This is a genomic window from Paenibacillus sp. NRS-1760 (assembly GCF_050467785.1).
Lineage (GTDB): Bacteria > Bacillota > Bacilli > Paenibacillales > Paenibacillaceae > Pristimantibacillus.
Window position 1 is genome coordinate 1 of sequence record NZ_JBITPK010000032.1, and the last position, 47,827, is coordinate 47,827.

The 47,827-nt window shown below is 45.3% G+C and carries 47 protein-coding genes, 7 tRNA genes and 1 other RNA gene; 50 read left to right on the forward strand and 5 right to left on the reverse strand.

Translation table 11 applies throughout. The annotated features are described in order from the left end of the window. Positions 1-82: 82 nt before the first annotated feature. The 6 genes from ACIFSR_RS34220 (at position 83) to ACIFSR_RS34245 (ending at position 676) form a co-directional block, all read left to right on the forward strand. Positions 83-159 (forward strand) — tRNA-Met (locus ACIFSR_RS34220). A 23-nt stretch (positions 160-182) separates the two neighbouring features. Next, positions 183-258: transfer RNA gene (locus tag ACIFSR_RS34225), tRNA-Val, on the forward strand. Positions 259-293: 35 nt separating this feature from the next. Then, a tRNA-Asp gene (locus ACIFSR_RS34230) sits at positions 294-370 on the forward strand. Between the two features lie 16 nt (positions 371-386). Further along, positions 387-462, forward strand: a tRNA-Phe gene (locus ACIFSR_RS34235). Between the two features lie 38 nt (positions 463-500). Continuing rightward, a tRNA-Tyr gene (locus tag ACIFSR_RS34240) sits at positions 501-585 on the forward strand. A 15-nt stretch (positions 586-600) separates the two neighbouring features. After that, positions 601-676: transfer RNA gene (locus ACIFSR_RS34245), tRNA-Lys, on the forward strand. Positions 677-823: 147 nt separating this feature from the next. Here the strand turns inward: ACIFSR_RS34245 and ssuE are convergent. After that, a complete protein-coding gene (ssuE, locus tag ACIFSR_RS34250) occupies positions 824-1,378 on the reverse strand; it encodes an NADPH-dependent FMN reductase (protein ID WP_430063706.1) in 555 nt (184 codons plus the stop codon). A 189-nt stretch (positions 1,379-1,567) separates the two neighbouring features. On the opposite strand from ssuE, the gene ACIFSR_RS34255 reads away from it, so the two are divergent. From ACIFSR_RS34255 to ACIFSR_RS34375, 25 genes are all read left to right on the forward strand, one after another. Then, complete coding sequence (locus tag ACIFSR_RS34255) at positions 1,568-2,515, forward strand: glycosyltransferase family 4 protein (RefSeq protein ID WP_076270766.1); 948 nt, start codon at positions 1,568-1,570, stop codon at positions 2,513-2,515. 174 nt (positions 2,516-2,689) lie between these two features. After that, positions 2,690-3,832: a PucR family transcriptional regulator gene (locus tag ACIFSR_RS34260; protein WP_076270774.1), complete on the forward strand. Its 1,143-nt coding sequence runs from the start codon at positions 2,690-2,692 to the stop codon at positions 3,830-3,832. 89 nt (positions 3,833-3,921) lie between these two features. Further along, on the forward strand, positions 3,922-5,043 hold the full coding sequence (locus tag ACIFSR_RS34265) for an ABC transporter ATP-binding protein (RefSeq protein WP_076270765.1): 1,122 nt from the start codon (positions 3,922-3,924) through the stop codon (positions 5,041-5,043). 200 nt (positions 5,044-5,243) lie between these two features. Further along, on the forward strand, positions 5,244-5,837 hold the full coding sequence (locus ACIFSR_RS34270; protein WP_339206004.1) for a sigma-70 family RNA polymerase sigma factor: 594 nt from the start codon (positions 5,244-5,246) through the stop codon (positions 5,835-5,837). Beyond that, positions 5,782-7,146, forward strand: coding sequence for a DUF4179 domain-containing protein (locus ACIFSR_RS34275; RefSeq protein ID WP_339206006.1), 1,365 nt, complete (start codon positions 5,782-5,784; stop codon positions 7,144-7,146). The genes ACIFSR_RS34270 and ACIFSR_RS34275 overlap by 56 nt, the downstream gene beginning before the upstream one ends. Before the next feature lie 121 nt (positions 7,147-7,267). Beyond that, entirely contained in the window at positions 7,268-8,206 is a 939-nt protein-coding gene (hprK, locus tag ACIFSR_RS34280) for an HPr(Ser) kinase/phosphatase (protein WP_076270762.1), read from the forward strand. A gap of 21 nt (positions 8,207-8,227) precedes the next feature. Further along, positions 8,228-9,229, forward strand: coding sequence for a prolipoprotein diacylglyceryl transferase (lgt, locus tag ACIFSR_RS34285; RefSeq protein ID WP_430063710.1), 1,002 nt, complete (start codon positions 8,228-8,230; stop codon positions 9,227-9,229). A 23-nt stretch (positions 9,230-9,252) separates the two neighbouring features. Continuing rightward, a complete protein-coding gene (gene ppaX / locus ACIFSR_RS34290; protein ID WP_076270761.1) occupies positions 9,253-9,918 on the forward strand; it encodes a pyrophosphatase PpaX in 666 nt (221 codons plus the stop codon). Beyond that, a complete protein-coding gene (locus ACIFSR_RS34295; protein WP_179089910.1) occupies positions 9,911-10,444 on the forward strand; it encodes an acyltransferase in 534 nt (177 codons plus the stop codon). Before ppaX ends, ACIFSR_RS34295 begins: the two co-directional genes overlap by 8 nt. A 195-nt stretch (positions 10,445-10,639) precedes the next feature. Further along, complete coding sequence (locus ACIFSR_RS34300) at positions 10,640-11,872, forward strand: ATP phosphoribosyltransferase regulatory subunit (RefSeq protein WP_430063712.1); 1,233 nt, start codon at positions 10,640-10,642, stop codon at positions 11,870-11,872. Further along, positions 11,869-12,513, forward strand: a complete 645-nt coding sequence (hisG, locus tag ACIFSR_RS34305; RefSeq protein ID WP_076270758.1) for an ATP phosphoribosyltransferase — start codon at positions 11,869-11,871, stop codon at positions 12,511-12,513. The genes ACIFSR_RS34300 and hisG overlap by 4 nt, the downstream gene beginning before the upstream one ends. A gap of 204 nt (positions 12,514-12,717) precedes the next feature. After that, a complete protein-coding gene (gene hisD / locus ACIFSR_RS34310) occupies positions 12,718-14,004 on the forward strand; it encodes a histidinol dehydrogenase (RefSeq protein WP_430063714.1) in 1,287 nt (428 codons plus the stop codon). Positions 14,005-14,169: 165 nt separating this feature from the next. Next, positions 14,170-14,775 carry an imidazoleglycerol-phosphate dehydratase HisB gene (gene hisB, locus ACIFSR_RS34315; RefSeq protein WP_076270756.1) on the forward strand — a complete coding sequence of 202 codons (606 nt, stop codon included), beginning with the start codon at positions 14,170-14,172 and terminating at the stop codon, positions 14,773-14,775. Between the two features lies 1 nt (position 14,776). Further along, positions 14,777-15,394 (forward strand): imidazole glycerol phosphate synthase subunit HisH, encoded by a 618-nt coding sequence (gene hisH / locus ACIFSR_RS34320; RefSeq protein WP_430063716.1) that lies wholly within the window; start codon positions 14,777-14,779, stop codon positions 15,392-15,394. A gap of 191 nt (positions 15,395-15,585) precedes the next feature. After that, positions 15,586-16,344, forward strand: a complete 759-nt coding sequence (gene hisF, locus ACIFSR_RS34325; protein WP_339206014.1) for an imidazole glycerol phosphate synthase subunit HisF — start codon at positions 15,586-15,588, stop codon at positions 16,342-16,344. Further along, the gene (hisIE, locus tag ACIFSR_RS34330; protein WP_430063718.1) at positions 16,341-17,033 is read left to right on the forward strand and encodes a bifunctional phosphoribosyl-AMP cyclohydrolase/phosphoribosyl-ATP diphosphatase HisIE; all 693 of its coding nucleotides are present in this window, start codon (positions 16,341-16,343) and stop codon (positions 17,031-17,033) included. The genes hisF and hisIE overlap by 4 nt, the downstream gene beginning before the upstream one ends. Before the next feature lie 43 nt (positions 17,034-17,076). Further along, entirely contained in the window at positions 17,077-17,883 is an 807-nt protein-coding gene (hisJ, locus tag ACIFSR_RS34335) for a histidinol-phosphatase HisJ (RefSeq protein WP_430063720.1), read from the forward strand. A 115-nt stretch (positions 17,884-17,998) separates the two neighbouring features. Further along, positions 17,999-18,949 carry a ribose-phosphate diphosphokinase gene (locus tag ACIFSR_RS34340; protein WP_076270752.1) on the forward strand — a complete coding sequence of 317 codons (951 nt, stop codon included), beginning with the start codon at positions 17,999-18,001 and terminating at the stop codon, positions 18,947-18,949. A gap of 165 nt (positions 18,950-19,114) precedes the next feature. Beyond that, on the forward strand, positions 19,115-20,866 hold the full coding sequence (locus ACIFSR_RS34345; protein ID WP_339206018.1) for a tetratricopeptide repeat protein: 1,752 nt from the start codon (positions 19,115-19,117) through the stop codon (positions 20,864-20,866). A gap of 20 nt (positions 20,867-20,886) precedes the next feature. After that, a complete protein-coding gene (gene trxB, locus ACIFSR_RS34350) occupies positions 20,887-21,834 on the forward strand; it encodes a thioredoxin-disulfide reductase (protein ID WP_339206019.1) in 948 nt (315 codons plus the stop codon). A gap of 208 nt (positions 21,835-22,042) precedes the next feature. Next, the gene (locus tag ACIFSR_RS34355) at positions 22,043-22,993 is read left to right on the forward strand and encodes an ROK family glucokinase (RefSeq protein ID WP_430063723.1); all 951 of its coding nucleotides are present in this window, start codon (positions 22,043-22,045) and stop codon (positions 22,991-22,993) included. Between the two features lie 180 nt (positions 22,994-23,173). Continuing rightward, positions 23,174-24,061 carry an RNase adapter RapZ gene (gene rapZ, locus ACIFSR_RS34360; RefSeq protein ID WP_076270748.1) on the forward strand — a complete coding sequence of 296 codons (888 nt, stop codon included), beginning with the start codon at positions 23,174-23,176 and terminating at the stop codon, positions 24,059-24,061. A 33-nt stretch (positions 24,062-24,094) separates the two neighbouring features. Further along, positions 24,095-25,060, forward strand: a complete 966-nt coding sequence (locus ACIFSR_RS34365; protein ID WP_339206022.1) for a gluconeogenesis factor YvcK family protein — start codon at positions 24,095-24,097, stop codon at positions 25,058-25,060. Between the two features lie 6 nt (positions 25,061-25,066). Next, positions 25,067-25,996, forward strand: a complete 930-nt coding sequence (whiA, locus tag ACIFSR_RS34370) for a DNA-binding protein WhiA (RefSeq protein ID WP_076270746.1) — start codon at positions 25,067-25,069, stop codon at positions 25,994-25,996. A 205-nt stretch (positions 25,997-26,201) separates the two neighbouring features. Beyond that, entirely contained in the window at positions 26,202-26,471 is a 270-nt protein-coding gene (locus ACIFSR_RS34375) for an HPr family phosphocarrier protein (protein ID WP_028609180.1), read from the forward strand. A 171-nt stretch (positions 26,472-26,642) separates the two neighbouring features. Here ACIFSR_RS34375 and clpP read toward each other — a convergent pair whose 3' ends face one another. After that, on the reverse strand, positions 26,643-27,227 hold the full coding sequence (gene clpP, locus ACIFSR_RS34380; protein ID WP_169091151.1) for an ATP-dependent Clp endopeptidase proteolytic subunit ClpP: 585 nt from the start codon (positions 27,225-27,227) through the stop codon (positions 26,643-26,645). A 316-nt stretch (positions 27,228-27,543) separates the two neighbouring features. Next, positions 27,544-27,618: transfer RNA gene (locus ACIFSR_RS34385), tRNA-Arg, on the reverse strand. Between the two features lie 273 nt (positions 27,619-27,891). Here ACIFSR_RS34385 and ACIFSR_RS34390 point away from each other — a divergent pair. The 10 genes from ACIFSR_RS34390 (at position 27,892) to ACIFSR_RS34435 (ending at position 39,931) form a co-directional block, all read left to right on the forward strand. Next, entirely contained in the window at positions 27,892-28,956 is a 1,065-nt protein-coding gene (locus ACIFSR_RS34390; RefSeq protein ID WP_430063726.1) for a sugar-binding transcriptional regulator, read from the forward strand. Positions 28,957-29,044: 88 nt separating this feature from the next. Then, the gene (gap, locus tag ACIFSR_RS34395) at positions 29,045-30,049 is read left to right on the forward strand and encodes a type I glyceraldehyde-3-phosphate dehydrogenase (RefSeq protein WP_076270744.1); all 1,005 of its coding nucleotides are present in this window, start codon (positions 29,045-29,047) and stop codon (positions 30,047-30,049) included. 175 nt (positions 30,050-30,224) lie between these two features. After that, positions 30,225-31,409 (forward strand): phosphoglycerate kinase, encoded by a 1,185-nt coding sequence (locus ACIFSR_RS34400; protein WP_430063728.1) that lies wholly within the window; start codon positions 30,225-30,227, stop codon positions 31,407-31,409. Positions 31,410-31,448: 39 nt separating this feature from the next. After that, positions 31,449-32,207, forward strand: coding sequence for a triose-phosphate isomerase (gene tpiA / locus ACIFSR_RS34405; protein WP_076270742.1), 759 nt, complete (start codon positions 31,449-31,451; stop codon positions 32,205-32,207). 1 nt (position 32,208) lies between these two features. Then, positions 32,209-33,750: a 2,3-bisphosphoglycerate-independent phosphoglycerate mutase gene (gene gpmI / locus ACIFSR_RS34410; protein ID WP_339206029.1), complete on the forward strand. Its 1,542-nt coding sequence runs from the start codon at positions 32,209-32,211 to the stop codon at positions 33,748-33,750. Positions 33,751-33,775: 25 nt separating this feature from the next. Continuing rightward, positions 33,776-35,068, forward strand: a complete 1,293-nt coding sequence (gene eno / locus ACIFSR_RS34415) for a phosphopyruvate hydratase (RefSeq protein ID WP_076270740.1) — start codon at positions 33,776-33,778, stop codon at positions 35,066-35,068. A gap of 118 nt (positions 35,069-35,186) precedes the next feature. Continuing rightward, positions 35,187-35,954: a sugar phosphate isomerase/epimerase family protein gene (locus ACIFSR_RS34420; RefSeq protein WP_430063731.1), complete on the forward strand. Its 768-nt coding sequence runs from the start codon at positions 35,187-35,189 to the stop codon at positions 35,952-35,954. 98 nt (positions 35,955-36,052) lie between these two features. After that, entirely contained in the window at positions 36,053-36,289 is a 237-nt protein-coding gene (gene secG, locus ACIFSR_RS34425; protein WP_054025946.1) for a preprotein translocase subunit SecG, read from the forward strand. A gap of 170 nt (positions 36,290-36,459) precedes the next feature. After that, a complete protein-coding gene (rnr, locus tag ACIFSR_RS34430) occupies positions 36,460-39,474 on the forward strand; it encodes a ribonuclease R (protein WP_430063733.1) in 3,015 nt (1,004 codons plus the stop codon). 256 nt (positions 39,475-39,730) lie between these two features. Further along, on the forward strand, positions 39,731-39,931 hold the full coding sequence (locus ACIFSR_RS34435) for a cold-shock protein (protein WP_028609190.1): 201 nt from the start codon (positions 39,731-39,733) through the stop codon (positions 39,929-39,931). Positions 39,932-40,019: 88 nt separating this feature from the next. Here ACIFSR_RS34435 and ACIFSR_RS34440 read toward each other — a convergent pair whose 3' ends face one another. Continuing rightward, positions 40,020-40,748 (reverse strand): copper homeostasis protein CutC, encoded by a 729-nt coding sequence (locus ACIFSR_RS34440; RefSeq protein ID WP_339206036.1) that lies wholly within the window; start codon positions 40,746-40,748, stop codon positions 40,020-40,022. A 137-nt stretch (positions 40,749-40,885) separates the two neighbouring features. Between ACIFSR_RS34440 and smpB the strand changes: the two genes are divergently transcribed. From smpB to ACIFSR_RS34475, 7 genes are all read left to right on the forward strand, one after another. Beyond that, entirely contained in the window at positions 40,886-41,365 is a 480-nt protein-coding gene (gene smpB, locus ACIFSR_RS34445) for an SsrA-binding protein SmpB (protein ID WP_076270736.1), read from the forward strand. Between the two features lie 257 nt (positions 41,366-41,622). Beyond that, positions 41,623-41,988: a transfer-messenger RNA gene (gene ssrA, locus ACIFSR_RS34450) on the forward strand. A 219-nt stretch (positions 41,989-42,207) separates the two neighbouring features. Beyond that, entirely contained in the window at positions 42,208-42,801 is a 594-nt protein-coding gene (locus tag ACIFSR_RS34455; protein WP_339206039.1) for a histidine phosphatase family protein, read from the forward strand. Between the two features lie 234 nt (positions 42,802-43,035). Next, complete coding sequence (locus ACIFSR_RS34460) at positions 43,036-43,509, forward strand: WapI family immunity protein (RefSeq protein ID WP_430063736.1); 474 nt, start codon at positions 43,036-43,038, stop codon at positions 43,507-43,509. 68 nt (positions 43,510-43,577) lie between these two features. After that, entirely contained in the window at positions 43,578-43,838 is a 261-nt protein-coding gene (locus tag ACIFSR_RS34465; protein ID WP_430063738.1) for a VOC family protein, read from the forward strand. A 400-nt stretch (positions 43,839-44,238) separates the two neighbouring features. Next, a complete protein-coding gene (locus ACIFSR_RS34470; protein WP_339209454.1) occupies positions 44,239-45,153 on the forward strand; it encodes a phosphotransferase in 915 nt (304 codons plus the stop codon). Positions 45,154-45,252: 99 nt separating this feature from the next. Then, complete coding sequence (locus tag ACIFSR_RS34475) at positions 45,253-45,555, forward strand: hypothetical protein (RefSeq protein WP_339206041.1); 303 nt, start codon at positions 45,253-45,255, stop codon at positions 45,553-45,555. 220 nt (positions 45,556-45,775) lie between these two features. Here the strand turns inward: ACIFSR_RS34475 and ACIFSR_RS34480 are convergent, their stop codons facing one another. Continuing rightward, positions 45,776-45,958 (reverse strand): DUF2524 domain-containing protein, encoded by a 183-nt coding sequence (locus ACIFSR_RS34480; RefSeq protein WP_339206042.1) that lies wholly within the window; start codon positions 45,956-45,958, stop codon positions 45,776-45,778. 203 nt (positions 45,959-46,161) lie between these two features. On the opposite strand from ACIFSR_RS34480, the gene ACIFSR_RS34485 reads away from it, so the two are divergent. Together ACIFSR_RS34485 and ACIFSR_RS34490 are read left to right on the forward strand one after the other, a co-directional pair. Further along, positions 46,162-46,377 carry a small acid-soluble spore protein Tlp gene (locus tag ACIFSR_RS34485; RefSeq protein ID WP_430063740.1) on the forward strand — a complete coding sequence of 72 codons (216 nt, stop codon included), beginning with the start codon at positions 46,162-46,164 and terminating at the stop codon, positions 46,375-46,377. A 688-nt stretch (positions 46,378-47,065) separates the two neighbouring features. Then, positions 47,066-47,623 (forward strand): DUF4240 domain-containing protein, encoded by a 558-nt coding sequence (locus ACIFSR_RS34490; protein ID WP_430063742.1) that lies wholly within the window; start codon positions 47,066-47,068, stop codon positions 47,621-47,623. The last annotated feature ends 204 nt before the right edge of the window (positions 47,624-47,827 follow it).

Consider the following 47,827-nt stretch of genomic DNA (forward strand, 5'->3'; position numbering starts at 1 on the left):
TATCCAGTTTTCAGGGCGTAATGTTCTGACTTTGCAAGCGTCCCCGAACGCTGCAATCGACAACTATTCGGGGGACAAGCGTGGCGGTGTAGCTCAGCTGGCTAGAGCGTACGGTTCATACCCGTGAGGTCGGGGGTTCGATCCCCTTCGCCGCTACCATTACCTTTTTTATCGTAACATCTGGAGGATTAGCTCAGCTGGGAGAGCATCTGCCTTACAAGCAGAGGGTCGGCGGTTCGATCCCGTCATCCTCCACCATATGTACTTATTCGGTTTTATGACCGGATCCACTTGGAGCTGTGGTGTAGTGGCCCAACATGCCTGCCTGTCACGCAGGAGACCGCGGGTTCGAATCCCGTCAGCTCCGCCATTTTTCTTTAAAGTAAGGCTCGGTAGCTCAGTCGGTAGAGCAGAGGACTGAAAATCCTCGTGTCGGCGGTTCGATTCCGTCCCGAGCCACCACTTTATTTTTCGTTGCGACGAGAAATAAGTAATAGTATGGAGGATTAGTGAAGTGGCTAAACACGGCAGACTGTAAATCTGCTCTCTCTGAGTTCGGTGGTTCGAATCCATCATCCTCCACCATTTCTTTTACAGCAAGAGCCATTAGCTCAGTTGGTAGAGCACCTGACTTTTAATCAGGGTGTCGTAGGTTCGAATCCTACATGGCTCACCATTTTTTTCTAAACAAACCTATACAACCGTAGATCTTAGGATCTACGGTTTTTTTGTTTGATTATAATTGAAATAAAAAAGAGTTTGCCCATCATTAAGATGAGCAAACTCTTTTTTTGCATAGTTAAAACCAGATAATGAATGAATCTTAGTTTTTACTCCGTAGATTCAATTCATAAGCAAGCTCGTTTACCGTTTCGTTTAGACGAAGTTTAAGTTCATCATTTAATTCAAATACTGGAGCTTCATTTGGCTCTTGTGAACGCTCGATTTGGGAATCAACGGCGTACACTCCGCTTACATATAATTTCGCGCCCATGGATGCGAGTACCGGCTTGAGGGAATAGTCAATAGAGAGTAGATGAGCGATGGTGCCACCGATAAACAGAGGAGCAATGATTTTACCATCAAGTCCTTTCTGCGGCAGTAGATCTAGAAATGTTTTTAGAACGCCAGTATAAGATGCTTTGTAAACTGGGCTTGCAATAATAACAGCATCTGCATTCTCGACAAGCTGATTGGCTTCTATAATAGCAGGGCTGCCAAAACGAGCGTGAATTAGGTCTTCGGCTGGCAAAGAAACCACGGTTATGGTATCAACCGAAAGACTTTTTGTTATCAATTGTTGCTCTACGTACTGTGTTATGCCATTTAATCGGGATGAAGCATTTGGACTGCCTGAAATAATTACAATCTTGGACATGGGTGCACTCCTCTTTTTCAAATAAATAGTAGGAAATAAAATTACATTAATCCGATAAGTAAACTTTGAATAGATAGTACCATGGCAGATGTTATTTGGTCAAACAGGTTTGATTTGTTTCTTGTATTTTATCGATATAAGGGAACAATGTATACATATAGGAATGAAATAGAAAAAGGGGTAGTTGCAATGGTATACGGATTAGCGGTTTTAATTAGCTTCGCGATCGTATTTGCAAGCGTACCACCGCTTCGTGTATTTGCGCTGCGACTTGGTTTTGTCGATCGTCCTAATCAGAGAAAAATACATAACAAGCCGATCCCTCTCATGGGTGGCGCGGCTATTTTTGTTGGCTGCATCGTTACGATGTTTATTTTTATCGGGTTCACTCCGCTCACTTGGACCATAGTTACGGGTGGAACCGTGCTCGTAATTATTGGACTTCTTGATGATGCGTCAAAGGCAAAAGGGAAAGATTTTCCGATATGGCCGCGTGTCATTCTCTATATGGGTGCTGCGTCAATCCCAAGCTTATTTCACATCAAAATTGCGGGGATCACCAATCCGTTTACACATTTGTTTATTTCATTTCCCGATTGGGTGTCGTGGTTGACTACGATGCTATGGGTTTTCGCGTTAATCAATATGATCAACTTTATTGATGGCGTAGATGGGCTGGCTTCAGGGGTATGTACGCTATCAGCACTTACGCTATTGACGGTGGCACTCGTCAAAGGTCAGCCAAGCACCGCTATTCTTGCCATTATTGTAGCCGGAGCATGCTTTGGTTTTTTGGTTCATAATTTTTATCCAGCTAGAATTTTTATGGGTGACGCAGGAGCGACCTTCCTAGGCTTTACGCTTGCTGTAATTGCTGTTGATGGAGCGTTTAAGAAAGCAACATTCATTACCTTGCTAGTTCCATTACTGGCGCTTGGATTGCCTATATTTGACACGGCTTATGTCATGCTACGCAGGCTTATAAGCGGTAAAGGCTTGCATCATGCGGACAAGCTGCATACGCATCATCTTTTGATGAAATGGGGACTGAGCCAGGTTCAAACGGTTTCGTTTCTATATTTAATTGCTGCGTTATTTGCGCTCTTGTCAATCATTCTTTTACTGGTAATAGGCTGAATTAAGCAAGCTCTTGTGGTACAATGACGGGAAAAAGCGTTATTCCACATAAAGGTGCGAATAAACTTTTTTTACTTATTAATCCGCTTATATGGAGCTGCTAATCGCAATAGGTGTCCTCCCATAGGAGGAAGCACGCAGCCGCAAATGCTTGTGGAGATTGGAGATAGAGAAATGAGCACGACAGACTGGTTGAAGCCACTGAAGCACATTTTGAACTGTCCGGTACATGCTGTTTCGAAATCTATAGCGGAGTGGAACGATTTAATTAGCAATGCTGATGTGGTGTGGTTAGGCGATCATATAGGATCTTCTCCTATAGAAGGCCAACGCGTAGAAAAAGACGAAAAAACGTGGATTGTCATTTCATCTGCGGAATATGAAGTGGATTTATTAGAAATTGATTGTCCATCGCTTCAGGCAACAGAGAAGGAATTGATAAGCTGGACTTTGCAGCTTAACCGCGGACATTTAATGGAGAAAAAAAATGCGGCGCTCTCTGAATCAGAGAGGCAAGCGCTTAAGCTTGGAGATTGGATTCAGAAGCAGCTGGAATCTGATGAGCCCGCATATTCTTTACCTGATCATTTAACCGTTGGCAGTCGCTTATTTAATGAAATGATACCTTTCTTACTCGTTACAGAGCAGTCTGGCACGAAGCATGCAACCTATTCTGAATTAGAAAAACTTTTGCGTTCATTTATGTCCGACGATGTCTTGCTTATTCCGCTCAAGAGCCAAGAATGGCTCATATGGGGTTCGATGTCCTTGCTAAGAGATGAGGATTCCGATGCTTTCGATGAGCAGGAGGAAGAGACGATTGAGGATAGTCTAGCTTCGATTGGGCTTGGATTACATGAGATGCTTGCCAGTGAGTGGATTGGTGAATGTCATATCGCAGTCGCTCATCCTTCATCACCAGCAAAAGGTATGATTGAGACGACGATGCTGCTGCGGGAGACGATTAATCTCGGCCGAAAATTCCATGTAGGAACGAATATTTATTTGCCGTGGATGCTTCAGTTGGAACGTTTGTTGAATGCTATTCCGGAGGTTCATCGTGCGAGATATTTGGAGCAGTCGTTAAAAAGAGCGGATCTATTCGTTGAATCAGAAATGCTGAGTACATTGGAAACATTTTTTACGCTTGATTGCAACGTTAGTGAGACAGCGAAGAAATTATACATTCATAGAAATACATTATTATATCGTTTAGACAAGCTTAAACAAGAGACTGGTTTAGATGTTCGTCAATTTAGGGATGCCGTACTAGTCAAAATTATATTACTATTGTACAAAGTTACGAAAAGAAATTAGTTTTTTTGTAAAGTATGTGCATAGTCACAAGCTCCCCAGTGGGATAAGATATAGGCATAACGAAATTTCTTTCTAGGGGGAAAATTATCATGGCAGGCGTACGTTTAGAAGGCATTTACAAAAAATACCCGGGTACTGACAAAGCATCGGTTACTGACGTTAACTTAGATATTAAAGACAAAGAGTTTCTCGTATTGGTCGGACCATCTGGTTGCGGTAAATCGACAACTCTTCGTATGATTGCAGGCCTTGAAGAAATTTCCGAAGGCAAATTGTTCATTGGCGACCGCCTTGTGAACGATGTAGCTCCTAAAGACCGCGACATCGCGATGGTATTCCAATCCTACGCGTTGTACCCGCACATGAACGTTTACCAAAACATGGCTTTCGGCCTTAAACTTCGTAAATTCAAAAAAGCAGACATCGACAAACGTGTTCGTGAAGCTGCTAAAATTCTAGATATCGAGCATTTGCTTGACCGTAAACCAAAAGCACTTTCCGGTGGTCAACGTCAACGTGTCGCTCTAGGACGCGCAATCGTTCGTGAGCCACAAGTATTCTTGATGGATGAGCCGCTTTCCAACTTGGACGCGAAACTTCGTGGACAAATGCGCGCGGAAATCAGCAAGCTTACAAAACGTCTTGAAACAACAACTATCTATGTAACGCATGACCAAATCGAGGCAATGACAATGGGTGACCGTATCGTTGTTATGAAAGACGGTTTCATTCAACAAACAGCTTCACCAGAAGAACTGTATAACCACCCGGTTAACATCTTCGTAGCTGGCTTTATCGGCGCTCCATCGATGAACTTTATCAGCGGTTCGCTTACAGAGCAAGGCGGCGCACTTCGCTTCAAAGCAAGCGGCGTTGATGTAGTTGTTCCAGAAGGCAAAGCAGCATCGCTTCGCTCGAAAGGTTACATCGGCAAAGAAGTGATTCTTGGCATTCGTCCAGAGGATCTTCACGAAGAGCCAGTATTCTTGGAAGCATCCCCACAAACAATCGTGAACGCAAATGTTGAGGTTGCTGAGAACCTTGGTCACGAGATGTACTTGTACCTGAACGGTATCGGCACTGACACAGTTATCGCTCGTGTTGATGGCCGCTCTGGTCTACGTGATGGCACAACTGTTAAGCTTGCGCTTGACATGAACAAAGTACACTTGTTCGACAAAACGACAGAACTTAACATTTTCGAAGCTTAATAAATAGTATGGAAGAAGAACGGTCGGATTATCCGATCGTTCTTTTTTTTATTTAAAAATAGAGGGCGTTTTTGTCGAATTGACTGTTGCGATTAAATAAATAGGAGTCAAACAAAACCGTTTCCATGCTTCGGCTGTCTAATACAAAACAGGAATAATGTATAAGAAATGAGAGGCAGCCTGGGCAGGAGGGAAGAGGCATGAATAAGGATGAGTGGGCTGAAGCGGCTATACGGGGCGATGAAACGGCGCTGCTGCAGCGTATTGATCTAGATAAGCATCAAATGTATGGGATTGCTTATTCATATATGCGAAATGAGTCGGATGCATTAGAGGCTATACAAGAAACGGTTTGCCGGATATGGACGAAAAAGCACACATTAAGGGAGCCAAAATTTTTTACAACGTGGGCCATTCGTATTTTGATCCGTGTGTGTATGGATGCTAAGAAGAAGCAAACGAGGGAGCGTCCTACCGATTCGATAGCCGAGCAATATGATTTGAGGGAAAAGACAGTAGAGTACGATGAGACAGCAGCACGTCTTGATATGGCTGCGCAGATTCAACTGCTTCCGGTTAACTATCGTATGGTGATAACACTCAAATATTATCGAGATATGACGATTACGGAAATTGCCGAGCTATTGGAGAAGCCTGATGGAACCATTCGAACATGGCTGAACAAAGCATTAAAAGGACTAAGAGCAGATATGGCACATATGAAGGAGGAGATACGAAATGAGCGAGGCCAAGGAGACGCCGTTCAGGCAAGCCAATCAGGCGCTGCGAAGTGACATTGACCATGTGAATCAGGAGCTTGTTGTGATGCCGGAGCTGGCGCTGGATGCAGCAATACGAAGTGGGATTGAGCAGGGGCGGAAGCGATCCATACGTAGAAACAGAAAAAGATGGAGTGTGAGCATGATTGCTGCAGGGCTAAGTGTAATCCTACTTCTAACCGCGTTCGTTCGCGTATCTCCTGTGTTTGCTTCTATTGTGAAGGAAATTCCGGGTTTCAGCGGGTTTGTTGAGTTGATTCAGGGAGATAAGTCCTTGATTACAGCAATGGAAAATGATTTCATACAGCCTATAAAGCTCTCGGACGAGAAAAACGGCTACATTTTTACGGTTGATGGTATTATAGCCGATGATCAGCGTATGGCTATTCTGTATACGGTAGAGGGACCAGGAATTAACGGCAATACAGGATTTCTGGAGTATAAATTAAAAACGAGTGATGGTAAGGATTTGGTCGCTTCCATTGGTTCATCGCATTATCCGAATGATGATACCGAGGATTCAAGCGTTCCTGTGCATCAATATTTAGATATACTAATGGGCGAAGGTTCTAAAATGCCGGAGAGCTTACAATTCAGCCTATTGCTTGGCGGTCAGTGGCTAAAGGTTGATTTTCCAATTGAGCATAAAAGATTCGAGGGGATGCGTGAAGAAATCTCGATCGAGCAAAAGGTTGAGGTCGGAGGACAACGTTTTACGGTGAAAAATGCTGTCATAACACCGCTTCAAATAGCAGTGACAATCGAAGCAGATGCAAATAATGACAAACACGCAAATGGTTTTATAAATATAGCGCTTGTTGATGAGAAAGGCAGGCGATATGAGTCGAATTCTGCATTTGGCGATTCTAATACATCAATTACCCTTCACTTTAAGAGCAGTTATTTCGTTAAGCCCAAAAAGTTAACTTTAATTGCGGACGGTTTGTACTTGTCGGAAAACAATTTAAGCATCACAGTGGATACGGATAAAATAGAAACTTTATCATCACCGAATAATAGGCTTCTATTAGCCAGCAAAGAGCTGCTAAATGGTGAGTATGAAGTGAAGTTTGATTTGCTAAGTCAGGATGAGATCGATAAGAAGCCGGGGTATACATTATTTCCGCACGGCGGCACCTTTAAGGACGGTGCTGGTGAATCTTACCCTATTTCAGATAATCGGGGGGTGCAGTGGAATTCAAATGAAGATAAAGTGACCTATGTTTATCGAATTCCAGCAGCAGATTACAAGCAGCCGTTAACATTCAGTATTGAGCAGTACCCTGGTTATGTATTAAAACCGATAAGTATACCGATAAAATAAGTCGAAGGCGCTGAGCAGCGGAGGAAACGTTGCGTTCAGCGCCTTTTTCCTTTACGATGAAGACATTGGAAAATATCATACATATACACAATAGCAGTTGTCATATGAGGGAGGCCCTACGATGCCGAAAAAAGTGAAAGTATCTGAGCTCGTTAAACAATTTCAGCTTGAGATTATTGCGGGCGAGGATGGAATGAAGCGCGCCATTACAGTAGATGATTTGTATCGGCCTGGACTCGAAATGGCTGGATATTTCCACTACCATCCAAGTGAGCGCGTACAGCTGCTTGGAAGAACGGAAATCTCGTTCCTAAATATGCTGGACGGTGAAGAGCGCAAGGATCGTATGGTTCGTTTATGCAACGAGGATACACCTTGCATTATTTTGACAAGAGGGCTGGAAGCGCCTCAAGAGCTTGTAGATCAATGTAATGAGAAACAAATTCCGCTGCTCAGAAGCAATGTGGCTACAACCATTTTGTCCAGCAGAATTACGGACTTTTTGGAGAGAAAGCTAGCTCCGACAGCAACGATTCATGGCGTTCTTGTTGACGTATACGGCGTTGGAATGCTTATTACTGGAGGAAGCGGCATCGGTAAAAGCGAGACGGCGCTAGAGCTTGTCAAACGCGGACACCGGCTTGTCGCTGATGATGCAGTAGAAATTATGCAAACCTCCGATGCGCAGCTGCACGGCAGTGCGCCAGAGCTTATTCGTCACCTGCTAGAGATTAGAGGGCTGGGTATTATTAATGTAATGACACTTTTTGGCGCAGGGGCAGTTCGGACGCAGAAGCGTATCGGCCTTGTCATTAAGCTGGAAAACTGGCAGCAGGACAAGCAATATGATCGCCTTGGATTGGATGAAGAAACGACCCGTATTATCGAGACGGACATTCCGCTCGTAACTGTGCCAGTAAGACCCGGTCGTAACTTAGCGGTCATCATCGAGGTGGCAGCAATGAATTTCCGCTTGAAACGAATGGGTTACAATGCGGCGCTGCAGTTTACGAATAAGCTTACGGAAACGATCGCTGACGATATGGACGAATACGATTGAACCTAAAGGGGATATAACTAAATGAAGACATTGATATTAAACCCAATTGCCTTCACATTAGGCTCTATTGAAGTGCATTGGTATGGCATTATTTTGGGAACGGCGGCATTAGTGGGGCTGCTTCTCGCAGTGCAAGAAGGTAAACGATTCGGAATTAAGCCGGATTTTTTCATGGATTTGCTGCTGCTGGGCGTCCCTTCCGCCATTATTGGAGCGCGAATTTATTATGTAGCGTTCAAATGGGAAGATTATAAAGGCAACTTTGTAGATGTGTTCAAAATATGGAATGGCGGTATCGCGATATATGGTGCGATAATCGGAGCTTTTATTTGCGGGTTCTTCTATTTCCGCTATAAAGGTTATAACTTCTGGCGTTTGGTAGACATTTGTGTACCTGGACTGCTTGCAGGTCAAATGATTGGTCGTTGGGGAAACTTCATGAACCAAGAGGCGTATGGCGGTGTGGTTAGCGAGTCTTTCCTTCGCAATACACTTCATTTACCATCGTTTATCGTGGATCAAATGCTTATTCAAGGTGAATACCGTCACCCGGCTTTCTTGTATGAATCCGTATGGAGCTTGGTCGGTATTGCTATATTGTTCATCCTTCGCCGCCAAAAGTTTTTGCGCGCAGGAGAGCTGATGGCCAGCTATTTTATCTGGTATTCAATCGGCCGTTTCTTTATTGAAGCGCTTCGTACGGACAGTCTTGCATTTAGAGGACCATCGTGGCTGGCATCGTTTATTAATGGCCTCTGGACTCCAATGGAGGTTTTGTTCAAACAAGGCTACTTGGATCCTGCGTACGGCAACATAAGGATTTCACAAGTACTGGCGCTGCTCTTAATCGTTGGTGCGGTTGTACTTATTATCGTACGACGTAAGACGGGACTTGCCTCTGCTCATTACCTTGATCCAATTACGACTAGCAAGCCAGAGCGTAATGTGGGATCAGATTCTGAGAAAAAGGGTAAAGACCAACCTGCTGGCACTAAAAGAGATGATGAGGTTGGCAAGCGTTAAATGTAATTTAGGGAGGTTTATCGATGACGGGCAATATCAAAACGATGCTGTTCGATTTGGACGGCACGATTATCGACACCAATGAGCTTATCATCCGCTCGTTCATAGAGTCTTTACAAGGCGTAGCACCAGAAGGATTCGGAAGAGAGCATATTATTCCAAGCATGGGGCAGCCGCTTACGGATCAAATGAAGCTATTCTCGGGATTGGATGAAGTAACACATCTTGTGGCAGCGTATCGCGAAGTTAATCTGCGTTTGCATGATGAATATGTAAAACCATTTGATTACGTCATAGAAGTTATTGAGCGGATGCATAAGCAAGGTATCCAAATTGGCGTCGTTACGACAAAAATGCGTCTGACAACGGAACGCGGCTTGAAATACGTTGGGCTGTTCGACTTCGTGGATACCATTGTAACGATTGATGATGTTGTTCATGCTAAGCCGCATCCAGAACCAGTGAGCAAAGCAATCGGACTGCTCGGCGCAGATCCGGCAACGACCATTATGGTTGGAGACAGCACAGTGGATATCGAGTCGGCGATTGCAGCAGGTGCGATAGCAGTTGGTGTCGCTTGGTCGCTAAAAGGCGAGCAAATCCTTAAGGATGCCGGAGCCCATCATGTCATTCACGACATGCGCGATCTCTATTCCTTTGTCGGAATGGAGCGGGAAACATTTGCGTAAAGTTGAACGATATCCGGTGGAAGGGCCAAACGCGCTGTGGCAAGTATATTCAACGGTCAGCCGATTCAAATCGGTTCGTAATTTCATTTGCATCCAGCTAGCGCGCTATTGTCCGATTCTTCCGTTAAAAAATTGGATTTACCGCCGTTTGCTCGGCATGAAGGTCGGAGAACATACCGCTTTTGCACTTATGGTCATGGTCGATGTCTTTTTTCCCGAGCGTATAACGGTAGGCAATAATACAATTATCGGATATAATACAACCATTCTAACTCATGAATATTTGATCAAGGAGTATCGTCTCGGCGACGTCGTGATAGGCTCTCATGTTATGATAGGAGCAAATACGACGATATTGCCAGGTGTAACAATCGGTGATCATGCCATTGTAGCTGCTGGATCAGTTGTCCATAAGGATGTGCCTGCTTATGCATTTGTAGGAGGCAATCCGATGCGGGAAATTAGACGAAGCGAAATGGTCGTGCCAAGCGAATTTGATGAGAATGTGCGCAACATTTTAAACTAATGGGCTATGGAAAGCTTCGTCCGTGCGAGTTCGTCTCGCAGCCGGTCGAGGCTTTCTTTTTTGACGTAAAACGGATCGATTTCAACTTGACGTAAATAAGCTTTTCATGCTAATATTACGACTAAACTCTTTAATTTGTTAGCATGGTAACATGGTATCGCTTTAAACCACTAAAGTAAACGAAGGTGATATTGGATGTCTAAACCAAAAGTATTTGAGAAGCCGATAGGCGTTAAAGATTATTTGCCAAGTGCAGTGGCTAAGCTGCGTCATATTGAACGTCAGGTTCTTGCCTGCATGCAGGGCTGGGGCTACGAACAAATTATAACTCCAACAATGGAATATTACGATACAGTAGGTGTAGCCAGCTCTACATCCGATCAGAAGTTATTCAAGCTGCTTAACAATCGTGGAACAACGCTGGTGCTGCGCTCTGATATGACGTCGCCAATCGCTCGTGTGGTGTCATCCTTATTGAAGCAAGCGGATTTTCCGCAGCGTCTGTCGTATCACTCTAATGTGTTTCGGGCGATAGAGGAAGAGGCGGGCCGCGAGGCAGAATTTTTCCAAACGGGCGTAGAGCTAGTTGGTGATTCTTCTGCAGAAGCGGATGCAGAGGTTGTTGCTCTTGCAATCGCGTCGCTTAAAGCTGCCGGTGTTGAACGTTTCAAGATCGCTATTGGGCATGTTGGGTTCCTAAACGGCTTGCTGGAGCAATCCTTGCCAGGTCGTGCAGAAGCGCAGGAGCAGTTGAAGAGCTGCTTGTTAGGCCGCGATTTTGTAGGTTACCGCGAGCAGCTTCGTGGATTATCCGTGGATGAATCTGTTCAGCAAGAGCTGGAAGGCGTTTTGCGTCTACGCGGCGGGCAAGAGATTTGTAATCAAGCGCTGCAGCTGAATGTAGATGATAAAGCGCGGGCGTCCATTCAACATTTGTGCGAAATATGGGATGTGCTGAAGGCGTACGGGGTTTGTGAGCATGTGCTTATCGATCTGACGATGATAGGTGACTTCTCCTATTACACAGGGATGACTTTCGAAGGGTATGCAGCTGATCTAGGCTTCCCGGTTGTAAGTGGAGGCCGTTATGACAACCTGCTGGCTCAGTTCGGCAGACCGGCTCCTGCAACGGGATTTGCACTCAAGACGACGCGTATTCTGGAGCTGCTTGGCGATGGCGCTGAGAGTGAAACGGAACGCACACTGGTTATCTATGATACAGCTGGACGCAATGAAGCGCTTGTTAAAGCACAGGAACTGCGCGGGCAGGGTGCAAGCGTTGTAACAGAGCGGGTAGATGCGAATAACGCGCTTCTTGATGAGATTAAAAATAAGGCACAGCAGCAATCGTTTACTTATAAAGGCGTAGCCTACACAGCATTGCTGACATTTGACGGAAATGGAATTAAAGGAGGCAGCGCCACATGAGCGGAGCGACAAAAGATATTTTGAAAGTGGCGATGCCGAAGGGCCGCATTTATAAGGTAGCTTCCAAGCTGTTCCGAGAAGCGGGGCTTCCGATTCCTAGCGACTTTGATGATACGCGCAAGCTGATTATTGAGCTTCCAGAGGTAGGGATGGAGTTCATTATGGCAAAGCCTGTTGACGTACCGACTTATGTGGAATACGGCGTAGCGGACATCGGGATCGTGGGCAAAGACGTGCTCATGGAGGAAAATAAAGATGTTTATGAGCTGCTTGATCTTGGCATTGCCAAATGCCGGATGTCTGTTATTGGCATGCCGGATTGGAAGCCGACTATGAATCCGCGTGTAGCGACCAAATACCCGAATGTGGCTTCGGCGTATTTCCGTGAGCTCGGGCAGCAGGTGGAGGTCATTAAGCTAAATGGCTCCATCGAGCTTGCGCCAATGATCGGGTTAGCTGACCGTATCGTTGATATGGTGGAAACCGGCCAAACTCTTCGTGAGAATGGGCTTGTGGAGATGGAATCGATCTTCGGTATTACGAGCCGCTTAATCGCGAATCGAGTAAGCTACCGGATGAAGAATGAAGCGATTCAAGGACTGTGTGATCGCTTGCAGGAAGCGCTGGCTAAGCGGGGGTAGGAAGAGAGCGGAAAGTATGAAGAAAGCATGATCGGATAAAGCGAGCCTAGCAAGAGCGGGAGATGCATGGCGAGTGTCACTGAAGCACGAGCAAACGCCAAGTAGGGCCTGCAGCATTTCATGTATAGACGAGGCATGATAAGTGAAGTGCATGCTGGACTGGACGGATAATTAGCCTTGTGAGTATTGGAAGGAGTGGATGATATGCGTATTATGCGAGCGGAGCAATTTGGTTTGAAGCGTGAGGTGGATTATGGGACACCTGAGCAAAATGAGTCTGCTTTGAAGATCGTCGCAGACGTAAAGTCTGAGGGGGATGCAGCACTGCTGAGGTACACGGAGCAGCATGACCGCGTTAAGCTCGACGCTGCGTCGCTGCGTGTGACGCAGGAGGAAATACAGGCGGCGTATGAGCATGTTGACGCCGACTTTCTCACGGCTATTCGCGAAGCAGCCGTGAACATTCGGGTATTCCACGAGAAGCAAATGCGTACCTCGTGGATGGATTTGCAGCAGGACGGAACGCTGCTCGGGCAAATTATGCGACCGCTCAAGCGGGTCGGCGTATACGTGCCCGGAGGCAAGGCGGCTTATCCGTCGTCCGTGCTGATGAATGTTATACCGGCGCAGGTAGCTGGCGTGCCGGAAATTGTTATGGTGACGCCGCCGGCAACTGGCGGCAAGGAAGGCATCGACCCGTATATTCTGGTTGCCGCCGCGGAATCGGGCGTCAAGGAGATGTACCGGGTCGGCGGCGCACAGGCCATAGCCGCGCTTGCGTACGGCACGGCCACGATTGCTCCGGTCGATAAAATATGCGGACCGGGTAATATTTATGTGGCGCTTGCGAAGCGCGCCGTATTCGGTGCCGTCGATATCGACAGTATCGCCGGGCCAAGTGAAATCGTCGTGCTTGCTGACGATTCAGCTGATCCTGCGTATGTAGCCGCGGATTTGCTGTCGCAGGCGGAGCACGATGAGATGTCATCGGCGATCCTTGTAACGCCATCGCAGCAGCTTGCGGAAGCTGTCGCAGCGGAGGTGGAGCGTCAGCTGTCCACCCTGCCGCGCCAAGACATTGCACGCAGCTCCATCGACAACTATGGCGCTGTGCTGCTGGTCGATTCACTTGAAGCGGGTATCGACGTTATTAATCAGATCGCGCCTGAACACTTAGAGGTGCTGACGGTTGACCCGATGCGTTTGCTCGGCTACATTCAGAACGCTGGCGCTATTTTCCTTGGGCCATACAGCTCGGAGCCGGTTGGGGATTATTTTGCTGGGCCAAACCACATCATTCCGACAAACGGCACAGCACGGTTCTCATCGCCAGTTAACGTTGATGATTTCTTGAAGAAATCGAGCCTGATTTACTATAGTAAAGAAGCGTTGATGGCTAATGGCGATAAAATCATGACGCTGGCTCGTCACGAAGGACTTGAAGGGCACGCTCGTGCAATCGAGGTTCGTCTTGAGAAGGAACGCGGGTAAACATTTTAACGTAAATAGATAAATTTGTTAGGCAAACAATTAAGTATAGGAGAGTTATTACCTAGGTAATAACTCTTATGCTCTTTAGCGGCATGTACTGGAATTCCCTTATGCGGCAGGGCATTTGAGATGATGAAAACAAACATAATCATATAGGAAGAAGGAATGAAAGTGTCGGAAAATCGTGTACGTGAAGCATCGGTGGCACGCAAGACCAATGAAACGGATATTAAGCTTACTTTTGCAGTAGATGGAACAGGTGAAGCAAAGATTGATACAGATGTCCCTTTCTTTAACCATATGCTGGATCTATTTATTAAGCACGGCCAGTTTAATCTGGAATTAGAAGCACGCGGCGACATCGACATCGATGATCACCATACGGTAGAGGATATCGGAATTTGCATCGGTCAAACGCTTCGTGAAGCGCTTGGCGACAAACGCGGCATTAAGCGTTATGCTAGTGTATTTGTACCAATGGATGAGGCGCTGGCTCAGGTTATTATTGATGTGAGCAACCGCCCACACTTTGAATACCGTGCCGAATACCCATCTACACAAGTAGGCAGCTTCTCGACAGAGCTTGTTCATGAGTTTTTGTGGAAGCTTGCACTTGAATCACGCATCACGCTTCATGTAATCGTACATTACGGCAAAAACACGCACCACATGATTGAAGCGGTGTTCAAAGCGCTTGGACGAGCGCTTGATGAAGCAACAAGCATTGATCCTCGCGTACAAGGAGTGCCTTCAACGAAAGGAGTGCTCTAGGATGATCGCGATTATTGATTATGGGATGGGCAACCTCCACAGCGTAAGCAAAGCGGTTGAGCGTCTTGGATACGAGGCGGTTATAACAGACGATCCCGAGAAGATTGCAGCTTCAGATGGAGCGATTCTTCCTGGCGTTGGTGCGTTTGGCGATGCTATGCAAAACCTGCGGGAAACGAAGATGGATGAAGTGACTAAAGCGTATGCAGCTTCTGGTAAGCCGCTGCTCGGCATTTGCCTTGGCATGCAGCTTCTCTTCACCGAAAGTGATGAGTATGGAACGAATGAGGGATTGAATCTTCTTCCCGGCAAAGTTAGCCGTTTTACAGGTGATTACAAGATTCCGCATATGGGCTGGAACAAGCTGAATTTCCTTCAAGAGCAATCGCCCCTATTTAATGGGTTGACCGAAGGGCATGTTTATTTCGTACACTCGTTCCATGCGAAGCCGGAGATAAGTTCCGACCTGCTCGCAACAACAGACTATTATCAGCAGGTAACAGCAATTGTTGGTCGCGGAAACGTATATGGCATGCAATTTCACCCCGAAAAAAGCGGAGAGCTTGGCATGCAGCTGCTGGGCAACTTTCTTGCACTAACTAAAATTAACGAAGCATAAAAAGCATTAATAGATAATCAAGCAAGTTAATTACTTAAACAATTAAATCGTTTAAGACTCGCTGCTTGGTAAGGATGCTTCTACCTTAATCCAAGCAGTTTTATCAAAGTGATTCCAAGTAATCCTAAGTAATGTCGAGTGTTACCGGATAGACAATTAAGCTCGACTACGGGCATAAAGGAGAGTGCAATATGCTGGCGAAACGTATCATTCCTTGTCTTGACGTGAAGGATGGCCGCGTTGTGAAGGGTGTTAATTTTGTGAACCTACGCGATGCGGGAGACCCAGTCGAGCTGGCGGCCACTTATGACCAAGAGGGCGCAGATGAGCTTGTATTTCTAGATATATCGGCTTCCGTTGAAGGGCGTGCGACGATGATTGAAGTCGTCAAGCGGACCGCTGGGGAAATTACGATTCCGTTTACGGTAGGCGGCGGCATTTCTCATGTCGATGATATGAAGCGGCTGCTGCGCGCTGGCGCGGACAAAATCGGCATAAATACAGCTGCGGTTTTAAACAAGGCACTTATTCAAGAAGGGTCACGCAAGTTCGGATCACAGTGCATCGTGGTGGCGATTGATGCGAAGTTTAATGCTGAGTGGGGCGAATGGGAAGTTTACACGCACGGCGGACGCAAAACGACTGGCATTAAGGCGCTCGAATGGGCACGTGAAGTGGAGAAGCTAGGCGCGGGTGAAATTTTGCTGACCAGCATGGATGCCGATGGCACCAAAGATGGCTTCGACATCAAGCTTACGCAGGCGGTGTCTGATTCGCTTGGCATTCCTGTCATTGCTTCGGGCGGAGCGGGTAGAGTCGAGCATTTTAACGATGTATTCCAAATGGCACATGCGGATGCGGCTCTAGCTGCAACGATTTTTCACTATAAAGAAATGACGATTCGTGAAGTGAAGGACGACTTGCGCTTGAAGGGAGTAGAGGTACGATGACGGAAAATAATCATAATGAACTTATCTCAAAAATTAAATGGGACGATGCGGGGCTAGTACCAGCTATTGTTCAAGATGTGCAAAGCAAAGAAGTGCTTATGATGGCTTATATGAATAAGGAATCACTTCAGCTATCCGTTGAATCCGGCGTGACTTGGTATTGGAGCCGCTCGCGTAATGAGCTTTGGAACAAAGGAGCGACAAGCGGCAATACGCAGCGCATCGTCTCTTTGGCTTATGATTGCGACGGTGATACATTGCTCGTTAAGGTGGAGCAAAAAGGTCCAGCTTGCCACACAGGACGCTATAGCTGCTTCTTTAATTCGGTTGAAGTAGCCGGGAACACAGATGCTTCCTCAGAGGCGGGACAATCCACTGCAGACCGCTTCGCTACGCTTGGACAGTTAGAGAGCGTGATTGCTGAGCGTTACGCAGAGCGTCCTGAGGGCTCTTACACCTCATACCTGTTCGATAAAGGTGTAGATAAGATTTTGAAAAAAGTTGGCGAAGAAGCATCCGAGGTGATCATAGCAGCGAAAAATAAAGATAACGACGAGCTTCGCAGCGAGGTTGGCGATCTTATTTTTCACCTGATGGTATTGCTTCGTGAACGCGGATTGCCGCTAGATGATGTAATCAGCGAAATTAACAATCGTCACGGCAAGCCAACAACAAATAAAATGAGATAATGGAAGCTGAAAGATAAATGACAGCAGAAAGGCCGGTACGCACATGTTTATCGATTACCATACGCATCATGCTCGCTGTGGTCATGCCGTCGGAGAGCTAGAGGAATATGTAAAGAAGGGCATAGAGATCGGACTCGTGCAGCTCGGCCTTTCCGATCATATGCCTCTGCTCCATGTTGACCCTGCGACTTATTATCCGGAAATGGCTATGCCGATGGATGAGCTTCCGCGTTATGTGGAGGAATGCCTTGCGCTTAAGGAAAAGTATAAGGGACAAATCGACATACGTGTTGGGCTTGAAGGCGATTATATCGAGGGCTGCGAGGAGCAGATCGCTGCGATCGTGAGCGCGTACCCTTGGGACTATGTGATTGGCTCTGTTCATTTTCTTGAGGAGTGGGACATCACGGATTTCCGGCAAACGGGAGGCTGGGAAGGCCGCAATCGTATGGCTGTATACGAACAGTACTACGCAGCCGTGGGCAAAGCAGCCGCAAGCGGGTTCTATGACTACATTGGACATATTGATGTCATCAAGCGTTTTGGCTTTCAGCCGGAGGAAAATGTTACCCATTTGGAGAAAGCTGCACTAGAGGCAGTCAAGAAGCATGGACTTGCGATTGAGCTCAACGCATCGGGCCTTCGCACACCTGCAGCAGAGATGTTTCCGAGCCGTAGAATGCTGGAATATGCACTGGAACTAGGCATTCCGCTGACGGTTGGTTCGGATGCTCACCAGCCTGAAAGACTAGGCCAATATTTGGATCAAGCGTACGATTTACTCAAAGAAGTTGGCTTTAAGCAGCTTGCGACATTTAATTGTCGAAAATTAGTGATGATTGATTTTTGAAATATCGTAAATTCCATGTATAATATAGATGATCAAATAAGCTTTGTCGAATGATCCGGCAAAGACGAGTACTTGTTCCGTCAAATTAATTGGTTTTAACGCTCAGGAGGGTATCATGTTAAGCGACAAGGTGCGTATTTTTTCGGGTTCGTCTAATCCGGTATTGGCTCAGAAAATTAGTGCAGAGCTTGGTCTGACGCTAGGTGCGATCAAGATGTCCCGTTTTAAAAGCGGAGAGATTTACGTGCATTACGAGGAAACGATTCGGAATTGCGATGTATTTCTCGTACAATCATTCTCACATCCAATCAACGAGCATTTTGTCGAATTGCTTGTTATGATTGATGCGGCGAAGCGTGCTTCCGCAAGAACGGTCAACATCATCATGCCTTATTACGGTTATGCGCGTCAGGAGCGCAAAGCAGCACCTCGGGAGCCGATTTCAGCGAAAATGCTGGCGGATGTGCTCACGACAGTAGGAGCGAACCGAGTGATTACAATCGACCTACATGCTCCAGCTATTCAAGGCTTCTTCAACATTCCAGTCGATCATATGACTGCGCTAGATTTAATCAGCGATTATTTGAAGTCGAAAAACATCAAGAACCCGGTTGTTGTATCGCCGGATGCAGGACGTGCTTCAACTGCTGAGAAGCTAGCGAACTACTTGGATACATCGTTTGCGATTATGATCAAGAAACGCCCTGCGCATAATGAATCAGTTATCACACATGTTATCGGTGATGTCGAAGGTCAAACTCCGATTATTATCGAGGATCTCATCGATACGGGATCTACGATTGTTAACGTTGTGGAAAGCTTGAAGGAGCGCGGCGCTGAGGATGTATTTGTATGCGCTACGCATCCGTTATTCTCCGGCTCTGCCATTGAGCGTTTGGATCATCCAAATATTAGAGAAGTCATCGTCACAGACTCAATCAGCTTGCCGGAATCGACTCCTGAACGCTTCAAAGTGCTTTCCGTTGCGCCGCTTCTAGCTGAAGCAACACGCATTATTTTGGAGGGCGGCTCCATTAGCACATTGTTCAAAAGCAATGGTGTCTAAACGTTCAAAAGGAATGCAGAACTAACGAAATGAATAGTAATGCCGTGGGAAATCGCGGGTGGTGTATTTGCCATCCGCGATTTTCCCACATATTCTTTCATGTTCTCAGGGGTATTGCTATGGTATAATCGTATAAAATCGGAAGTAACGGGAGGTGCCTTGCGGGTGAAAGAAAAGAAACGAGTTGCCGTAGATCAACAGACGAAAGTCATACCGGTTCAATGGGACGCTACGTTTTTTTTCGAACGTGCGGTTCGATCGCTTGATCGGCTCCATTATGACAAGGCACTTAAATATTTTCGTCGCGCCGTCGAATACGAGCCGGAGAATCCGGTAAACCATTGTAATATGGCCGGCATTCTTTCTGAAATGGGCAACTATGAGGAATCGAATAAAATCCTCGGTTGGATTGTAGATGAGCTTGATCCGACGATGACGGAGTGCCATTTCTATATGGCGAACAATTTTGCTAATTTAGAACAATATGAAGCAGCCGAGGGCTCGCTTATTCGATATTTGGAAGAGGACTCCGAAGGACAGTTTCTGGATGAAGCGGAAGATATGATGGATCTACTGCATTTTGAACTGGAGCGTCCTACTCGTCTAACCAACATTAAGTCTCGTGAAGGCATGGTCGAGCATGATTTGGCGCGCACGCTGCTGGAGGAAGGTAAATTCACTGAGGCTGTGCGCATTTTGGAGAAAATTATCGAAGGACAGCCAGATTTTTTAGCTGCTCGAAATAATTTGGCATTAGCCTATTACTATATGGGCATGTTCGATAAAGCGATGGATACGATTCATGAAGTGCTGGATCTTGAAGCGGGCAACCTGCATGCGCTGTGCAACCTTGCTATTTTTTATCAGCACAAGAACGATGAAAAAAGCTTGAAGCCGCTTGTTGAGCTGCTTGCGAAGACGGTACCGTTCCATCAAGAGCATGTGTTTAAACTGGCAACAACAATGGGCATCTTAGGAGAGCATGGTGCTGCTTATAAGCATTTCACCAGACTTCTCAAAGACTCAGAGCTCACTCAGGATCCAAGCCTGTATCATTACGCGGCTGTTGCAGCTTGCAATATCGGACGTTTGCAGGAAGCAGAGCGCCTATGGAAGCAGACAATCAAGCTTGATCCAAAATCAAGCATTCCTCTTTATTATATGGAGCAGCTTGAGCTAGTACGAAGCGGGCAGCAGACGGCTGCCATCAGCTATCACTATCATTTGCCGTTCGAAGAGCAGTTTAAGCTATGGGAGAAATCCTCCGATGGCATTCCCGATCATCTGAAGCGTGATCCTTTAGTACGGTCGTCGTTCTTCTGGGCGCTGCGTCATGGTGATCAGGACACGAAGCTGCAGGTTATTCAGGCTCTAGGGATGATCGCCGACAGCGAAGTGAAGGATGTTCTTCAGACGTTTTTGCTCGAGAAGGAAGAGGATGATTATCTGAAACGGATTGCCATCTTTGTACTCCGGACAATGGGCGTACAAGAGCCTTTACATGTGGTGCTGGAAGGCAAAGAAACGGTCATTGAGCCGAACAGGGTCCCTTCAAGTCTGCCTGTATGGGAAGATAAATGGCAGGCTGTTGCAGATATCGCTCTTGATCGCATGAGCAAGCAGTATGATTTGGTTCAGCAGCATGATTTGATGACCTTATGGGTGGAATTTTTGACGCGAGTATATCCAGATGCTCCGAAGCTTACGAAGCCGGAGAGCTGGGCGGCCGCATTAGAATATTTGACTGCAAAAATGCATCGTCGTGCTATCTCCTATCACGAAGTTTCCACCAGATACGGTACATCTATTGCGACAGTCAGCAAGAACGTCAAGATTATTGATGAAGTTTGCGGCATCAAAGAAAAGATGAAGTCGATGAGTTCCGTCTTCTTTACGCAAGAATTACAGGACGAATAAACTTTTACGAGGTGAAGCTTATGTACAAATCAATTATTATCGGTACTGGTCCTGCGGGGCTTACAGCAGCTATTTATTTGGCTCGCGCTAACATGAGCCCACTCATTATTGAAGGTCCAGAACCGGGCGGTCAATTGACGACAACAACAGAGGTTGAGAATTTCCCTGGTTTCCCGGAAGGGATTATGGGTCCTGAGCTGATGGAAAACATGCGTAAGCAAGCGGAGCGCTTTGGCGCCAAGTTTATTACGGGTTGGGTTAATAGCGTGGATATGTCAGAGCGTCCATTCAAGCTTCAAGTGGAAGGCCATGGCGAGCTTGTTGGGGAGAGCATCATTATTTCTACTGGTGCATCGGCTAGATACCTCGGCATTCCAGGCGAGAAAGAAAACGTTGGCCGTGGCGTAAGCACTTGCGCAACTTGCGATGGCTTCTTCTTCCGCGGTAAAAAAATTATCGTAGTAGGCGGCGGCGACTCTGCGATGGAGGAAGCAAACTTCCTTACTCGTTTTGCTTCAAATGTAGAGCTTGTTAACCGTCGTGATGAGCTTCGCGCATCAAAAATCATGCAGGATCGCGCTCGTGAGAACGAGAAAATCAGCTGGAGCTTAAACCGTACACCGGTTGAGGTTGTAGCAACGGGCATGGGTGTTACTGGGCTTAAAGTTCGTGACAATGAGACAGGTGAAGAGGATGTTATCGATACAGACGGAATCTTTATCGCTATCGGCCATACGCCAAACACGAAATTCCTAGCAGGCCAAATCGATACAGACGATCATGGTTACATTGTTGTGAAACCAGGTACATCTGAAACGAACGTACCGGGCGTGTTCGCTTGTGGAGATGTTCAAGACAGCAAATATCGTCAAGCAATTACAGCAGCAGGCAGCGGTTGTATGGCTGCGCTGGATTGTGAAAGATATTTGGAGGGTGCAATTACGCACGACTGGAGCAAATCGCTTTAATACTTGACGAGTTGCAACATAAGATAAAGAAGGGGCTATACCAGCAGAGCGACATGCTTGAAGGTATAGCTTTTTCATTAAATGCTGAAGGCGTTTTTTCCAAGCCCAGAATGGTTGATTTGCCAGTATTCCTCTATCTTGACCAGAGGATGAAGGTCGCTTATAGTGTTACAAGAGAAGATTAACATATTGATGAGGTGGACTAGTGATGTCTGAGAAGATTTACGTTGGAGTCGATGTCGGCGGAACTGCTATTAAAGTAGGTATTTGTAATTCGGATGGGCAATTGCTCCAGACGTACGAGGGGCCGACGGAGGCGAGTAAAGGAACGGACACTATCCTTCAAAATATTGCGAAATATGCACAACAAATCGTAGTGGAATCGGACTATGATTGGGAGCAAGTTGACGGGGTAGGCGTTGGTATTGCTGGTTTCCTAGATATTCCAAACGGAATTGTGAAATTTGCACCAAACTTAAAAATCGAGAACGTCAATCTTAAGGCTTATTTGGAGCAAGAGCTGAATAAGACAGTTAAAGTTAATAATGATGCGAATGTTGCTGCACTAGGCGAAGCTTGGGGCGGAGCGGGCAAAGGCATCGCGCACTGCGTATGCTACACACTCGGCACAGGCGTAGGCGGCGGAATAATTATAGATGGTAAAATCGTTGAAGGTTCTATGGGTATGGCTGGCGAGCTTGGTCATATGGCTATCGTGCCTGATCTTGAAGCTATTATATGCGGCTGCGGCAAAATTGGCTGCTTGGAAACGGTATCCTCTGCAACAGGCATTATCCGTATGGCAAAGGATGCGGTTGAACGCGGCGATCGTACATCGCTTTCACTTGTTGAGGATATTATGGCGAAGGATGTTCTTGATGCGGCTAAAGCAGGAGACGAAGTAGCAACTCGCATCGTAAACCGTGCTGCTTATTATTTGGGTAAATCAATGGCGATGATCGCTATTGTATTGAATCCGCAATATTTCATCATTGGCGGTGGCGTTTCGAAGGCTGGAGAATTTTTATTCGAGCAAATTCGTGAAGTATTCGACAAGTATACACAGGATCAAGCGAAAGAAAATGTGCAAATCGTAGCGGCAACACTAGGCAACAATGCTGGCGTTGTAGGCGCAGCTGGCCTTATTCTAAGAGGTTAATTTCATAGTTGTAAATGACGAAGAGACTTTGCATCTGCAAAGTCTTAGCTTATCCATAGGAAGTAGGTTTGCCTTAGCAAACCTTAAGCATATCCTTACGAAGTAGGTTTGCCCTAGCAAACCTTAAGCGTATCCTTACGAAGTGACTTTGCATTCGCAAAGTCTTTAGGAGGTTTATTCATGGAAACGACAGCAGCAGTAGCAAAGCTTGTCATTATAACCGGGATGTCTGGCGCGGGCAAGACCATTGCTGTCCAAAGCCTGGAGGATCTCGGTTTCTTCTGCGTAGATAATCTGCCGCCCGTTCTTATTCCTAAATTTGCAGAGTTGATCGATCAGTCGAACGGTAAAATCGGCAACGTTGCACTTGTTATCGATTTGCGCGGGCGTGAATTTTTCACGGCGCTTTCGGAGTCGTTGGCCTATATAAAGGAGCATTATACGATTAGCTGTGAAATCTTATTTTTGGATGCAACTGATTCTGTCTTGGTTCAGCGCTATAAGGAAAGCCGACGTCGTCATCCGCTGGCGCCTGAGGGCATGCCGCTTGAGGGCATTCGCAACGAACGTCGCCTGCTTGAGGATTTAAAGGGCTGGGCATCACAGGTTATTGATACGAGTATTTTGAAACCAGCACAATTGAAAGAACGTATTATTTCTCATTTTACACACCTAGAGCAAAACAGCTTGTCGATAAATGTAACTTCCTTTGGCTTTAAATATGGCATTCCTATCGATGCGGATTTGATCTATGATGTTCGTTTCTTGCCTAATCCGCATTATGTCGAGCATCTGCGCCCAAATACCGGTCAAAATCCCGATGTATATGAATACGTTATGAAATGGCCTGAAACTCAGCAATTTCTAACGAAGCTGCTGGATATGTTGCAATTCCTTATTCCGCTTTATCGTAAGGAAGGGAAAAGTCAGGTTGTTATCGGTATTGGCTGTACTGGCGGTAAGCATCGTTCCGTTGCTATAGCAGAATATTTGGGACGCATGCTCGGCAGCAGTGATACGGAACGTGTGCGTGTCAGCCATCGCGATGCCGAACGTGACAAGCATTGACGAGGTGAGAGAATGCAAAGTAGACACAAGATAATGAGACGGCCTAAAATCGTCGTAATTGGCGGCGGTACAGGTCTCTCTGTTATGCTGCGAGGTCTTAAGGAGAAACCGCTCGATATTACCGCGATCGTTACGGTTGCCGATGATGGCGGGAGCTCAGGCATTTTACGCAATGAGCTGCAAATTCCGCCTCCGGGTGACATTCGGAACGTACTTATGGCATTAGCGGATGCTGAGCCGCTGCTGACTGAGGTTCTTCAGTATCGTTTCAAAACGGTACCGGGACTTGCAGGCCACAGCCTTGGCAATCTTATGCTGGCAGCAATGACCGATATATCCGGCGACTTTGTAACGGGGATTCGTGAGCTGAGCCGTGTGTTAGCTGTTCGAGGACGGGTTCTGCCCGCAGCAAATCAGGCTATCGTACTTAAAGCGGAAATGGCTGATGGCAGCATTGTCACAGGGGAATCCATGATTCCGAAAGCTGGCAAGGTCATTAAACGAGTATTTTTGGAACCAGCCGATGTCGAACCGCTGCGAGAGGCGGTCGAGGCCATCGAACAGGCCGATGCTATATTGATTGGACCGGGCAGCTTATATACAAGTATTATTCCAAACTTGCTAGTTCCTAAACTGGCAACTGCGATCGTGGAATCAGAAGCAGTAAAATTATTTGTATGTAATGTTATGACCCAGCCTGGGGAAACTGATAATTATTCGGTAGGCGATCACCTTGATGCCATTCATGCTCATATCGGTCAACATCTATTCGATTATGTCATTGTAAATGACGGCGAAATTCCGCCGCAAATCGAAAGCAGATATGCTGAGCTTGGCGCAAAGGCCGTCCATTTGGATTTAGATGCAGTTACGCAAAAGGGTTATGAAGTCATTGCGGATCGGCTAGTATTGTTTCGCACTTTTCTTCGGCATGATGCCGAACGCTTAAGCCATCATATTTATAAGCTGGTAGAGAACTGGATGTTACGAAAGAGGTGATACACAATGTCATTTGCGGCCCAAACAAAGAAAGAGCTGACATTAATTGAAGCGGACAGCTGCTGTGAGATAGCGGAGCTATCTGCACTCATACGGATGAATGGTTCGGTTAGCGTATCTAGCCGCAAAGTCGTTTTGGACATCTCAACGGAAAATGCCGCGATTGCCAGAAGGATTTATTCCCTGCTCAAAAAACATTATGATGTGCATGTAGAACTGCTTGTCCGTAAAAAGATGAGATTGAAAAAAAACAACGTGTATATCGTCCGTATACCGGCTAGAGTTCAGGAAATATTAAGCGAGCTCAAAATTGTATCGGAAGGTTTTATGTTCAATTTAGGCATCGATAAGGAAATCATTCGCAAGCCTTGCTGCAAACGCTCCTATCTACGGGGTGCGTTTCTTGCTGGCGGATCGGTTAACAATCCAGAAGGTTCATCTTATCACTTGGAAATCTCTTCGATGTACCAAGAGCATTGTGAGTCTTTAGTTGACCTTGCGAACAAATTTGATCTTAACGCAAGATGCATTGAACGAAAAAAGGGATTTATCTTCTACATCAAAGAGGGCGAGAAAATAATCGAGCTCCTCAATATTATTGGTGCGCACCAAGCTCTGTTCAAGTTTGAAGATGTTCGAATCATGCGCGACATGCGCAATTCAGTAAACCGGATCGTAAACTGCGAAACGGCCAATCTAAATAAAACGATCGGTGCAGCTGTTCGTCAGATCGAGAACATTAAGCTGCTTCAACGTGAAGTAGGACTGGATAGCTTGCCTGATAAGCTGAAGGAAGTAGCTGAGATAAGGCTTCAGCATCCGGATATGAATTTGACAGAGGTCGGCGAAATGCTCGGAGGAAAGGTCAGTAAGTCAGGCGTAAACCATCGTTTGCGCAAAATCGACGCACTTGCGGAAAAAATCCGTGGTGTCTGAACTTTTATCCTAGTGCATCAGCTGGTATAATGATATAATAATTTAAAATGACGCAATTTTTAAAGATAAGAATAAGCAGCATTGATACTTACACATCTTATCTTTGTCCGGAAACGAGCTTTTGCAGCCAGAAGACGGCAAACAGAGCCGTATAAGCTTTTGCCGCATGCTAATGATTGAGAAAAATATAGGGGGTATGGTTTCCATGACAAGGCTTCCGGTTGTTGTTCGTCTTAAGACTGGACTACATGCAAGACCAGCAGCATTATTCGTACAAGAAGCGAACAAATTTTCCTCCGAAGTATTTGTAGAGAAAGACGACAAAAAAGTAAATGCTAAATCCATAATGGGTATTATGAGTTTGGCTATCAGTTCTGGCACTGAAGTATCCATTAGTGCCGAGGGTTCGGACGCAGAACAGGCTGTAAACGCTTTAGTCGCTTTGGTAAGCAAAGAAGAGCTGGAGAACCAATAATGAAGAAGGAGAGAAGTCACGCAGGTTCATTATGAGCTTGCGGCGGCAGCTCTTTTTTTATATGGAATGTACAATAATCTTACGGATGTGTTTGCAATAAAAAAAGAGCAGGCTCGGATGAATCCGAACTTGCTCTTTTTTGCGTTCAAACCTATTACCTAGCGGAATGAATTATGCGAGTTTCTCAATTACTTTATCAACCAAGCCATATTCTTTAGCTTCTGCTGCACTCATGAAATAATCGCGGTCTGTATCTTTCTCGATACGTTCAAGCGATTGTCCACTGCGCTCTGCCAAAATACCGTTCAGCTTGTCGCGCATGCCGATAATGCGTTTCGCACGAATGGCGATATCGCTTGCTTGACCTTCTGCACCGCCAAGTGGCTGATGGATCATGACTTCGCTGTTCGGAAGCGCATAACGTTTGCCAATTGCACCTGCAGTAAGCAAGAAAGCACCCATAGAAGCAGCCATACCTACACAAATCGTAGATACATCAGGTTTAATATATTGCATCGTATCGTAAATAGCCATGCCTGCCGTAATTGAGCCGCCCGGGCTGTTAATATAAAGAGAAATGTCCTTCTCAGGGTCGTCTGCCGCCAGGAATAACAATTGAGCGATGATGGAGTTTGCCACCACGTCATTTACACCTGATCCTAGAAAAATAATGCGATCTTTCAGTAGGCGAGAGTAAATGTCATACGCACGCTCACCCCGATTGTTTTGCTCAATAACCATAGGAACGAAATTCATATCCAACGTAAGCCCCCTCCTAAAAAACAATGAATGGTTAAATCGTATTCTCATAATAACGGATGAAAAGTCAAAAGTCAAAGATAGTCAAACAGGTCTGCAATTCCCTTGCTACGTATACGAAAAAAATGGGTTTGAAGTGGATTGGATGAAATAAACAAGCGCAATTTGGAGTGTTTTCCATGAGGCATAGGTTGGATGTTATAGCGGGAGATTAATTACTTGACCGTTGCTTAAAATAAAAAAAACGTTCCAGCGTATAGGAACGGTTCGTGTGTATCAATATAGAGTTTGAACTTGCGATAATAAAAAGTAATGGCGCGCCCGCAAGGAATCGAACCTAGATCTCAGCCTTCGGAGGGCTGCGTCATATCCATTGGACCACGGGCGCATAAGGAAAAACTGCTGTTGCTACTATCTGCTTTTGTAAGAAAATAGTCGCAAAAATGATTATATGATATTAAAGATTTTAAAGCAAGCGATGTTCAAAAATTAAATTTGTTAAAAATGCGTCGGAAACCGTTTCCAATTGATAATCGGCTATTGCTACAATCGGTTATTTCCGATAAACTAAAGGTGGGACTTGAAATGATACCGCGGGACATATTGAGTCCAACGTATTTGAAGCGAATACGCTATAGGCCGATGGAGTGAAGGATGAGAAATGCGTCAGATCATTGAACTGCAGCAGCAGCTTGTGCCTGATCTGCTAGAGGTCATGAAGAAACGATATTCGATTTTGCATCAAGTAATGGTATCGGATTTAATCGGACGTCGAACGTTGGCTTCTGTATTATCGATGACGGAGCGTATGCTTCGGGCAGAGACCGATTTCCTAAAGACGCAGGGGCTGCTCGAGATTCATTCGGGAGGCATGCGGATTAGCGATTCAGGCAAGCTTCTTTTAGAGCAGCTTGAGCCATTCTACAAGACAATGTTCGGACTATCCGAACTGGAGGAAACGATTCGCAGCCACTACGGCCTATCGCAGGTCATTATAGTTGCTGGCGATTCGGAAGTCTCTGCCCAAACAAAGCGAGAGCTTGGTCGTGCGGGATGTCAGGTGCTTATCAAGGTAATGCAGCCCAACGACGTTGTAGCTGTAACAGGCGGAACGACGATTGCACAGCTGTCGAATCAACTGATTAGTTCTTCTCAGCTGAATACGAACTTGTTCGTACCTGCTAGAGGCGGTCTAGGGGAGAGCTTGGATTACCAAGCGAATACGATTGCTTCCATGATGGCTAAGCGTACAGGAGCGCAGTATAGACTTTTGCATGTGCCGGATCATCTGGGAGAGGAAGCTTTTGCATCTATTATGCAGGAGCCGAACATTCGAGAAATTGTGGATGTCATCCGCAGTGCTCGCATCGTTGTACATGGTATCGGAGATGCTATGGTTATGGCAAGACGCAGGCGGCTAGAGCGTGAAGTTATTGATGCTATGGAAGCTGAGGGTGCTTTGGCGGAGTCATTCGGGTTTTATTTTGACCGAAAAGGCGCTGTCGTGCACAAAATGCAAACGGTGGGGTTACGGCTCGAGGATATTGTTAAAACTGAAGTTGTTATAGGTATAGCCGGCGGCAAGAGCAAAGGCGAGGCTATAGCGGCAGTGATGCGCTTTGGACACAATGATGTACTCGTAACGGATGAGGCAGCAGCACTCGAAATCGTAGCTTTGATCGATCAAGAGAAGCACAGTCAAGAAAAAGGCAATAAGGAATCATGACGCTTTGCAAATTGCTGTTAAGGCATGCCTGCAAAATGTCTTGAAATATATTCATAAATCTTTTAAAAACGCTTAGGAGGAAACAAAAATGGTTAAAGTTGGTATTAATGGTTTTGGTCGCATCGGCCGTAACGTATTCCGCGCAGCACTGAACAACCCTGATGTTCAAATCGTGGCAGTAAATGATCTTACGGATACTGCAACACTGGCACATCTTCTGAAATACGATACAACACACGGTCAACTTGACGGTACTGTTGAAGCTAAAGAAGGCGCGCTTATCGTAAATGGCCGCGAAATCAAAGTATTCGCAGAGCGCAACCCTGCAGACCTTCCTTGGGGTTCAGTAGGCGTTGAAATCGTAGTTGAATCAACTGGTATTTTCACAGCGAAAGAAAAAGCTGAGCTTCACTTGCAAGGCGGCGCTAAAAAAGTTATCATCTCCGCACCTGCAACGAACGAAGATATTACAGTAGTTATCGGCGTTAACGAAGATAAATACGACGCTGCGGCACACACCATTATTTCCAACGCTTCTTGCACAACGAACTGCCTAGCACCTTTCGCAAAAGTATTGAACGACAAATTCGGAATCGTTAAAGGTATGATGACTACAATTCACTCATACACAAATGACCAATCCGTTCTTGACGTTCCTCACAAAGACTTGCGTCGTGCTCGCGCAGCTGCTGAGAACATCATTCCTTCTTCAACTGGCGCAGCAAAAGCTGTTGCACTTGTTCTTCCTGAGCTTAAAGGCAAACTAAACGGTATGGCAATGCGCGTTCCTACGCCTAACGTATCTGTAACTGACCTTGTAGCTGAGCTTAAAGTTAACGTTACTGTAGAAGAAGTTAACGCAGCATTGAAAGAAGCTGCTGACGGTCCTCTTAAAGGCATCTTGAACTACAACGAATTGCCGCTTGTATCAAGCGACTACAATAGCGACCCTGCTTCTTCCACAATCGATGGTCTTTCGACTATGGTTGTTGAAGGCAACATGGTTAAAGTTATCTCATGGTACGACAACGAGTGGGGCTACTCGAACCGCGTAGTTGATCTTGCTGCTTACATTGCTAGCAAAGGTCTGTAAGCAAAGAAGACGGACTAAAGACCGCAGCATTCCGCGCATGCGGAGCTAAGGTTTTTGATTTGCGGCTTCTAGAGTCGTAAGTCATGGGGGCGTTTCTTCTTTGAAGGAACGCCCTTCTTTTTTTTGTATTCTACCGCTATACCTTTCCATAACACATTTTCGGGAGGCTTCATAGATGAATAAGAAAAGTGTACGTGATGTTGCAGAACTAGCTGGTAAACGAGTATTTGTTCGCGTTGATTTTAACGTGCCGCTTGAAGATGGAAAAATTACGGATGACAAACGTATTCGTGAAACGCTTCCTACAATCAACTTTTTGATCGAAAAAGGCGCAAAAGTTATTCTTGCAAGTCATCTTGGACGTCCAAACGGTCAAGTAGTAGAAGAGCTTCGCCACACAGCTTCCGCAGCACGTCTATCTGAGCTGCTAGGCAAGCAAGTAACGAAAGCGAACGAAGCTATTGGTGAAGCTGTCGAAGCGCAAGTTGCTGCACTAAACAACGGTGATGTGCTATTGCTTGAAAACGTACGTTTCTATGAAGGCGAAGAGAAAAACGATCCAGAACTAGCGAAAGCTTTTGCAAAACTTGCTGACCTGTTCGTAAACGATGCATTTGGCGCTGCTCACCGCGCTCACGCTTCGACAGAAGGCATTGCACACATTTTGCCAGCTGTATCAGGCCTTCTTATGGAGAGAGAGCTTGAAGTACTAGGCAAAGCGCTTAACAACCCAGAGCGTCCTTTCACAGCAATCGTTGGCGGTTCGAAAGTTAAAGACAAAATCGCTGTAATCGATAAAATGCTTGAAATTGCTGACAATGTCATCATTGGCGGCGGCTTGTCTTATACATTCTTTAAAGCACAAGGCCACGAAATCGGCAAATCGCTTGTAGACAACAGCAAGCTTGATTTGGCTCTTGAGTTCATGGAAAAAGCGAAAAAACTAGGCAAAAACTTCTTGATCCCAGTTGATATCGTTGTAACTGACGATTTCAGCGCTAACGCTAACACACAAATCGTTGACGTTGACAGCATCCCTGCTGATTGGGAAGGTATCGACATCGGTCCTAAAACACGTGAGCTTTATGCTGATGTAATCAAAAACTCCAAGTTGGTTGTATGGAACGGACCTATGGGCGTATTCGAAATCGAGCCATTCTCCCATGGTACACAAGCCGTTGCTCGCGCTTGCGCAGAAACAGCTGGCTATACTGTAATTGGCGGCGGCGATTCCGCAGCAGCAGCTGAGAAATTCCACCTAGCTGACAAAATGGACTTCATCTCGACAGGCGGCGGCGCTTCCCTAGAGTTTATGGAAGGCAAAGTGCTTCCAGGCGTAGTTGCCCTTAACGATAAATAATACATTTACCCAACTATATAGATTTGAGGAGGATTACGCATGAGCAACAGAACACCGATTATTGCAGGTAACTGGAAAATGTTCAAAACGGTATCCGAGGCTGTAACATTTTTCTCCGAAATTAAAGGTAAAGCTGAAGTTGCAGGTGTAGAGAGCGTGATCTGCGCGCCATACACAACACTTCCGGCACTTGTTGAAGCTGCGAAAGGTACGTCGATTGCTATTGGAGCACAAAACGTACATTTTGAAGACAACGGTGCATTCACAGGTGAAATCAGCGGCGTTATGCTGAAGGATCTTGGTGTGAAATACGTAATTATCGGTCACTCCGAGCGCCGCGCTTATTTTGCGGAATCAGATGAGATCGTAAACAAGAAGGTTCATGCTTCCTTTAAAAATGGCTTGCTTCCTATCGTTTGTGTAGGCGAGAAGCTGGAAGAGCGCGAAGCTGGACAAACAAAAGAAGTATGCAAAGTGCAAACAGAAGCAGCTTTTGTAGGCCTATCTGCAGCACAAGCAGCTGAAGTTGTTATCGCTTATGAGCCAATCTGGGCTATCGGTACTGGCAAATCTTCTACTTCCGAGGATGCACAAGATGTTATCGGTTATATCCGCAGCGTTGTTGCTGGTCTTTACGATCAAGCGACTGCTGATGCGGTTCGCATTCAATACGGCGGCAGCGTGAAGCCTAATAACGTAGCTGAGTACATGGGTCAAGCTGATATTGACGGTGCACTTGTTGGGGGCGCGAGCTTGGAGCCTGCATCCTACATTGCACTGGTCGAGGGGGCCAAGTAATATGGCTGCTCCGAAACCTGTAGCGCTTATTATTCTCGACGGCTTCGGTTTGCGCGATGATGTAACGGGCAACGCGGTTGCACAAGCAAACAAACCAAACTATGACCGTTACTGGTCAACTTATCCGCATACGACATTGACGGCATGCGGCGAAGCGGTTGGACTTCCTGAGGGTCAAATGGGCAACTCCGAGGTTGGCCACTTGAACATCGGCGCAGGCCGCATCGTTTATCAGGATTTGACTCGTATTAGTAAATCGATCCGCGATGGTGAATTTTACGAAAATGAGACGATCCTTGGTGCTGTTCGCCATGTAAAAACAAATAGCAAAAAGCTTCATCTATACGGCTTGCTGTCGGATGGAGGCGTTCATAGCCACATTGAGCATTTGTTCGCATTGCTCGATCTAGCGAAGAAGGAAGAGCTTGAAGAAGTATACATTCATGCTTTCCTTGATGGCCGCGACGTGTCCCCGGACAGTGCAAAGGGCTATCTAGAGCGTCTTCAAGCCAAAATCGAAGAGGTTGGCGTAGGCCGCATTGCGACGGTTCAAGGCCGTTACTATGCAATGGACCGCGACAAGCGTTGGGAGCGTACGGAGAAATCCTACCGCGCTATGGTATATGGCGAGGGCCCTCAATATTTCGATCCGATTCAAGCGGTAGTTGAATCCTACGAGAAATCGGTTTATGATGAATTCGTTATGCCAACGGTTATTGTAGACGGTGAAAACAAGCCAGTTGGCCTTGTTGAATCCGAGGACGCAGTGATTTTCTTCAACTTCCGTCCTGACCGTGCGATTCAATTGTCGCAAGTATTCACGAACGAGGACTTCCGCGGCTTTGACCGTGGCGAGAAGCGCCCTGTTAATCTGTATTTCGTCTGCTTGACGCTATTCAGTGAAACCGTTGGTGGATTCGTTGCGTATTCACCAAAGAACCTTGATAATACGCTTGGCGAAGTGCTCGTGCAAAACAACAAGACTCAATTACGTACTGCAGAAACAGAAAAATATCCGCACGTTACGTTTTTCTTCAGCGGCGGACGCGATCATGAGCTTCCTGGCGAAACTCGTGTGCTTATTAATTCCCCTAAGGTCGCAACGTACGATCTCAAACCGGAAATGAGCGCATATGAGCTAGCTGAGTCCACGGTACGCGAGATTGAATCTGACAAGCATGACGCAATCATTCTGAATTTCGCCAACCCTGATATGGTAGGCCACTCCGGCATGCTGGAGCCTACGATCAAAGCGGTTGAAGCGACGGATGAATGCCTTGGCAAAGTAGTGGAAGCAGTACTAGCCAAAGGCGGCGTCTGCATCATCACGGCTGACCATGGTAATGCTGACATGGTGTTCGACGAGAATGGCCGTCCGTTTACGGCACATACAACGAACCCGGTTCCGCTTATCGTAACGAAAGCAGGCGAGACTCTTCGCGACGGCGGTATTCTTGCAGATATCGCACCAACGGTTCTTGATCTGCTTGAGCTTGCTAAACCAGCTGAAATGACGGGCATCACATTAATCAACAAAAAATAATACTTTAAAAGGAGTGTTTTCTCTCATGTCAATTATCGTTGATGTATACGCACGCGAAGTGCTTGATTCCCGCGGGAATCCAACTGTAGAAGTAGAGGTTTCTCTTGAGTCTGGCGGCAAAGGCCGTGCAATTGTTCCATCCGGCGCTTCTACTGGCGCATACGAAGCTGTTGAGCTTCGTGACGGCGACAAATCCCGTTACCTTGGTAAAGGCGTTTTGAAAGCTGTTGAAAATGTTAACACTGAAATCGCTCCTGAAATCATTGGCCTTGACGCTCTTGATCAAGTAGCTATCGACCGCAAAATGATCGAGCTTGATGGTACTCCAAACAAAGCTAAGCTAGGCGCTAACGCGATTCTAGCTGTATCGATGGCAGTAGCTCGCGCAGCTGCTGACGCTCTTGATGTACCTCTTTACACTTACCTTGGCGGATTCAACGCTAAGACGCTTCCAGTTCCAATGATGAACATCATCAACGGCGGTGAGCACGCTGACAACAACATCGACGTTCAAGAATTTATGGTTCTTCCTGTTGGTGCTGAAAGCTTCAAAGAAGCGCTTCGTATCGGCGCTGAAATTTTCCACAACCTAAAAGCAGTATTGCATGATAAAGGCCTTAACACAGCTGTTGGCGACGAAGGCGGCTTTGCTCCTAACCTTGGTTCAAACGAAGAAGCAATTACAACAATTATCTCGGCTATCGAGCGCGCAGGCTACAAGCCAGGCGTTGACGTATTCCTAGGTATGGACGTTGCTTCCACTGAGTTCTTCAAAGACGGTAAATACGTGCTTGCAGGCGAAGGCAAATCATTTACACCTGCTGAGTTCGTTGACCTACTTGCTTCATGGGCTGACAAATACCCAATCCTTACAATTGAAGACGGCTGTTCTGAAGACGATTGGGATGGTTGGAAATTGCTTACTGAGAAGCTTGGCAAAAAAGTTCAACTCGTTGGTGACGATCTGTTCGTTACGAACACTGAGCGTCTATCCGATGGTATCGACAAAGGCGTAGGTAACTCTATCCTTGTAAAAGTTAACCAAATCGGTACGCTTACTGAAACTTTTGATGCAATCGAAATGGCTAAACGCGCTGGTTACACAGCAGTTATCTCTCACCGTTCAGGCGAGAGCGAAGACAGCACAATCGCTGACATCGCTGTAGCTACAAACGCTGGCCAAATCAAAACAGGCGCTCCTTCCCGTACGGACCGCGTTGCGAAATACAACCAATTGCTTCGCATTGAGGACCAACTTGGTTCGACAGCTCAATACGCTGGCAAATCAGCTTTCTACAACTTGAAACACGTAAAATAAGACGCATTTAGCGGCTTATATAGAAGGGTATGCCTCATCAGGCATATCCTTCTTTTTTTTTCGCTCATGCAGGACATAATAAGAGGGTAAAGCATCAACGATTAGGCGGTGTGTTTGATTGGCGAAACCTGTTATAGGCATTCAAATGTATTCTCTTCGTGATCAAACGGAGATCGATTTTTTGTCCACGCTGGAGAAGGTAGCCAAAATCGGCTATAAAGCGGTAGAATTCACAGGGTATTTCAAAATGCCGGCCAAAGAGTTGAAAAGCAAGATGGATGGACTCGGATTAATTGCCCCCTCCGTTCATGTACCTTTGAATTTTAGCGATACCAAGCAAATGGAGTCTGATTTTGAAGGACAAATTGAATATGCCATGGAGCTTGATGTGACTTATATTATTACGCCTTGGTCGCCGCTTCCTGAACTTCCGACAAAGGATAATGTGCAATATTTAGTTGATGTTTTCACAAAATGCGCAAAGCAGGTGAAGGCAACAGGTATGCAATACGGCTACCATAATCATGATTTTGAATTTAAGCTGGTGGAGAAGAAGCCTATTATCGATCAAATTTTGTCGGATGTTCCAGAGGAGCTCTTGCAGATGGAGTTTGATCTGGGCTGGATTTATATTGCGGGTTATAAACCGGCTGATTATTTGAAGAAATATAAGGGACGCGTTCCTTGCGTGCATTTGAAAGACTTTTTGAAAGGGCGGAAGGATGCAGAAATCGGCAAAGGCGAGGTAGGTTATGATGAGCTGTTAAAAGAGCTTGAGCCTGCAGGCGTTAAGTATATGTTTGTGGAGCAGGAGCAATTTAGCTCAAGCTCCCTTGATAGCGCAGCAAATAATTTTAACTATTTGAAAGAGCATGGCTTTGCGTGAACAGCGAGAATAAGGCCTGTCCTATTGTAATTTGTGCCCATCTATGGTACACTCGATTTATGTGTTTCTACGGAGCTCCTATGCTGGAGGTGGAATGAATGGATATCATATTGAAAATCGTGCTTGTTATATTTTCTGTCGGCCTTATTGCTGTCGTATTGTTGCAAAAAGGTAAGAGTGCAGGCTTGTCCGGAGCGATTACGGGTGGCGCTGAGCACCTTTTCGGAAAACAGAAAGCGCGCGGTTTGGATTTGTTCTTGCAACGTTTGACAGTTGCTCTTGCAGCTGGTTTCTTCATATTGGCGCTTGTTGTATCTTACTTCGTAAAACAATAACGAACACACACGCAGAAAGCGAGGATATTCCTCGCTTTTTTTGTATTTTCATCATATTCACGGATGCTGGGCATCCATTTCGTGTATACTACAAGTTATATGATAATCTATCAACCTGCTGCAAATGGCGCTAGAGCAATATGGCAGGTTTATGAGGAGAAAAACTAATAATGATTAATTACGAGCAGGAACTGCTTGATTTTATGAGAGAGACGGCGTATAAGCCGATGACGTACCAAGAGCTTGAGAAACATTTTGGTATCGTAGATGCAGTGGAGTTTAAGGAGTTCCTTAAGCTGCTGAACAAATTAGAGGATGAAGGCAAAATCATTCGTACGCCAAATGATCATTACGGTGTGCCGGAACGAATGAACTTATTGCGCGGCAAGCTGCAATCGCATGCCAAGGGCTTCGGTTTTCTAATCCCGGATGAGAAGGATCATGGAGATGTGTATTTGCACGCCAATGATTTGAAGAGCGCAATGAATGGAGACATCATTCTGGTTCGTGTCACTTCGAGAAGTGAGCATGGAGGCCGGATGGAGGGCGAGGTCGTCCGTATTGTAGAACGTGCCGTTACGCAAATCGTAGGAACGTTCGAGGATCACGAGGTTTATGCTTTTGTCGTGCCGGATGATAAACGGATCAATCGGGATATCTTTATTCCAAAAGGCGGCTATCAAGGCGCTGTCTCCGGACAGAAGGTTGTCGTTAAAATTGTTACCTACCCAGAAGGGCGTTCTGCAGCTGAAGGGGAAATTGTCGAAATTTTGGGACATAAAAATGATCCCGGCGTCGACATCCTGTCGATTATTCGCAAGCATCAGCTTCCTGAGGGCTTTCCTGATGAAGTGATGAGAGAAGCGGAAGCGGCACCTGATTCCATTACAGACGATGAGATTGTGCAGCAAGGCAGGCGAGATTTGCGCGATGAGGTCATCGTGACGATAGATGGCGAGGACGCAAAGGATCTAGATGATGCGGTGCATGTGAAGCGTCTGGAGAACGGCAATTATTTGTTAGGTGTACATATTGCCGATGTCGGCTATTACGTAAAAGAAAATTCAGAGCTCGATCAAGAAGCATACCTTAGAGGCTGCAGCGTATATTTGGTGGATCGCGTTATTCCGATGCTGCCGCATCGTTTGTCGAATGGCATATGCTCGCTCAACCCGCAGGTTGATCGTCTGACGCTTTCATGTGAAATGGAATTTGATGCGGCGACGCTTAAGCGTGTACGTCATGATGTGTTTACGAGTGTGATTCGCACGAAAGAGCGTATGACCTATACGAATGTGAAAAAAATATTGACTGCAACGGAAGAAGAGCCGCAAACCGAGCTGAAAGAGCGTTACGCCAGCTTGCTTGATATGTTCGGTTTGATGGAGGATCTAGCGATGCGTCTTCGTTCGAAACGAATGAAGCGCGGTGCGATTGACTTCGACTTCCAAGAGTCTAAGGTTATCGTGGATGAGAACGGCAAAGCGGTTGATATTGTGAAGCGCGAGCGTTCGGTAGCGGAGCAAATCATCGAGGAATTTATGCTCGTGGCGAATGAAACGGTGGCCGAGCATTTTCACTGGCTTCGTGTGCCGTTCCTGTACCGGATTCATGAAGATCCGTCACAAGAGAAATTGCTTAACTTCGTTCAGTTTGCAGCAAACTTCGGTTATGTCGTGAAGGGCAAAGGCAATTCCATTCATCCAAAAGCATTGCAAACGCTGCTTGAGGACATTCGCGGAACGAAGGAAGCGACCGTTATTTCCACAGTGATGCTTCGTTCGATGAAGCAGGCGAAATACGATGCGGAGAGCTTGGGGCATTTTGGGCTTGCAGCTGAGTTTTATTCACACTTTACATCCCCAATTCGCCGCTATCCTGACTTGGTCATTCACCGTATCATTCGCGAGGTGCTTGATGGCAAAGGCCAATTGACGGAAGCAAGACATGAGTCGCTAACGGCAAGGATGCCGGAAATTGCGCAGCATTCCTCAGAACGTGAGCGTGTAGCGGTTGATGCAGAGCGTGACACAGAGCAGTTGAAAAAATGTGAATTCATGCTTGATAAAGTGGGCGAAGAGTTCGAAGGCATTATTAGCAGCGTAACGAGCTTCGGCATGTTTATCGAATTGGACAATTCGGTCGAAGGTTTAATTCGTTTGAGCGACATGTCTGATGATTACTATAACTTCCATGAGCAGCATATGATATTGGTCGGCGAGCGTACGTCCAAAGTGTACCGAATTGGCGATGAAGTTAAAATTCGCGTTACTCGGGTGAGCATGACGGAGCATACGATTGATTTCGAGCTTGTAGATATGAAGCCGCGCAGCGGCTATAAAGGCATTCCAAGCAGTGGTTTTGGCGGCGGCGAACGCGGCGGAAAAAAACGCGGTGGTTTCGGTGATCGCAATCGCGGCGGCAAAGGTCAAGGCGGTGCAGGTGAGGGCAACCGCGGAAGAGGCGAGCGCGGAGCGAGCGGTGCTGGTAAGGGCCAAGGTGGCGCAAGCGAAGTTTACCGTGGCAAAAACGAGCGTGGTGCAAGCGTGGCTGGCAAAGGCCAAGGCGGTGCAGCCGAAGGTTATCGTGGTAAAACGGATCGCGGTGCAAACGCGGGAGGTAAAGGTCAAGGCGGTGCAGCCGAGGGCGGCCGCGGCAAAGGTCGCGGAGGCAAAGGCGGACGCGGCGGATTTGGCGGCGGCGTCGATCGCAGCGTGGTTGGCATTGTCGAGCAGGCCAATCCGTGGCGCATCGATGCACCTGATAGCGGGCGCGGCAGCAAGCGGCGCGGACGTGGCGGCGAAGGCGCAGCCGGAGCTGGCGTGAACGACGGTGGAAATCCGGCGGAGCGTGGGCCGGGGCAAGAGGCGGATTTGTCGCCGGGCAACGGTAGAGATTCATCGCGCGTGAACAATGCGCGTACGGATATGTGGGGCCTGCCCATCCGCAATAGCGGCGGGCCAGGCGGAAATGGTCGTGGAGCCGGGCAGCGGCGGAACGATGGAAGTGGCGGCGGCGCGAAGCGGCGGCATACGCCGCAGGGCGGCGTGGTCGGTAGTGAGCGAGGCGCGGAATTGCCGAGCGTGGAAGGAAGCGGCGGCGATGCGGTGAAGAGCAAGCGGAAGAAAAAAAGCGGAGGCGGCGGTAACGCCACAGCTGCTTTTGTCCGGAAAAATCGCAAATAAATAAGGGCGGCGACTTCCGTTCTATGGCATAATTGGAAGTCGCCGCGATCTGGGCAATTTGGGAAAATATATTTAAGCTCGTCACTTGCATTTTAATTCTGGGTATAGTACACTCAAATCAATCGATAATATGAACCTGAATTCACATATTGAAAAGGGTATCATTATAGTCATGAAACCCTTTCCAATGTGTGAATTTTTTGTTTAAAGACAAACCAGGCGCATATTAATATTATTTTTTTGGAGGTTTTTACACATGCAACAAGGTACAGTTAAATGGTTTAACGCAGAAAAAGGTTTCGGCTTTATCGAAGTTGAAGGCGGCAACGATGTATTCGTACATTTCTCCGCAATCACTGGCGAAGGCTTCAAAACTCTTGAAGAAGGACAACGCGTAGAATTTAACGTTGTTCAAGGCAACCGTGGACCACAAGCAGAAAACGTTGTAAAGCTGTAGTAGCTTACGAACGTTGATAAAACCGCCTTTGACCTTTTAGGTTGAGGGCGGTTTTTTTGTGCATAAAATGAGCTTCTGTTTTGTTGCTTTATTGGAATTCATTAAGTAATTGACGGGCATGACGAACGAGCATTCCATCGATAGGAGAATCTGTTCCACCGGTTCTAACACCAGTTCCGAGATGAACGGCTTGTGCTCCGGTAGATTTTATAAAGGCAGGCAATGAAGGAACCGATAGACCGCTTCCTGGGAGTATGGTAACAGTATGTCCAATACTTTGTTTAACCAACCTATTAATTTGATCTGTTGCTTCAAGAACGCTCGGTTTACCGCCTGAGGTAAGTATCCATTTGATTTGAGGGTATTTTAGGAGTGTGGTTAACGCCTCTTCTTGGTCAGGTACCTCATCAAATGCTCGGTGGAAGGTAACAGGACGATCACCAGCGGCTTCCAATAAACTTTCTAAAGCATCCGTATTAATAGTTCCATCAAGCTGAAGTGTGCCTAAGACGAACGCATGAACGCCTAATGTACGCATTCTGATCATTTGAGCAGTCATTTCACTAAGATCTGCCTTATCGTAAACAAAGGAATTGCTATGAGGCCTAACCATCGCATGTACGGGATATACTTTAGCTATAGGGGTATGATTAGCTTGCTCGAGCCGTTTAAGCGCCTCAAGCACCGATAACGTAACGTCCTCTTGTGGAGTTAGTCCACCTTCTTCAAAGGCGGATATAAGCTCTACACGGTCCGCACCGTGCACTACAGCTGTAACCGCTTCATCTGCAGTTGTAGCAATGATTTCAAGCAGCATGGGAAATCTCCTTTTTGGGCAGGGCGACAGAGCGGGATGCTCCGTAGCCGCCTTGATTTTCTTTGTTAAAGTTGTTACAATGAACACCAGTATACGTGCAACCATTATTTTAGCTTAATTAAGTCGAGGTGACTAGCATGGGTAAGAAGAGTGACGGCAAGCAGCTCGCCCAGAATAAGAAAGCTTCCCATGACTATTTCATTGAGGAAACTTTCGAAGCTGGCATGGTGCTTTTGGGTACAGAAATTAAATCGCTGCGAACGGGTCGTGCAAATATAAGTGATGCATTTGCTACCATTCGTAACGGCGAAATTTTCATACACAATATGCACATTAGTCCGTTCGAGCAAGGGAATATTCACAACCCTACCGATCCAACGCGTGCTCGCAAGCTGTTGATGCACAAGATGCAAATTCATAAGCTTCTAGGCTTATCCAAGCAAGAAGGTTATGCTATTGTACCCTTGAAGATTTATGTGCGCAATGGTTACGCGAAGTTATTGATTGGTCTCGGTAAAGGTAAAAAGCAATACGACAAGCGCGATAGTGCAGCTAAACGTGATGCTCAGCGTGACATTCAGCGTGTGCTGCGTGAGAAACAGAAGGTTTCTAACTAAGGTGTAGATTTCCATGGCAGCAAGCGACCATGATTGCCAATAACAATTGTGCACGGAAGCAGCTGATTCGTGGTATACTAAGACAGTAGCAACGGCAAGACAATCAATAAATGCAAGTGCATTCGTGCTAGACAATCGGAACAGCCTGCTTGGTCAGATGCTGATCCTTAATCCTAAAGCTTCAATTGAGCTAAACGTTAGTGTGGATCTACTCTTCGGAGTAGTGTTAATCTGCAGCTAGCCGTTTATGCAAAATTGGGGGCGTTTATGGATTCGACGGGGATTGTACGAGCGCGGGTTGCGGGTAGCGGGGAGTCGTCCGCTTCATCAACGCTAAAGCCTATTAAACGGCAAACAACAAACAAACTACGCTTTCGCAGCCTAAGAAACTGTGTGCGTGCTTCTACCCAGCATCGTCCATGTGACTGGATTAGGGGCTAACAAGTAGTGGAATACGCTGTCTCATCTCCGCCTGCGGTGAGCTGAAGAAGACAATCAGGCTGACCTTAGCGAAAGCCGGTTACGGGGCGTTTGCTTGGGTGACATCAAAACTGTGACTACACCCGTAGAAGCCTGTGTGGCGTGATCTTCGGACAGGGGTTCAAATCCCCTCGCCTCCACCAATACCATGAAGAAACCCGACCTCGTGAGGTCGGGTTTTTTGATTTTTTAGTCATGTTAAGAGCATGTCTTTTATTAAAATAACGGGCAGATTAGTGGAAAAGTATCGAATATATAAGTCATAGTAAAGCGATCAAAAAGGAGAATATAAGATTTTCTCGAATATTCTGAAATGCTGATATTTTAGGTGTGTATACACTATATTCAAATGGGGGATTCAAATGTCTATTACTTTATATATTATGAGACATGGTGAAACGGATTGGAATAAAGAAAAGAGGCTCATGGGTCACTTTGATGTACCCATTAATGAGTTAGGATTACAACAAGCACATATATTGGTTAAAAAACTTTATAAAACTAAATTAGATTCAATTTATAGCTCAGATCTTCGAAGAGCTTTACAGACATCAGAAGTTCTCGCTGATCAGTTAGGGATTAGCAAAATAAAAAGCGATTATCGATTGCGAGAAGCGCAAGGTGGAGTTTGCGAAGGATTAACTTGGGATGAAATGCATCAAGCACATCCTGAGTGGTGGGAGCGTGACCAGAAAGACTGGTATTCCACTCCTTATCCAGGCGGAGAAAGTTTGCTCGATGTGGCTAACCGTGTTGAAGATATGTTGAACGAACTCGCTAAAAACCACGTCGGAAAGCATATTGGTGTGGTGACACACTGGGGAGTCATATGCGCTGTATTAATTTCTGTACTTAAAATAGATCAAGAACATATGAAAAGAGTACATATCGATAATTGTGGGTTAACAGTAGTACATTGGGGAGAAGAAAAGTCTTTATTACGACTAAATGCTTGAGAATATAATGCGCTAACGAAAGCGTTAGATCAATGTTTCAAGGAAAGCGCCATTCCACAAAGGATGGCTATAAAACTTGTCGTTACAGACAGTGCGGAGAACCGTACCACAGGGTTACAGGTCAAGTCATTACGCTAACGGGCAGGATAGCGGAATGAAAAAATTGAAATAGGATAATTGAGATGATTTAACAGGGACATAGAGCGAGGCAAGTAAGAGATAGGAGGTTTAAAGATGTTTGAACCTATAACAGATTATGACTTTAGGATATATTCTGACGATAGAAAATCATACATTACTTTTACACTTGAGCAATATATACATAATCGCCTTCCTAGTTTATCCTGTACCATTGATGTGATTGATAACAAATTTTCAGGTAGGAATGTAGATGTATGGTTTTCAATAGACGAACTGATACAATTTATTAATCATGTTGAGATTGGGAAAGTTTCAAAAAAATGCAGTTTACAAGCAATGTCTCCAGATGAATTCACAATATCAGTTGAGCGAATCAATCGCAGAGGAGACTTTGTGGTTACATATTCATTATCAACTTCAAGGTACACTTCCAATGGGCAAATAAATTCGAATCTAGCTGGAGAATTTCATTTTAATCAAGAATTCATTATTTCAACCATTCAGGATCTCAAACGGTTTTCTTCAGTGACGAAACTTCAGGCTGATGCCGATTTTAGATTAAACTAACGGGCAGGATAATGTAATTAATTGTAGAATAATATGGTAAAACCTCAGAATGGAAAGAGGATCTAGCTATGCAAAGTATGAACAATCAACATCTGCAGACCGCTAATAACGTATACATTGAAGGAATTCAGTACACAGAGATCCCTGTTTTCGATTTGGAAAAGGCAGTTGATTGGTATTGTGGAAAACTGGGTGCAAAACTAGGACTACTTAACGATGAGCTTGCTTTTGTAGATTTCTCTATGGGTCCTAGTTTATTTTTAGTCAAGACAAATGATGATACTACAGCCAAATGGTCAAGACCATTATACAATCGGATTTCGTGTTAAGGACATTAAAGGATTTCATAATTTTCTATTACAACTCGATACGAAAGTAAGTCCTATCGTTATTGAAGGACATGGAAGTTTCTTTACGTTTTACGATCCTTTTGGAAATATGTTTGACGTTTTTCAACCGCCACAATAAATCCGTAAGCATCCCTAAGGTTCTTTCTTACCTTAAATTAACAGGATCCATTTGTTTTATTGAAGTAACGGGCAACGATAGTTCAACAAGAGCAGTTTGCTACGGCAGCTGCTCTTTTCTTCATTAAGCTAACGGGCAGGATAGAGGAACAGACGGTAAGGTTGTTCTCGAACAGAAGAACAAATTAATGATATGATGTTGTAAATGGAACAGGCTAGTCGAGCCTATTTTCTATTTTCGTGAGGGAGTCGATAAATGGATATGGGAAGTACGAATCAATGGGATGCGGAATGGGAAGTATCAGAAGAATTGGCTCATAAATTAATAAGCAGTCAGTTTCCGCAGTTAGCTTCACAAAGCGTACAAAAACTAGGATACGGCTGGGATAACACTGTTTTTCTTGTCGGGGTCGAATATGTATTTCGCTTTCCAAGAAGAGAAGTTGCAATTAATCGTTTAAGGATGGAAGGAAAGATACTACCTAAGCTTAAAGATTATTGTTCCATTGCATATTCGTTACCGCTATTTTTTGGGGAAGGGGATTATAATTATCCTGCACCTTTCCTAGGCTACCCCTATTTATCAGGAGAGTTTCCAATCGGATTAACTGACAAGCAACGTGCGGTATCAGCAACAACGCTCGCGCAATTTTTAAAAAGCTTACATGCATTCCCTGTGCAAATTGCCCAAGAAAATGGAGTTCAACATGACCATAGAAATTTGATTGATATTGCAATGCGTAAAGAAAAGTTGCATAAATTCATTTCCGACCTTGCCCTTCATTTTAGTGAAGAAGAGTATCGTGAATTATCGAACTATTTGGAACAGCTTGGAACTGAAAAAGTGAAACCCAAAAACGTATTCCTCCATGGAGACCTTCATTTTAAAAATATGCTGGTAGACGAGAATGGAATAATTTCAGGGATTATCGACTGGGGAGATATCAATATCGGACATCCTGCTTGCGACTTAAATGTCGCGTATAGCTTTTTGCCTCCGGATGCGCGTTCAGACTTTTTCAAAGAATATGGGGATGTCGATGAAGAAACGAAGATATTAGCTCGATTGATAGCCATATACATTCCCATTTTGATCATGATGCAGGCAATTGATTATAAAGATGAAAAGTTGGTTGCTGAAGCAAAAGCGATCATAAAACGTGCTCTCGCTGATTAAGAAAGGTCATTCCGCTAACGGGAAACGATAGTTCAATAATAATGCCCCTCATTGCGAAGGCCTTCGTATATGACTGGGAATAATATTGGGGGCGTGGAAGTGAGCGATGATCTAGTAAAAAACAGAGTAGTTCAGATCCTCAATGACATGCTTAATGGGAAGATAAATATTATACTTGGATGCCTTGAACTGGATGGGTTATGGCATCAAGGCCATACCTTTATTGGAATAGATTTTGGAGAGCATTATCACAATTTGGCTCATATACCCTTACCTGCGCAATATCATTTGTGGAATCAAGAAGCGTTAAAGGAACGCATAAAAGAACTAGATGCATACAAGCCAAATATCTTATATACAGCGAGATTATTGTTAGACGAAATGAATATAGAACGTCGTTAGGCTAACGGGGAACGATAGTTCAATAAACACACGGAAGCAGCCGACCACAATGATCGGCTGCTTCATTACGCTAACGGGCAGTTATGCGCAAAGGACTCCGGACAGTAAACATTCATCAAAAAACTTAAAACAAAAATCTGCATGAAAAAAGCCGCAACAATGCGGCTTCTTAAGCAAATATGTTCTTATCATCCGATAACGACATCAAGCCGTGTCAAGACTAGCTGTTAATATCGCATTTATTTAAAATGAACGAGATTTGATTTTCAAGACGATTGATATCATCTTGTGTTGCCTGTTCTGTTGTTTGGCGATTCCGAATTGAATCGAGCTCCTGCTTAAGCTTATGCAAGTCATCACCAGCATTGGCACAATCATAATTGCTTTCAAGGTTTTCGAGCATGTTATCTCCTCCAGTCGTTAATGAAGTGTACTAGACTATTATGGTGGATTTTACTTTTTATATGCATCTACTACATGGTTGCCGATGAAACCTAAATCGGAGACCGATGACATGCAAAATAAAAAAAATTTCCGTTGAATAGTGGAAGTAAGTAATGACCAATATGAAAAGGTTCGTAATTAACACCAAATGGAGGGAATCACATGGCTAAACCCGATAACCGTGCAGATAATAAGATCCATCTGCAGCAGCATATTGAAAACACGCAAGCTAATTTGCAGGAAGCGGAAAGCTATTTGGATGAGCATGCAAATGAAATTAGTGCCGATGAAAAAGGAATCATCGAAGCCAAGAATCAGCGGCGCAAAGAAAGCATTCAAGAATTCCAAGCCGAGAAGCAGGATGAAGCCGACCAATAAAAGTTTACTATATGGTTTCTAGACTCCAAATAAAGGCATCCGAATCCATTCGGATGCCTCTTTCATCTTGAGGTTATGGTTCTAGGAAGTATTTTACATTCTCGCCTCCGATCTCATCTCCCTCTCAGTCCTCGCTCATTGCCGTGACGAAAGATCTTGCTTGAGTTACGACTTCGTCAAAAGAAGCCCCATGACCACTTGACCATAACTCCGTAAATTTAGCTTTCAAATCCGCCCAATTCTGCTTGTCCTTCAAGGTATGGTATCCAACCAAAGCACGATAGTTTTTACATATATAGCCGGAAAATGCAATTATGCATCTATAACAGACCTAAATGGAAAGCCGATCAATATTACACCAAGTTCCTTCTATCAGGTAGCGACCGTAAAATTGGACCAATAAAAAATTATCCAAAGAAGCCAACTCAGCCCACACCCACTAAGTCTTCGAAAAATGTCGGGTGACCAGAACATTATCTCATTCCCGACAGAATAAACTAAGTGACCGAAATTCCTTATTAGCGTGGGTCTGTCAATGATGTTTCGGAATCCTATTCCGCTAACGGGCAGGATAGTTCAATCGCTTCTCGAATACATTTCGGGATGGAGTATTTACGAACTTCGTGAATATCACGATAAAAGAAATCCCCGCAATGAAAATAATAAAAACCAAAGGAGAGCTGTACCTATGACGAATAAATATTTTTGGAAAATGATAGATAATTCAAAAAAGAACGGTGCAGAACAAGTAGAATGGTTAACCCAAGAATTAGTAAAGAAAAGAACAGAAGAGGTCATTGAATTCGAAATTGAGTTTAGAAATAAGTTGGAACAATCTTATACATCGTCATTATGGGGCGCAGCTTTTGTGATAATGGGAGGATGTTCAGACGATGGATTTGATTACTTCAGAGGCTGGCTTATTTCTCGAGGAGAAGAAGTTTTCAATCAGGGAGTAAATAATCCTGAATTTCTAGCAGAATATTTCACTGAAGATAATTTAGAAGAAGATGAATTTGCGCCTCAGTTGGAAGAGATTTTATCAGCGGCTTCAGATGCGTACACATATCAAAAAACAGGATCGTTTGAATATAACGATGATATTTATACAGAATTTTTAAATGAATTAGAAGCACGAGGTTATAAATTTGAACCAATTGATATTGAATTTGATTGGGAGGAAGAAGACCTAGAGGAAAGGTTCCCTTTATTATGGGATAAGTTTGGAGAAGACCCACTGACTTAGGAATTTTCGATAATTATTAGATAAAGAACCTGCAATTAACGAAACTAACAGCGACGGAAACGGATGTAATGAATTTTCACCTGAAAGAATTCCAGAACACTTAAGATAATAATTTTGTACAAGTTGCCTGGCAAGTACCTTCTCTTGATGTAAGGGTAAGGTAACCAAACCAAACAATCTTACGCTAAACATTCCTGTTAAGGC

Excerpts from the sequence above, each read along its gene's own strand:
- whiA (WP_076270746.1), top strand. The coding sequence starts at position 25,067 with ATGTCATTTGCGGCCCAAACAAAGAAAGAGCTGACATTAATTGAAGCG.
- ACIFSR_RS34300 (WP_430063712.1), top strand. The coding sequence starts at position 10,640 with ATGTCTAAACCAAAAGTATTTGAGAAGCCGATAGGCGTTAAAGATTAT.
- ssuE (WP_430063706.1), bottom strand. The coding sequence starts at position 1,378 with ATGTCCAAGATTGTAATTATTTCAGGCAGTCCAAATGCTTCATCCCGA.
- secG (WP_054025946.1), top strand. The coding sequence starts at position 36,053 with ATGGATATCATATTGAAAATCGTGCTTGTTATATTTTCTGTCGGCCTT.
- hisJ (WP_430063720.1), top strand. The coding sequence starts at position 17,077 with ATGTTTATCGATTACCATACGCATCATGCTCGCTGTGGTCATGCCGTC.
- smpB (WP_076270736.1), top strand. The coding sequence starts at position 40,886 with ATGGGTAAGAAGAGTGACGGCAAGCAGCTCGCCCAGAATAAGAAAGCT.
- ACIFSR_RS34490 (WP_430063742.1), top strand. The coding sequence starts at position 47,066 with ATGACGAATAAATATTTTTGGAAAATGATAGATAATTCAAAAAAGAAC.
- tpiA (WP_076270742.1), top strand. The coding sequence starts at position 31,449 with ATGAGCAACAGAACACCGATTATTGCAGGTAACTGGAAAATGTTCAAA.
- ACIFSR_RS34470 (WP_339209454.1), top strand. The coding sequence starts at position 44,239 with ATGGGAAGTACGAATCAATGGGATGCGGAATGGGAAGTATCAGAAGAA.
- rnr (WP_430063733.1), top strand. The coding sequence starts at position 36,460 with ATGATTAATTACGAGCAGGAACTGCTTGATTTTATGAGAGAGACGGCG.
- ACIFSR_RS34255 (WP_076270766.1), top strand. The coding sequence starts at position 1,568 with ATGGTATACGGATTAGCGGTTTTAATTAGCTTCGCGATCGTATTTGCA.
- ACIFSR_RS34355 (WP_430063723.1), top strand. The coding sequence starts at position 22,043 with ATGTCTGAGAAGATTTACGTTGGAGTCGATGTCGGCGGAACTGCTATT.
- ACIFSR_RS34465 (WP_430063738.1), top strand. The coding sequence starts at position 43,578 with ATGCAAAGTATGAACAATCAACATCTGCAGACCGCTAATAACGTATAC.
- ACIFSR_RS34375 (WP_028609180.1), top strand. The coding sequence starts at position 26,202 with ATGACAAGGCTTCCGGTTGTTGTTCGTCTTAAGACTGGACTACATGCA.
- ACIFSR_RS34435 (WP_028609190.1), top strand. The coding sequence starts at position 39,731 with ATGCAACAAGGTACAGTTAAATGGTTTAACGCAGAAAAAGGTTTCGGC.
- hisF (WP_339206014.1), top strand. The coding sequence starts at position 15,586 with ATGCTGGCGAAACGTATCATTCCTTGTCTTGACGTGAAGGATGGCCGC.
- ACIFSR_RS34275 (WP_339206006.1), top strand. The coding sequence starts at position 5,782 with ATGAGCGAGGCCAAGGAGACGCCGTTCAGGCAAGCCAATCAGGCGCTG.
- lgt (WP_430063710.1), top strand. The coding sequence starts at position 8,228 with ATGAAGACATTGATATTAAACCCAATTGCCTTCACATTAGGCTCTATT.
- hisH (WP_430063716.1), top strand. The coding sequence starts at position 14,777 with ATGATCGCGATTATTGATTATGGGATGGGCAACCTCCACAGCGTAAGC.
- ACIFSR_RS34480 (WP_339206042.1), bottom strand. The coding sequence starts at position 45,958 with ATGCTCGAAAACCTTGAAAGCAATTATGATTGTGCCAATGCTGGTGAT.
- ACIFSR_RS34460 (WP_430063736.1), top strand. The coding sequence starts at position 43,036 with ATGTTTGAACCTATAACAGATTATGACTTTAGGATATATTCTGACGAT.
- ACIFSR_RS34260 (WP_076270774.1), top strand. The coding sequence starts at position 2,690 with ATGAGCACGACAGACTGGTTGAAGCCACTGAAGCACATTTTGAACTGT.
- rapZ (WP_076270748.1), top strand. The coding sequence starts at position 23,174 with ATGGAAACGACAGCAGCAGTAGCAAAGCTTGTCATTATAACCGGGATG.
- ACIFSR_RS34455 (WP_339206039.1), top strand. The coding sequence starts at position 42,208 with ATGTCTATTACTTTATATATTATGAGACATGGTGAAACGGATTGGAAT.
- hprK (WP_076270762.1), top strand. The coding sequence starts at position 7,268 with ATGCCGAAAAAAGTGAAAGTATCTGAGCTCGTTAAACAATTTCAGCTT.
- ACIFSR_RS34485 (WP_430063740.1), top strand. The coding sequence starts at position 46,162 with ATGGCTAAACCCGATAACCGTGCAGATAATAAGATCCATCTGCAGCAG.
- hisIE (WP_430063718.1), top strand. The coding sequence starts at position 16,341 with ATGACGGAAAATAATCATAATGAACTTATCTCAAAAATTAAATGGGAC.
- trxB (WP_339206019.1), top strand. The coding sequence starts at position 20,887 with ATGTACAAATCAATTATTATCGGTACTGGTCCTGCGGGGCTTACAGCA.
- hisD (WP_430063714.1), top strand. The coding sequence starts at position 12,718 with ATGCGTATTATGCGAGCGGAGCAATTTGGTTTGAAGCGTGAGGTGGAT.
- ACIFSR_RS34390 (WP_430063726.1), top strand. The coding sequence starts at position 27,892 with ATGCGTCAGATCATTGAACTGCAGCAGCAGCTTGTGCCTGATCTGCTA.
- hisG (WP_076270758.1), top strand. The coding sequence starts at position 11,869 with ATGAGCGGAGCGACAAAAGATATTTTGAAAGTGGCGATGCCGAAGGGC.
- ACIFSR_RS34400 (WP_430063728.1), top strand. The coding sequence starts at position 30,225 with ATGAATAAGAAAAGTGTACGTGATGTTGCAGAACTAGCTGGTAAACGA.
- ACIFSR_RS34270 (WP_339206004.1), top strand. The coding sequence starts at position 5,244 with ATGAATAAGGATGAGTGGGCTGAAGCGGCTATACGGGGCGATGAAACG.
- ACIFSR_RS34365 (WP_339206022.1), top strand. The coding sequence starts at position 24,095 with ATGAGACGGCCTAAAATCGTCGTAATTGGCGGCGGTACAGGTCTCTCT.
- ACIFSR_RS34265 (WP_076270765.1), top strand. The coding sequence starts at position 3,922 with ATGGCAGGCGTACGTTTAGAAGGCATTTACAAAAAATACCCGGGTACT.
- eno (WP_076270740.1), top strand. The coding sequence starts at position 33,776 with ATGTCAATTATCGTTGATGTATACGCACGCGAAGTGCTTGATTCCCGC.
- ACIFSR_RS34440 (WP_339206036.1), bottom strand. The coding sequence starts at position 40,748 with ATGCTGCTTGAAATCATTGCTACAACTGCAGATGAAGCGGTTACAGCT.
- ACIFSR_RS34340 (WP_076270752.1), top strand. The coding sequence starts at position 17,999 with ATGTTAAGCGACAAGGTGCGTATTTTTTCGGGTTCGTCTAATCCGGTA.
- gap (WP_076270744.1), top strand. The coding sequence starts at position 29,045 with ATGGTTAAAGTTGGTATTAATGGTTTTGGTCGCATCGGCCGTAACGTA.
- ppaX (WP_076270761.1), top strand. The coding sequence starts at position 9,253 with ATGACGGGCAATATCAAAACGATGCTGTTCGATTTGGACGGCACGATT.
- gpmI (WP_339206029.1), top strand. The coding sequence starts at position 32,209 with ATGGCTGCTCCGAAACCTGTAGCGCTTATTATTCTCGACGGCTTCGGT.
- hisB (WP_076270756.1), top strand. The coding sequence starts at position 14,170 with ATGAAAGTGTCGGAAAATCGTGTACGTGAAGCATCGGTGGCACGCAAG.
- clpP (WP_169091151.1), bottom strand. The coding sequence starts at position 27,227 with ATGAATTTCGTTCCTATGGTTATTGAGCAAAACAATCGGGGTGAGCGT.